Annotated in this window: 57 protein-coding genes and 1 pseudogene (2 of these 58 cut by a window edge); 25 read left to right on the top strand and 33 right to left on the bottom strand. The window is 68.8% G+C overall.

Annotated features, from left to right (window positions below; genetic code table 11):
• The 5 genes from C5C17_RS01095 to C5C17_RS18305 all read left to right on the top strand — a co-directional run.
• On the top strand, window positions 1-419 hold the end of the coding sequence (locus C5C17_RS01095; protein WP_104251533.1) for a cation diffusion facilitator family transporter. It extends 643 nt beyond the left edge of the window; the window shows 419 of its 1062 coding nt (coding positions 644-1062); its start codon lies beyond the left edge, outside the window; it ends in the stop codon at window positions 417-419.
• The gene (locus C5C17_RS01090; RefSeq protein ID WP_104251532.1) at window positions 416-1051 is read left to right on the top strand and encodes a GntR family transcriptional regulator; all 636 of its coding nucleotides are present in this window, start codon (window positions 416-418) and stop codon (window positions 1049-1051) included. The genes C5C17_RS01095 and C5C17_RS01090 overlap by 4 nt, the downstream gene beginning before the upstream one ends.
• A 155-nt stretch (window positions 1052-1206) precedes the next feature.
• Window positions 1207-2262, top strand: a complete 1056-nt coding sequence (locus C5C17_RS01085) for a DUF2599 domain-containing protein (RefSeq protein WP_146079040.1) — start codon at window positions 1207-1209, stop codon at window positions 2260-2262.
• A gap of 13 nt (window positions 2263-2275) precedes the next feature.
• On the top strand, window positions 2276-2635 hold the full coding sequence (locus C5C17_RS01080; RefSeq protein WP_104251530.1) for a hypothetical protein: 360 nt from the start codon (window positions 2276-2278) through the stop codon (window positions 2633-2635).
• A gap of 165 nt (window positions 2636-2800) precedes the next feature.
• Window positions 2801-3568: a hypothetical protein gene (locus C5C17_RS18305; protein ID WP_146079039.1), complete on the top strand. Its 768-nt coding sequence runs from the start codon at window positions 2801-2803 to the stop codon at window positions 3566-3568.
• A gap of 97 nt (window positions 3569-3665) precedes the next feature.
• On the opposite strand, the gene deoC is transcribed toward C5C17_RS18305, so the two are convergent.
• The 3 genes from deoC to C5C17_RS01060 form a co-directional block, all read right to left on the bottom strand.
• Window positions 3666-4358, bottom strand: a complete 693-nt coding sequence (gene deoC / locus C5C17_RS01070; protein ID WP_104251528.1) for a deoxyribose-phosphate aldolase — start codon at window positions 4356-4358, stop codon at window positions 3666-3668.
• Window positions 4358-4783: an organic hydroperoxide resistance protein gene (locus C5C17_RS01065; protein WP_104251527.1), complete on the bottom strand. Its 426-nt coding sequence runs from the start codon at window positions 4781-4783 to the stop codon at window positions 4358-4360. The genes deoC and C5C17_RS01065 overlap by 1 nt, the downstream gene beginning before the upstream one ends.
• Window positions 4784-5739: 956 nt before the next feature.
• On the bottom strand, window positions 5740-6372 hold the full coding sequence (locus C5C17_RS01060) for a YitT family protein (protein ID WP_104251526.1): 633 nt from the start codon (window positions 6370-6372) through the stop codon (window positions 5740-5742).
• A 91-nt stretch (window positions 6373-6463) separates the two neighbouring features.
• On the opposite strand from C5C17_RS01060, the gene C5C17_RS01055 reads away from it, so the two are divergent.
• Window positions 6464-6964: an Lrp/AsnC family transcriptional regulator gene (locus tag C5C17_RS01055; RefSeq protein ID WP_104251525.1), complete on the top strand. Its 501-nt coding sequence runs from the start codon at window positions 6464-6466 to the stop codon at window positions 6962-6964.
• A gap of 92 nt (window positions 6965-7056) precedes the next feature.
• Here the strand turns inward: C5C17_RS01055 and C5C17_RS01050 are convergent, their stop codons facing one another.
• From C5C17_RS01050 to C5C17_RS01030, 5 genes are all read right to left on the bottom strand, one after another.
• The gene (locus C5C17_RS01050; protein WP_104251524.1) at window positions 7057-8067 is read right to left on the bottom strand and encodes a sugar phosphate isomerase/epimerase; all 1011 of its coding nucleotides are present in this window, start codon (window positions 8065-8067) and stop codon (window positions 7057-7059) included.
• Window positions 8068-8070: 3 nt separating this feature from the next.
• Window positions 8071-9303, bottom strand: a complete 1233-nt coding sequence (locus C5C17_RS01045; protein ID WP_104251523.1) for a Gfo/Idh/MocA family protein — start codon at window positions 9301-9303, stop codon at window positions 8071-8073.
• Window positions 9304-9390: 87 nt separating this feature from the next.
• Window positions 9391-10464, bottom strand: coding sequence for a substrate-binding domain-containing protein (locus C5C17_RS01040; RefSeq protein ID WP_104251522.1), 1074 nt, complete (start codon window positions 10462-10464; stop codon window positions 9391-9393).
• Between the two features lie 93 nt (window positions 10465-10557).
• Entirely contained in the window at window positions 10558-11652 is a 1095-nt protein-coding gene (locus C5C17_RS01035; protein WP_104251521.1) for an ABC transporter permease, read from the bottom strand.
• The gene (locus C5C17_RS01030) at window positions 11649-13178 is read right to left on the bottom strand and encodes a sugar ABC transporter ATP-binding protein (protein WP_104251520.1); all 1530 of its coding nucleotides are present in this window, start codon (window positions 13176-13178) and stop codon (window positions 11649-11651) included. The genes C5C17_RS01035 and C5C17_RS01030 overlap by 4 nt, the downstream gene beginning before the upstream one ends.
• Window positions 13179-13359: 181 nt before the next feature.
• Here C5C17_RS01030 and C5C17_RS01025 point away from each other — a divergent pair, with 181 nt between their 5' ends.
• Window positions 13360-14547 (top strand): ROK family protein, encoded by a 1188-nt coding sequence (locus C5C17_RS01025; RefSeq protein ID WP_104251519.1) that lies wholly within the window; start codon window positions 13360-13362, stop codon window positions 14545-14547.
• Between the two features lie 21 nt (window positions 14548-14568).
• On the opposite strand, the gene C5C17_RS01020 is transcribed toward C5C17_RS01025, so the two are convergent.
• From C5C17_RS01020 to C5C17_RS00965, 12 genes are all read right to left on the bottom strand, one after another.
• The gene (locus C5C17_RS01020) at window positions 14569-15132 is read right to left on the bottom strand and encodes a pyridoxamine 5'-phosphate oxidase family protein (protein WP_104251518.1); all 564 of its coding nucleotides are present in this window, start codon (window positions 15130-15132) and stop codon (window positions 14569-14571) included.
• Window positions 15129-15923, bottom strand: a complete 795-nt coding sequence (locus C5C17_RS01015) for an SDR family NAD(P)-dependent oxidoreductase (RefSeq protein ID WP_104251517.1) — start codon at window positions 15921-15923, stop codon at window positions 15129-15131. Before C5C17_RS01015 ends, C5C17_RS01020 begins: the two co-directional genes overlap by 4 nt.
• Before the next feature lie 41 nt (window positions 15924-15964).
• Window positions 15965-17545: a CYTH and CHAD domain-containing protein gene (locus C5C17_RS01010; RefSeq protein ID WP_104251516.1), complete on the bottom strand. Its 1581-nt coding sequence runs from the start codon at window positions 17543-17545 to the stop codon at window positions 15965-15967.
• 48 nt (window positions 17546-17593) lie between these two features.
• Window positions 17594-18001, bottom strand: a complete 408-nt coding sequence (locus C5C17_RS01005) for a DoxX family protein (protein ID WP_104251515.1) — start codon at window positions 17999-18001, stop codon at window positions 17594-17596.
• Between the two features lie 77 nt (window positions 18002-18078).
• Window positions 18079-18831, bottom strand: a complete 753-nt coding sequence (locus tag C5C17_RS01000) for an alpha/beta fold hydrolase (protein ID WP_104251757.1) — start codon at window positions 18829-18831, stop codon at window positions 18079-18081.
• Window positions 18832-19012: 181 nt separating this feature from the next.
• Window positions 19013-20299 (bottom strand): adenylosuccinate synthase, encoded by a 1287-nt coding sequence (locus C5C17_RS00995; RefSeq protein ID WP_104251514.1) that lies wholly within the window; start codon window positions 20297-20299, stop codon window positions 19013-19015.
• A 146-nt stretch (window positions 20300-20445) separates the two neighbouring features.
• Window positions 20446-20883 carry a DUF3151 domain-containing protein gene (locus tag C5C17_RS00990; protein ID WP_104251513.1) on the bottom strand — a complete coding sequence of 146 codons (438 nt, stop codon included), beginning with the start codon at window positions 20881-20883 and terminating at the stop codon, window positions 20446-20448.
• A 92-nt stretch (window positions 20884-20975) separates the two neighbouring features.
• On the bottom strand, window positions 20976-21419 hold the full coding sequence (locus C5C17_RS00985; protein WP_104251512.1) for a PaaI family thioesterase: 444 nt from the start codon (window positions 21417-21419) through the stop codon (window positions 20976-20978).
• 131 nt (window positions 21420-21550) lie between these two features.
• Window positions 21551-21736: a hypothetical protein gene (locus tag C5C17_RS00980; protein ID WP_104251511.1), complete on the bottom strand. Its 186-nt coding sequence runs from the start codon at window positions 21734-21736 to the stop codon at window positions 21551-21553.
• 77 nt (window positions 21737-21813) lie between these two features.
• Window positions 21814-22377, bottom strand: coding sequence for a MarR family winged helix-turn-helix transcriptional regulator (locus tag C5C17_RS00975; protein WP_104251510.1), 564 nt, complete (start codon window positions 22375-22377; stop codon window positions 21814-21816).
• Window positions 22378-22502: 125 nt separating this feature from the next.
• Entirely contained in the window at window positions 22503-22928 is a 426-nt protein-coding gene (locus tag C5C17_RS00970; RefSeq protein ID WP_104251509.1) for a hypothetical protein, read from the bottom strand.
• Window positions 22925-24547 carry an ATP-binding protein gene (locus C5C17_RS00965; protein WP_104251508.1) on the bottom strand — a complete coding sequence of 541 codons (1623 nt, stop codon included), beginning with the start codon at window positions 24545-24547 and terminating at the stop codon, window positions 22925-22927. The genes C5C17_RS00970 and C5C17_RS00965 overlap by 4 nt, the downstream gene beginning before the upstream one ends.
• A gap of 222 nt (window positions 24548-24769) precedes the next feature.
• Between C5C17_RS00965 and C5C17_RS00960 the strand changes: the two genes are divergently transcribed.
• The 4 genes from C5C17_RS00960 to C5C17_RS00945 all read left to right on the top strand — a co-directional run bounded on the left by C5C17_RS00960 (window position 24770) and on the right by C5C17_RS00945 (window position 30398).
• Window positions 24770-26140 carry an NAD-dependent succinate-semialdehyde dehydrogenase gene (locus tag C5C17_RS00960; RefSeq protein WP_181028421.1) on the top strand — a complete coding sequence of 457 codons (1371 nt, stop codon included), beginning with the start codon at window positions 24770-24772 and terminating at the stop codon, window positions 26138-26140.
• A 233-nt stretch (window positions 26141-26373) separates the two neighbouring features.
• The gene (locus tag C5C17_RS00955; protein ID WP_104251506.1) at window positions 26374-27033 is read left to right on the top strand and encodes a response regulator transcription factor; all 660 of its coding nucleotides are present in this window, start codon (window positions 26374-26376) and stop codon (window positions 27031-27033) included.
• 12 nt (window positions 27034-27045) lie between these two features.
• Window positions 27046-29289, top strand: a complete 2244-nt coding sequence (locus C5C17_RS00950; RefSeq protein ID WP_146079038.1) for a hypothetical protein — start codon at window positions 27046-27048, stop codon at window positions 29287-29289.
• 2 nt (window positions 29290-29291) lie between these two features.
• Complete coding sequence (locus C5C17_RS00945; RefSeq protein WP_104251504.1) at window positions 29292-30398, top strand: AAA family ATPase; 1107 nt, start codon at window positions 29292-29294, stop codon at window positions 30396-30398.
• Between the two features lie 18 nt (window positions 30399-30416).
• On the opposite strand, the gene C5C17_RS00940 is transcribed toward C5C17_RS00945, so the two are convergent.
• Window positions 30417-32051 carry a bifunctional 3'-5' exonuclease/DNA polymerase gene (locus C5C17_RS00940; RefSeq protein ID WP_104251503.1) on the bottom strand — a complete coding sequence of 545 codons (1635 nt, stop codon included), beginning with the start codon at window positions 32049-32051 and terminating at the stop codon, window positions 30417-30419.
• Window positions 32052-32200: 149 nt separating this feature from the next.
• Here C5C17_RS00940 and C5C17_RS00935 point away from each other — a divergent pair, with 149 nt between their 5' ends.
• The 3 genes from C5C17_RS00935 (at window position 32201) to C5C17_RS00925 (ending at window position 34320) form a co-directional block, all read left to right on the top strand.
• Window positions 32201-32842 carry an SRPBCC domain-containing protein gene (locus C5C17_RS00935; protein WP_104251502.1) on the top strand — a complete coding sequence of 214 codons (642 nt, stop codon included), beginning with the start codon at window positions 32201-32203 and terminating at the stop codon, window positions 32840-32842.
• A 74-nt stretch (window positions 32843-32916) separates the two neighbouring features.
• Window positions 32917-33930 carry an LLM class flavin-dependent oxidoreductase gene (locus tag C5C17_RS00930; RefSeq protein WP_104251501.1) on the top strand — a complete coding sequence of 338 codons (1014 nt, stop codon included), beginning with the start codon at window positions 32917-32919 and terminating at the stop codon, window positions 33928-33930.
• A 60-nt stretch (window positions 33931-33990) separates the two neighbouring features.
• Complete coding sequence (locus C5C17_RS00925) at window positions 33991-34320, top strand: DHCW motif cupin fold protein (RefSeq protein WP_104251500.1); 330 nt, start codon at window positions 33991-33993, stop codon at window positions 34318-34320.
• A gap of 33 nt (window positions 34321-34353) precedes the next feature.
• On the opposite strand, the gene C5C17_RS00920 is transcribed toward C5C17_RS00925, so the two are convergent.
• Window positions 34354-34638, bottom strand: a complete 285-nt coding sequence (locus C5C17_RS00920) for a hypothetical protein (RefSeq protein WP_104251499.1) — start codon at window positions 34636-34638, stop codon at window positions 34354-34356.
• A gap of 125 nt (window positions 34639-34763) precedes the next feature.
• Between C5C17_RS00920 and C5C17_RS00915 the strand changes: the two genes are divergently transcribed.
• Window positions 34764-35261 (top strand): SRPBCC family protein, encoded by a 498-nt coding sequence (locus C5C17_RS00915; RefSeq protein WP_104251498.1) that lies wholly within the window; start codon window positions 34764-34766, stop codon window positions 35259-35261.
• A 20-nt stretch (window positions 35262-35281) separates the two neighbouring features.
• Here the strand turns inward: C5C17_RS00915 and C5C17_RS00910 are convergent, their stop codons facing one another.
• Window positions 35282-36220: a LysR family transcriptional regulator ArgP gene (locus C5C17_RS00910; protein ID WP_104251497.1), complete on the bottom strand. Its 939-nt coding sequence runs from the start codon at window positions 36218-36220 to the stop codon at window positions 35282-35284.
• Between the two features lie 70 nt (window positions 36221-36290).
• Between C5C17_RS00910 and C5C17_RS00905 the strand changes: the two genes are divergently transcribed.
• Together C5C17_RS00905 and C5C17_RS18435 are read left to right on the top strand one after the other, a co-directional pair.
• Window positions 36291-36905: a LysE/ArgO family amino acid transporter gene (locus C5C17_RS00905; protein ID WP_104251496.1), complete on the top strand. Its 615-nt coding sequence runs from the start codon at window positions 36291-36293 to the stop codon at window positions 36903-36905.
• A 102-nt stretch (window positions 36906-37007) separates the two neighbouring features.
• Window positions 37008-37154 carry a hypothetical protein gene (locus C5C17_RS18435; RefSeq protein WP_181028420.1) on the top strand — a complete coding sequence of 49 codons (147 nt, stop codon included), beginning with the start codon at window positions 37008-37010 and terminating at the stop codon, window positions 37152-37154.
• Between the two features lie 108 nt (window positions 37155-37262).
• Here the strand turns inward: C5C17_RS18435 and C5C17_RS00900 are convergent, their stop codons facing one another.
• Window positions 37263-37460, bottom strand: a complete 198-nt coding sequence (locus C5C17_RS00900; protein ID WP_104251495.1) for a hypothetical protein — start codon at window positions 37458-37460, stop codon at window positions 37263-37265.
• Between the two features lie 92 nt (window positions 37461-37552).
• On the opposite strand from C5C17_RS00900, the gene C5C17_RS00895 reads away from it, so the two are divergent.
• The gene (locus tag C5C17_RS00895) at window positions 37553-37858 is read left to right on the top strand and encodes a hypothetical protein (protein ID WP_104251494.1); all 306 of its coding nucleotides are present in this window, start codon (window positions 37553-37555) and stop codon (window positions 37856-37858) included.
• Here C5C17_RS00895 and C5C17_RS00890 read toward each other — a convergent pair.
• The 7 genes from C5C17_RS00890 to C5C17_RS00860 all read right to left on the bottom strand — a co-directional run bounded on the left by C5C17_RS00890 (window position 37855) and on the right by C5C17_RS00860 (window position 47156).
• A complete protein-coding gene (locus C5C17_RS00890; RefSeq protein WP_104251493.1) occupies window positions 37855-38556 on the bottom strand; it encodes a response regulator transcription factor in 702 nt (233 codons plus the stop codon). The genes C5C17_RS00895 and C5C17_RS00890 overlap by 4 nt on opposite strands.
• Window positions 38553-41138, bottom strand: coding sequence for an ATP-binding protein (locus tag C5C17_RS00885; RefSeq protein ID WP_104251492.1), 2586 nt, complete (start codon window positions 41136-41138; stop codon window positions 38553-38555). The genes C5C17_RS00890 and C5C17_RS00885 overlap by 4 nt, the downstream gene beginning before the upstream one ends.
• 3 nt (window positions 41139-41141) lie before the next feature.
• Window positions 41142-41816, bottom strand: a complete 675-nt coding sequence (kdpC, locus tag C5C17_RS00880) for a potassium-transporting ATPase subunit KdpC (RefSeq protein ID WP_104251491.1) — start codon at window positions 41814-41816, stop codon at window positions 41142-41144.
• A gap of 39 nt (window positions 41817-41855) precedes the next feature.
• Complete coding sequence (kdpB, locus tag C5C17_RS00875) at window positions 41856-43973, bottom strand: potassium-transporting ATPase subunit KdpB (protein WP_104251490.1); 2118 nt, start codon at window positions 43971-43973, stop codon at window positions 41856-41858.
• 2 nt (window positions 43974-43975) lie between these two features.
• Window positions 43976-45643: a potassium-transporting ATPase subunit KdpA gene (kdpA, locus tag C5C17_RS00870; protein ID WP_374953883.1), complete on the bottom strand. Its 1668-nt coding sequence runs from the start codon at window positions 45641-45643 to the stop codon at window positions 43976-43978.
• Between the two features lie 32 nt (window positions 45644-45675).
• Window positions 45676-45765, bottom strand: a complete 90-nt coding sequence (locus tag C5C17_RS00865) for a potassium-transporting ATPase subunit F (RefSeq protein WP_104251488.1) — start codon at window positions 45763-45765, stop codon at window positions 45676-45678.
• Window positions 45766-45980: 215 nt separating this feature from the next.
• Window positions 45981-47156 carry an MFS transporter gene (locus C5C17_RS00860; protein WP_104251487.1) on the bottom strand — a complete coding sequence of 392 codons (1176 nt, stop codon included), beginning with the start codon at window positions 47154-47156 and terminating at the stop codon, window positions 45981-45983.
• A gap of 22 nt (window positions 47157-47178) precedes the next feature.
• Here C5C17_RS00860 and C5C17_RS00855 point away from each other — a divergent pair, with 22 nt between their 5' ends.
• Window positions 47179-47769, top strand: a complete 591-nt coding sequence (locus tag C5C17_RS00855) for a TetR/AcrR family transcriptional regulator (RefSeq protein ID WP_104251756.1) — start codon at window positions 47179-47181, stop codon at window positions 47767-47769.
• A 10-nt stretch (window positions 47770-47779) separates the two neighbouring features.
• Here C5C17_RS00855 and C5C17_RS00850 read toward each other — a convergent pair whose 3' ends face one another.
• Window positions 47780-48436: a biotin transporter BioY gene (locus tag C5C17_RS00850; RefSeq protein ID WP_104251486.1), complete on the bottom strand. Its 657-nt coding sequence runs from the start codon at window positions 48434-48436 to the stop codon at window positions 47780-47782.
• Between the two features lie 68 nt (window positions 48437-48504).
• On the opposite strand from C5C17_RS00850, the gene C5C17_RS00845 reads away from it, so the two are divergent.
• Window positions 48505-49155, top strand: coding sequence for a TetR family transcriptional regulator (locus C5C17_RS00845; protein ID WP_104251485.1), 651 nt, complete (start codon window positions 48505-48507; stop codon window positions 49153-49155).
• On the opposite strand, the gene C5C17_RS00840 is transcribed toward C5C17_RS00845, so the two are convergent.
• Window positions 49152-49799 (bottom strand): TrmH family RNA methyltransferase, encoded by a 648-nt coding sequence (locus C5C17_RS00840; RefSeq protein ID WP_104251484.1) that lies wholly within the window; start codon window positions 49797-49799, stop codon window positions 49152-49154. The two genes, C5C17_RS00845 and C5C17_RS00840, sit on opposite strands and share 4 nt — an antisense overlap.
• 75 nt (window positions 49800-49874) lie before the next feature.
• Here C5C17_RS00840 and C5C17_RS00835 point away from each other — a divergent pair.
• The 5 genes and pseudogenes from C5C17_RS00835 to C5C17_RS00815 all read left to right on the top strand — a co-directional run.
• A pseudogene (locus tag C5C17_RS00835) lies at window positions 49875-50561 on the top strand (NUDIX domain-containing protein); the annotation flags it as partial.
• A 34-nt stretch (window positions 50562-50595) separates the two neighbouring features.
• Window positions 50596-51894, top strand: coding sequence for a quinolinate synthase NadA (nadA, locus tag C5C17_RS00830; RefSeq protein ID WP_104251483.1), 1299 nt, complete (start codon window positions 50596-50598; stop codon window positions 51892-51894).
• Between the two features lie 31 nt (window positions 51895-51925).
• A complete protein-coding gene (locus C5C17_RS00825) occupies window positions 51926-53740 on the top strand; it encodes an L-aspartate oxidase (RefSeq protein WP_104251755.1) in 1815 nt (604 codons plus the stop codon).
• Window positions 53740-54624 (top strand): carboxylating nicotinate-nucleotide diphosphorylase, encoded by an 885-nt coding sequence (nadC, locus tag C5C17_RS00820; protein ID WP_104251482.1) that lies wholly within the window; start codon window positions 53740-53742, stop codon window positions 54622-54624. The genes C5C17_RS00825 and nadC overlap by 1 nt, the downstream gene beginning before the upstream one ends.
• Before the next feature lies 1 nt (window position 54625).
• A protein-coding gene (locus tag C5C17_RS00815) for a cysteine desulfurase family protein (protein ID WP_104251481.1) crosses the window boundary here: on the top strand, window positions 54626-54735 show its 5' end (the start). It continues 1075 nt past the right edge of the window; the window shows 110 of its 1185 coding nt (coding positions 1-110); the start codon lies at window positions 54626-54628; its stop codon lies beyond the right edge, outside the window.

Genomic DNA, 54735 nt, shown 5'->3' with positions numbered 1-54735 from the left:
TCGCCGCCATCGTCATCTGGGTGACGGGGTGGATGGTCGCCGATCAGATCGCCTCCATCCTCATCGCCGTCCTCATCTTCCCCAGGGCGATCAGCCTCCTCCGCGAAGTCGTCGACGTGCTCATGGAGGCAACACCCAAGAACGTCGACCTCGACGCCACCCGCGAGCACCTCCGGTCCGTGCCGGGGGTCGTGGATGTGCACGACGTCCACGCGTGGACCATCACCTCCGGAGTCCCCATGTTCTCGGCCCACGTCGTCGTAGCACCGGAGGCCCTCGACGAGCGGGGACTCGACGCCGTGCTCTGCGAACTCGACGCCTGCTTGAAAGGACACTTCGAGACGAGCCACAGCACGTTCCAGGTGGAACCGGCCGCCCACGTCGGACACGAGGCACACTCGGGGCAGCTGCACTCATGACGTCCACCGGACTGCAGAGCCAGCCGACCTCGGCGATCATCGCCGAGCATCTCCGCGAACGCGTCGTCGATGGCACCTACGCGCCGGGCGCCCAGATGAACGAGGCGCGCCTCGCCGGCGACTTCCAGGTATCCAGAGGCCCGGTCCGCGAAGCCCTGCAGCGGCTCGTGCAGGAGGGCCTCCTCGAGAGCAGACGTAACCGCGGGGTGTTCGTCCGCGAGCTGACCGACGATGACGCGGCGGAGATCTTCGCGGCCCGCGAGGTGCTCGAATGCGCCGCGGCAGCCGTGATCGCTGCCAAGCCCGCGGGCGAACGCGCACGCATCGCAACCGCGCTCTCCTCCATCGCAGCCGAGCTCAACGCCGCCATCCGAGCGAACCAGGAGGCGCGCACCTTGCGCCTCGACCACGAGTTCCACAGCCGCTTCGTGGACAGCGCGGGCAACTCCCGACTCTCCCGCGCGTACGCGACGATCGCCACCGAATCGCTGATCTGCTCATCGCACGGTGTCGGCGCGCATCCGCCACTCGGCGACTTCAGCACACACCACGAAGCCCTCGTCCAACTCACGGAGCGGGGTGACATCGAGGGTATCCACGCGGCAGTGCACCGACACCTGACCCGCGCCTGAAGCTCCTGAAGTGCCCGCACGAGAGCACGACGGCGCACGGTTTCCGGGACACGTCGGCATTCTCGTGCGTAGTCATGGACCGGGCCAAATCCTGCCCGAATCCTTGTAGGGTCGATCGTGCTACTCATACGTAGCATTTTCGAACCGGGGGGAACATGAAACGAAAAGTTGCAGCCGCCGCGCTGGCCGGGCTCATGGGCATCGCCATCATGAGCGCCGCGCCCGCACAGGCAGAACAGGCAGGGGAGACACCGAGCGAATCGGAGTCGCAGGAGGCCATCGAGGAGGTCACGCCGGAGGTCTTCGACAACCTCCACGAGGACATCGTCGCCAGCGACTCCGAAGCGACCGCGGAGATCGACCCTGGAGGCGACCAGACAGAGCGAATGACCGTGTCCTTGGAAGCCAGCTCGAGCTCCATCGAGGTGGACCCGGCCGACGGCGTCGCCGTCACGATGTCCCTCGTGCAGGCGACGGGGGCAGAGACGCCAGCCGACATCACGAACGACGGGACGCTCTTCGCGGATCACGCGAGTGGCATCAGCTCCACCGCGGTGGTCAAGGAAGACGGTTCGGTGCAGGTGGTCTCCACCATCGCGGAAGGGACGATGACCGAGGAGATCCCCTACGAGTTCGACGCAGCCGGACTCTCGTACATCCAGGAAGCCGACGACGGCGCCCTGTTCTTGCGAGCCGCCGACGGCTCCCTGCTCGGCGGAGTGGCACCGGCCTGGGCCAAGGACGCGAACGGCGTCGAGGTTCCAACGCACTACGAAGTCACAGGCACCCAGGTTGTCCAGGTCGTGGAGCATCTGGCCGGCGACTTCCAGTACCCGGTTGTCGCCGACCCGTTCTGGGGCACCAACCTGTTCGACTACGTCAGGTGGATCAACGGCGTGCATGTCCTGAAGCCATCCGGCTGGAATCGCGCGATCCGCATGGGGGCGGTGAACACGCCCCAGGCCCCCAACATCGGCTTGTCCATCATCATGGCCGACGGATGGAATGAGTTCGCGAACAGGTCGCCCGGTCGATACAACATCAACCACTCGACCCGGCAGCAGTATTACTGCCACGCGGTCTACGGCATCGATGTGCTGACGAACCCGACCTGGGACCTGGAGCCGTATCGCCCATCGCTCCCTAGGGAGAACTGGCACGAGGTCTTCCGGCACCAGTGCAACTGGTCGAAGTCAAGCGGCGACAAGTGAGAAAGGTGTAAGCATGAAGCGCTGGTCTTTCGCAGCCGTGCTCATTGCAACCGCCGTCTTGCTGACCGGCTGCCGGACCGCACATGACGTCGAACTCAGGTACGTGTGGGACACGGAAGCCGCGGAAGAGCTGACGAACCAGAGAGATGTTACAGAGACCGTCTGCGGTGCGCAGTTCGATTGCGTAGAAGCATGGCAAGCCGATCAGGGGCTCTTCTTGAAGTTCGCTTCGAAGCAGGATGCAGACGCGGCGCTCCTTGAGGGTGACGTACTGATTCGCGAGATCTTCATCATTCGCTGGAAACAAGATGTTCCCTCAGAGGACAAGGAGTACGTCGAGTACATGCTTCGGAACTCAGGGACCTCCGAGTAAGGGCACCGCGAGAAGCCCTGGGTCGATCACCGATCCAGGGCTCCTCGCGGACCACGGCACCTAGCATCGACAAGCAGCGGGAGGTCGCCAATGAATTGCTGGTCTCACACTTCGGTTCCTTCTCTCTCGACCCTCGCCTTGACCGCATGTGCCACGGTGCATGACGTGGAACTCAGATACGCGGGGGACACGGATGCCGCAGCAGAGCTGACGAACCAGAGAGATGTCACGGAGTCCCCCTGCGGTGCGATGTTCAACCGCGTGAAAGCGTGGCACGCCGATCAGGGGCTTATTCTAAACTTTCCATCGGGAGTTTCAGTTGCCGTGGGGAAGCAGCCGAACGACGAACTCGTCCGAGAGATCTTCCTCCCGCGCTGGCCGGAAGGGGCATCCGCCGCAGACAAGGAATCTGTGACCTTCCTACTCGAAAACGCGCTCCAGTCAGGGAAAGAACCTCGAGAGGCCGTCAGCATGCACGATAGTCTCGAAACAGTTCACCCCAGGGGTCGGCGTATCGGGTCACTCACAACGGGATTACAGCAAAAAATGCTCCTCATGGAATGCAAGACACTGAAGAGAATCTCATGTGCGGTTTTGGCCGCTGCGCTTTGTGTGCCCTTGGCTGGGTGTGACTACCTCAGGCATGACGTAACTCTCGCGGGGGTCTGGGATACAGAAGCCGCGACGATCCTGACGTCACAGGAGGACGTGACAGCGCAGGCCTGTGAAGGTGCAGACGCGTGCGTAGAGGCGTTCAGCTCAGACCAGGCGGATGCGTTCAAGTTCTCTTCGAAAGAGGACGCGGACGCAGCCCGAATTGAGGGTGACGTGCAGATTCGCGACATCTTCATCATTCGCTGGAAGCAGGATATTCCCTCAGAGGATAAGGAGTACGTCGAGTACATGCTTCGAAACTCCGGGACCTCCGAATAGGCGTCCGCGCCTGCACGTCGCAGAATGAGCGCCACGCATGCGGAACGCGCGTCACCCGAAAGGGCGACGCGCGTTTCGCGTTCGAACGTGCGAGCGCCTAGGCGGGCAGGCCGTCGAGGACGGCTGCCGTGCCGGACAGTCCGAGGCGCGACGCACCTGCCTCGACCATGGCAAGCGCATCAGCCGTCGAGCGGATGCCGCCAGACGCCTTCACGCCGAGCCGCTCGCCGACCGTATTCCTCATGAGCGCGACGGCGTGGGTGGATGCTCCCCCGGCCGCCGAGAAACCAGTCGACGTCTTCACGTAGTCGGCACCGGCCGCCTCGGAGGCTTCGCAGGCCGCGACGATCTCGTCGTCGGTGAGGGCCGCGGACTCGATGATGACCTTGAGCAGCGCATGCGGCGCCGCCACGCGCACTGCAGCCACGTCGGCCTGCACGAGGTCGGCACGGCCCGCCTTGAGCATGCCGATGTCGATCACCATGTCGAGCTCGTCGGCCCCGTCCGCGACAGCTCTCGCCGCCTCTGCAGCCTTGATCGCCGAGTGGTGCTTCCCGGAAGGGAAACCGATGACGGTCGCGATCTTCACGTCTCCGGCTTCACCCTGCACGGGCAGCATGTTGGGGGAGACGCAGATCGAGAACGCCTTGAGCGCCTTGGCCTCAGCGAGGAGAGCGACAACCTGGTCCGGCGTCGCGTCCGTCTTCAGCAGCGTGTGGTCCACGATGCTGGCCAGTTCGGCCCTCGTGACCTGGTCGGCAGAGCCGGCCTGTCCGTTGAACTCGGTCATCAGCTGACGACGTTGATCTGCACGTCGACGTTGCCGCGAGTAGCGTGCGAGTACGGGCAGATGTCCTCGTGCGCGACGCGAGCGACCTCAGCGGTCTCCTCGGCGGAGAGGTTCGGCGCGTACACGTCGTGGACGACCGAGAGCTCGAAGCCCGTGGGCTCGCGCTTGCCGATCCCCACGGAGGTCGAGACCGCCGCATCCTTCGTGTCCTTCTCGAGCTGCTTTCCTGCCGCATGGAACGCGCCGAGGAAGCAGGCCGAGTAGCCGGCGGCGAAGAGCTGCTCTGGGTTGGTGCCCTCGCCGCTGCCACCCATCTCCTTGGGGGGACGCGTGTCGAGGTCGATGCGGTCGTCTTCAGATCGCACGTGGCCGTCGCGGCCACCACCGGAAGCGTGGGCAATTGCGGTGTACACAGGAGTCGTCATGAGTCCATGGAACCACGACTCGTGATGGAAACGCTCAGTGCCCGCACTCGACGCGCGCCAGAACGCTCTGGCGAACGCTTGGCCACTCCGACTCGATGATCGGGAAGCGAACCGTGTCTCGCCAGCTCCCATCTGCACGGGGGCTGATGCCGACGCAGGACGAGGTCCATCGGAGTTCCGCCCACCCCGCACTGTCAGCAGGCTGGGGCACGACGTGTCGACCTCGGAGCAGCTTCTGGGGATCACGTTGCAGAGGTCAAGAGAACACGAATCCGCCGCCGTGATTCGCCGAATCATCCTCAGCGACACGGATCCACCGCTCAATACCTGAGGCCTCAGCTACGGCGAGGGCGATCCGGGTGGAACTCCCCTGGTCACATGGGAATTTCGCGTGCCCGACCAACCAGGCGGCGCGCGGACGATATCCATGGACTAAATGCGCCTATTCGGACCCCCAGAGAGTGCATTCGCGGCCACTTGTCGTGTTAGTTTCCTTCCAGTGATGAGCGAGACAAGCTCAATCCGAGCCGCTTCACGAAAGCGAAGCTGGATTCGGAAGTACCGACATCACCTCCCCCGATCTCGAGTCTCGGCTCGAGAACCACAACGGAACAGAGAGCAACCAAATACTCCCCGCGCCGGCGCGTAACGCCGGGTTTGAGGAATTGCGGGCCCCAATCGACACCGGGGCGGGCGTCATCGGGGGACGACGCCCAACTGCATCACTCGCCACGGCGACCGCGGCAGGGGACGATGGGCACCAACTTCGGGGGAGGTTGGTGCCCATCACTACTTTCACGAGGCAATCGCGCGCATGCGTCTCTGCCTCGTGAGAGTCCAAGGCATCCGACGTCGAACCTCAGGTTCTCCAGGAAGACGGCCTACGGCTCGTTCCCGCTGTCTGGAGCACGGCGAGGTCGCTGCCCCGGGCCCAGCAGCTTCGCTCTCGGCCGCGGTCAGGACGCGCGGTACCGCCCCGGGCGGTGGTTGAGCATGATGATGCTGCTCAGAACACCGGCGCCCAGCGCAGAGACCAGCACGAGGACGGGCGCGAGGACCGTGAACGACGCGAGCACGACGCACAGGTCGAGGGCGAGCAGCACGTACCCGGCCCGGAATCCGAATCGGTCTTGCACGACGAGCGCGACCACCGTGAAGCCCCCAAGGCTCGAGTTGTGTCGGAAGAGGATCAGCAGCCCGACCCCGCAGAGCACGTTGCCGAGGATCGCCGCGTACACGGGGTGCAGCTCCAGCGGCCCGACCGCGGAGGCGTGCAGTGAGGTGAGCAGCGAAACGAGCATGATGGAGACGAGACTCCGCGCGACGAATCGCCAGCCTTTTCCTCTCGCGGCGAGCGCGAAGAACGGCAGGTTGACGACGACGAAGATGACGCCGAAGGGGATGGGCAGCACGTAGCCGAGGAGCAGCGAGAGGCCTGCAGTACCTCCCGTGACGAGCCCACCAGCTTTGAGCAGGAACAGCCCGAAGGAGATGACGAGGGCACCGACCGCGAGGCCGGCGATGTCGTCGATGGCTCGGTGCCGCGGGGGCTCGACGAGTTCAGGCACACGGACAGCTGCTTCGGTCATGCGCGAAGCTTCACCCCCCGAAGGTAGTCTGCGCAAGACAAGATGCCGAGGTTGAGCATTCTGCCCAGGAGACCGTTCATGAGGGAGAAATATGACCACCCAGCGCGGCTTCGACGCCTTGGATGCGCGGATCATCCGCGCGCTCGACCACCAGCCGGGAGCCTCCGTGCTGGCCCTCGCCCGCGAGCTGGGTGTCGCACGCAACACGGTGCACGCCAGGCTCGCTCGCCTCGAGCGGGAGGGGATGCTCGCCCCTGAGAGCCGCCGCCTCGACGCGACCTCGCTGGGATACCCCCTCACCGCGTTCGTCGCCCTCTCCCTCAGCCAGAACGCCGCCGACGAGGCCTACACGCGGCTCGGCGAGATGGCTCAGGTGGTGGAAGTGCACTCCACGACCGGTGACGCCGATCTGCTCGTGCGCGTCGTGGCGAAGGACACCAGCGACCTGCACCGGGTGACGCGGGCCATGCTCGAGCTGCCCGGCGTCACCCGGACCAGCACCACGGTTTCGCTCTCCGAGGTGGTGCCCTACCGGTTGACGCGCATCCTCGACGACATCGCCGAGGGCGCACCCGCGTCCGCGCCTGCCTGACTCACCCACTCACGCAGAAGAGTGCGGCAGATGCAGGCTCCCATCCTCGGGAGCATGCATCTGCCGCACTCTTGTCGCTGGACAGGGGCTGCTTAGTCCTGCTTCGTGGAGAAGGCCGAGTCGAACGCCGCCTCGGACGGGCGGTACGTGGAGAGCTTGCGCACGAACCCCAACGCTTCCGGCGCGCCGACAAGGCGGTCCATGCCCGCGTCCTCCCACTCCACCGACAACGGACCCTCGTAGCCGATCGCGTTCAGCATGCGGAAGCAGTCCTCCCACGGCACATCCCCGTGCCCGGTCGAGATGAAGTCCCAGCCCCGGCGCGGATCCGCCCACGGCAGGTGCGACGACAAGCGACCATTCCGACCGTTCGACAGGCGCTTCTTCGTGTCCTTGCAATGCACGTGATAGATGCGGTCCTGGAAGTCCCACAAGAACCCCACCGGGTCGATGTCCTGCCACACCATGTGCGACGGATCCCAATTCAACCCGAACGACTCCCGATGCCCGATCGCCTCCAACGCGCGCTTCGTGGTCCAGTAGTCGTACGCGATCTCCGACGGATGCACCTCATGCGCGAACCGCACCCCGACCTCCTCGAACACGTCCAGGATCGGGTTCCACCGGTCCGCGAAATCCTGATATCCCGCATCCACCATCGCCTCCGTGGCGGGCGGGAACATCGCCACATACTTCCAGATCGACGACCCAGTGAAGCCGGTCACCGTCTTCACGCCGAGCGCTGCCGCCAACCGGGCCGTGTTCTTCAGCTCCTCCGCCGCCCGCTGACGCACCCCCTCCGGCTCCCCGTCACCCCACACCCGGTCAGACACGATGTCCCGATGCCGCTGATCGATCGGGTCATCGCACACCACCTGCCCCTTCAAATGGTTCGAGATCGTCCACACCTTCAGACCATTGCGCTCCAGGATGTCGAGACGCCCCTGGACGTACTCGGCGTCATCCCACCGCCACGGATCCAGGTGATCACCCCAGCAGGCGACCTCCAAACCGTCATACCCCCACTCCCCCGCAAGACGAGCAACCTCCTCGAACGGCAGATCGGCCCACTGACCGGTGAACAACGTGACAGGACGAGACATGCGCTAGCTCCTCTGGAGTTCTGGTTCGACGGGTGTCGGTGCTGAGGTGGCAGACACGGGGATCGCGACCCACGAGCTGCCGCTCGCCGAGCTCTCCTCGACGGCCGCGAGCACTCGCTGCACGGCGAGGCCGTCCGCGAATGAAGGCGTTGGGGCCCGGTTGGCAGCGATGTCCTCGACGAGCTCGACAGCCTGGTGCGTGAAGGCGTGCTCGTAGCCAAGGCCGTGGCCGGCGGGCCACCAGGCCTTGATGAAGGGATGGTGGTCTGGTTCGGTGACGATGATGCGCGTGTAGCCGGCGGTTGTCTGGTCGCCGGTCGCGTCGAAGTACTCGAGGACGTTCATGTCCTCGAAGTCGAAGGCGAGCGAGCCCTTGGTGCCGTTGATCTCGAGGCGGATGGCGTTCTTCCGTCCGTACGCGAAGCGCGTCGCCTCGAACACGGCGATCGCTCCGCCCTGCAGGCGTCCGAAGAAGACCGCGGCGTCGTCGACGGTGACCGGCCCCCGCTCGCTGCCGCCGGTTCCGGAGAGTCCCGCGAACTCGTCGGCGATGGGCCGCTCGTTCACGAACGTCTCCACGAGCCCGGAGACGCCGCTGAGCTGCTGCCCCGTGATGAAGTGGGTGAGGTCGACGATGTGCGCGCCGATATCGCCCAGGGCTCCGGAACCGGCCTTCTCCTTGTCGAGGCGCCACGACAGCGGCGCGTTCTCGTCGGCGAGCCAGTCCTGCAGGTACTGCGCCCGCACCTGCCGGATGTCACCGATGCGGCCGTCCGCGACGAGCTGCTGTGCGAGGCGGATCGCCGGCACTCGGCGGTACGTGAAGCCGACCATGGCACGCACGCCGCGTGCCTCCGCGGCGATGGCTGCGGCGTTCATCCGCTCAGCCTCCTCGACCGTGTTGGCGAGCGGCTTCTCGCACAGCACGTGCTTGCCTGCTTCGAGGGCTGCGATCGCGATCTCGGCGTGCGTGTCGCCGGGCGAGCAGATGTCGATGATCTGCACATCGTCGCGTGTCAGCAGCTCACGCCAGTCGGTGGTGCTCGACGCCCAGCCGAGCTTGTCGGCTGCCTTGGCCGCTTTCTCGGCGTTGCGGCCCGCGACGACACGCATGCGGGGTGCGAGCGGCAGGTCGAAGAACCGGGGAGCGTTGCGCCACGCCTGCGAGTGTGCGGCGCCCATGAAGGCGTAGCCGACCATCCCGATGCCCAGTTCCGGCTGTGCGTCTTGACTCATTGTTCACTCTTTCGTTCAGGAGGCCGACGCGGGGTGGAGTCAGAGAGGAGGAGAGCTCCACCCCGCGTGGACAGTGTGGGCGTCTGGTTACGACTCGAACGCCGCGTCGATGTACTGGTCGACGTTGTCGCTCGTCACGACGGGCGCGTAGAGCTGCACGAGACGCGGAACGCTCTGCGACGTGAGGTCGCCGAGCGAGCGGTCGTGTGCGATGAGGCGGGCCAGCTTGATGCCGTCGGCTGCCTGCGTCGACGGGTAGATGACGGTCGCCTTGACAACGCTGTCGCCCTCCTGGATCTCACGCATCACGTTCGCCGAACCCGCGCCGCCGACGAGGAAGAACTCGTCGCGGTTGGCGTTCTCGATGGCGGAGAGGACACCGACACCCTGGTCGTCGTCGTGGTTCCACATCGCGTCGATCTGCGGAGCGGCCTGGAGGAGGTTCGTGGCCGCCTGCTCGCCGCCCTGGACGGTGAAGTCAGCTGCGACACGGTTCGAGACTTCGAGCCCGCAGTCGCCGAGAGCGTCCGCGAAGCCCTGGCTGCGCTCCTGGGTGAGCGGCAGGGAGTCGATGCCCGCGATCTCGGCGACAACGGCATCCGGCTTGTCTGCGAGCTGCTCGCACATGTACGTGCCGGCGCTGACGCCCATGCCGTAGTTGTCGCCGAGCACCGTGGTGCGGGCGGCGAAGGGGCTCGTGAACTCGCGGTCGACGTTGATGACCGGGATGCCGGCCTCCATCGCCTTGGTCGCGACCTCGGTGAGGGCGGCGCCGTCGAAGGGCAGCAGCACGATGGCGTCGACGCCGTCGTTGATGAAGCCCTCGATCTGGCTGATCTGCAGGTTCACGTCGTTGGTGCCCTCTGCGACGCGCAACTCGACGTCTTCGTACTTCGCCGCCTCGGCCTCAGCGGCCGAGGTGATGGCGCCCATCCAGCCGTGGTCGGCCGCGGGGGCCGAGAAGCCGATGACCAGCGGTTCGCCCGCCGCGTCGTTGTCCGACGCCGTGGCGTTGCCGCCAGCTGGGGCCTCGCCCTCCGCCGCCGGCGGGGTGTTCGAGAGGCAGCCGGTGAGCAGCAGCAGCGCCGAGGCGGCCGTTGCGCCTGCTGCGAGGATCCGGCGCTTTCGGGAAGCTGTCTTCCTGAAGGAACTCGTGGACATGGGGATCTCCTTTGATGCTGCCCTGGTGATGGGGATTGGGTCTGGTGAGGTTCGGTGGCATTCGGGATGCAGGGCTCGCGCCCGCCGCGCAGGCTAGGACGTCTTGGCCCGCGACGAGAAGCGCTGCTGGAGCAGGACCGCGATCACGATGATCGCGCCCTTGGCGATGGCCTGGACTGAGCTGTCAAGGTTCGCCTGGATGAAGATGTTCGTGAGGGTGGCGAAGATGAGGACGCCGAGGACGGTGCCGACGATCGTGCCGCGGCCGCCGACGAGGAGGGTGCCGCCGACGACGACCGCCGCGATCGCGTCCAGCTCGTAGAGCATGCCGTTGGTGGAGGAGCCCGCCGTCGTGCGGGCGAGCATCATGATCGACGCGATGCCGGCAGTGAGGCCGACCAGCGCGTAGAGGTACATCGTGTGTCGCTTCACCTTGATGCCGGCGAGGCGCGCAGCCTCGGGGTTGCCGCCCACCGCGACCGTCCGGCGGCCGAAGGTGGTGCGGTTCAGGAGGAACCATCCGCCGATGGCGACGAGCACGAAGATCCACACGATGACGGGGATCCCGAGGAGGTCGCCGCGGAACGTCTCGAGGAACGAGTCGACGTTGACGATCTGCGTGCGGCGGCCGGCGATGAGCTCCGCGAACCCGCGGGCGGCGACCATCATGGCGAGCGTGGCGATGAACGCGACGACCTTGCCGTAGGCGATGAGGACGCCGTTGACGACGCCGGCGCCGAGGCCGACGAGCAGCGAGGTGAGCACGATGACCCACCATCCCCAGGCTTCTGCGTAGGCCTGCGTGGAGAGCGTCGTCGCCCACACCGATGCGAGTCCGAGCACCGAGCCCACCGACAGGTCGATGCCGCCTGCCGTGATGACGAAGGTCATGCCGATGGAGAGGACGCCGATGATGGAGGCCTGGCTCAGCACGACCATGAGGTTGTCGACGCTCGCGAAGCGCTCCCCCGCCGAGACCGTGCCCGCGATGCAGAGCACGACGAGTGCCAGGATGAGTCCGAAGTTGCGGGCCGAGCTGCCGCGGAAGAAGCCGCCGCGCTTGGCGTTGTCGCTCGCGACCTCGTGCTCGACGCGGAGACTCTCGTCGGCGGCCGGGGCAGTGATCGCTGCGTCGTCGTACGGGGAGCCGCCGTTCGGGGCAGAGGACTGGGGAGTCTGAGTGCTCATGCTGCGCTGCTTTCCATAACCATGTCGAGTACTGCGTGCTCATCGAGAGCGGATGCTGGGCCCTGGTGGACGACCTGTCCTTCGGAGACGACGAGCACCCGGTCGGCGAGGCCGAGGACTTCCGGGATCTCGCTGGAGACGACGACAACGGCCGCCCCTTCGTCGGCGAGCTTGCGGATGAGGGCGTAGATCTCAGCCCTGGCTCCCACGTCGACGCCTCGCGTGGGCTCGTCGAGCAGCAGCACGCGGCAGCCGTGCACGAGCCAGCGGGCGAGCATCGCCTTCTGCTGGTTGCCGCCGGACAGCGTGCGAATGTCGCGTTCGACGCCCGCGGGTCGCAGGTCGAGGTATTCGGCCTGCTCCTTCGCCGCCCGGCGCTCGTCGCTCTCCTTCAGCCACGAGAACGAGGCGAAGCGCTGGAAGGTCGAGAGGGTGATGTTGCGGTAGACGGGCTCGTCGAGCAGGAGCCCCTGGCTCTTGCGCTCTTCGGGCGCGAGGCCGATGCCCGCGTTCACCGCGGCGGTGACGGAGCCCGGCTTGAGGGTCTTCCCCTCCACCGTGACCGTGCCGCCTGTCGCTTTGCGAGCCCCGTAGATGGTCTCCATGATCTCGCTGCGGCCGGCCCCGACGAGCCCCGCGAAGCCCACGATCTCGCCGGCCGACACCGTGAAGGAGACGTCCGAGAACGTGTCTGCGAGTGCGAGGTCCCGCACGTCGAGCAGCACGGGGGCATCCGCCGGCAGCTCAGGCGACTCCGGGAACAGGTACTCGACCTTCCGGCCGGTCATGAGGGTGATGAGCTCGGAGGTCGGCGTCTCGCTGACCGGAAGGTTCTGCGCAACCGTGCGGCCGTCCTTGAGCACCGTGATGCGGTCGCCGATCGTGCGGATCTCCTCCAGACGGTGCGAGATGTAGATGATCGCGACGCCCGCCTTCGTGAGCTCCTCGACGACTCGGAAGAGGTTCGCGACCTCCTCGGAGTCGAGGACCGCGGAAGGCTCGTCCATGACGATGATGCGCGCGTCGTGCGAGAGCGCCCGGGCCATGGAGACGATCTGCTTCCCGGCGGCGGACAGCTCGCCGACCTCGGTCGACGGTGAGATCTCCGAGTGGCCGAGGCGCGCCAGGATCTCCTTCGTCCGCTGCTTGGCCTCGGCCCGCCTCGAGACGCCAGCCGTGTCGAGCTCGTGCCCGAGGTAGACGTTCTCCGCGACCGTCAGGCCGTCGACGACGTCGAGTTCCTGGTACATCGTCGCGATGCCGAGACCGAGGGCCGCGACGGGGTTCGGGATGGTGATGGGCTCGCCGTCGAGGAGCAGCTGCCCCTCGGTGGGCTGGTGGGCGCCGGCGAGCACCTTGATGAGCGTCGACTTGCCCGCGCCGTTCTGGCCGAGGAGGCAGTGCACTTCGCCGGGAAGCACGTCGAGGTCGACACCGTCGAGCGCCCGGGCACCGGGAAACTGCTTGACGATGCCGCGCATCTGCAGCAGGGGGGATGGACCCGAGTTGGGGTCTTCGTTGACCATGTGTCGAAAGCTACGCGCACTTTTGTCGACGGTCAAGCAAAAGTCTCATGTCTGTTGCACAATTGAGATACGCCGCCACACAGAAGCGTCGCAGTCGCCGTCGACTCGCCGCGGGGTAACGTGGCGAAGTCGGTTCGGTTCCCGCCGACCACCGACCGCCGACTCGAGAAGGGAGACGCCGATGGTCATCGAGCAGCTGCCAAAGCCGGTGTCGCGCCAGCCAGGACCTGGGGAGCTCTTCCAGATGCTGCGGGACGGGGCACCGCGCACACGCGCGGAGCTCGCATCCGTCACCGGACAAGCCCGTTCCACGGTTGCCACTCGCATCGACATGCTCATGACGGCGGGCCTCATCGTGACAGTCGGCGAGGCGCACTCGACAGGCGGCAGGCCGCCTGCGGTCTTCGCCTTCTCCCCCGAGAGCAGGGTTGTCCTCGCCATCGACCTCGGCGCCACCCACGCGCGCATGGCGCTCACCGACCTGGCCTCGAACATCATCGCCGACTCGGAGGACAAGCTGCCCATCGACCTCGGTCCGGACAAGGTGCTCGCTTGGGTCTGCGAGAAGGGTGACGAGATGCTCGCCGCTTCCGGGCGTGGGCGACGTGAGCTCGTGAGCGTCGGCGTCGGCCTCCCCGGGCCAGTGGAGTTCAGCTCGGGTCGCCCCATCAACCCGCCCATCATGCCCGGGTGGGACGACGCCGACGTCGCGGGACGCCTCGGCGCCCACTTCGACGCGCCCGTGCTCGTCGACAACGACGTCAACATCATGGCCCTCGGCGAGCACCGCAGCGAGTGGCCGGACGTCTCCGACCTGCTCTTCGTGAAGGTCGCGACCGGCATCGGATCCGGCATCATCGCCGACGGCTCCCTCCGACGCGGAGCGAGAGGAGCCGCGGGTGACATCGGCCACATCGCGGTGCCAGGAGCAGAGGACACCCCCTGCCGGTGCGGCAACCTCGGCTGCCTCGAGGCGGTCGCCGGCAGCGACGCCATCGCCCGCCGGCTTCGCAAGGAGGGCGTCGAGGTGTCCGGCAGTGCCCAGATCGTGGCGCTCGTTCGCTCGGGCGACCTCGACGCGGCGCGCGCGCTGCGTCAGGCCGGTCGCGACGTCGGCACGGTCCTCGCGGCCTGCGTCAGCATGCTCAACCCGTCCATGATCGTCATCGGCGGCAGCATCGCCGAAGCCGGTGAGCAGCTCATGGCGGGCATCCGCGAGGTCGTCTACTCGCGCTCGCTCCCGCTCGCCACGCAGCACCTGCGAGTCGTCGCATCCCGCGCCAGAGGCGAGGCCGCCATCCTGGGGGCCAGTGCCCTCGCCATCGACCACGTGCTCTCGGCGGAGGCCATCGACGCCGCGCTCGCCTAGCGTCCCGACTCGTCGCGCCTGCTAGGGAACAAGCCGTGCGCTGGCCCAGTGGCCCGAGCGCCGCGAGTGCAGGCAGCGCGCGTGCTCGACGCCGGACAGGTCGATGGCGTCGAGGGTGTCAACCGTGATGCGGATCCAAGCGAAACGCTCGAACGCGGCATCCTCGCCCGCACCCAGGCCGTCGGAGACGACCTCGGCGAGAGACGTGGCAGGCGCCTGCGACCTGTCGTACAGCCGCTTCGACCCCTCCCCGAGCCCGTCCCAGGCCGCACGCCGCGTGTCCGCATCTCGGACGATCTCGCCGGTCCCCTCGAGACGGAGCTGCACATCGCGATCGGGGTCGTAGAAGGTGATGGCGACTCGCGGATCCCTCGCCAGCTCCTGCACCTTCGCGGTGCGCGCGTCCGTCGCGAACGCCACCGTGCCCACCCGCCCATCGACCTCGCGCAGGATCACGGCACGGACACGGGGCTCCCCCGCCGCCCCGACCGTGCCGAGGTAGCCGAGTGTGAACGGGGTCCGCGTCTCGGTCGCAGCCTCGAGAGCACCCCACAGGGCCTCGAGCTCCCCGATGTCGACGCTCACGGAAGGATCGAATCCACGTAGCCGCCATCGGCGCGCAACGCCCCGCCCGTCGTCGCCGACGCGAACGGCGAGGCCAGGTAGGTGACCAGATGCGCGATCTCCTCAGGCTCGATGAGGCGCTCCAGCAGCGACTGCGGACGGTGACGACGCATGAACTCACGCTGCGCCTCATCCCAGGGGAGCTCATCCCCGACCATCTCGGCGACGAAGCCCTCGACTCCCCCCGTGTGCGTGGGTCCGGCGATGACGGCGTTGACCGTCACGCCGGTGCCCTTCACCGCCTTCGCGTACCCGCGCGACACCGCCAGCAGCGCGGTCTTGCTCATGCCGTAGTGGATCATCTCCTCGGGAATCACCACCGCCGAATCGCTCGCGATGGAGATGACCCGACCCCAGCCACGAGCGGTCATGCCCGGCAGGTACTCGCGCATGAGGCGCGCCGCCGACAGCACGTTCACCTCGAAGGAGCGACGCCATTCGTCATCGCTGATCTCCAGGGCCGGCGTGCTGCCGAAGACGCCCAGATTGTTGACGAGGATGTCGATGTCGGGAAACGCCGCCCTGACGGTGGACGCGCCTTCCGCCGTCGCGAGGTCCGCGGCCACCCCCTCGATGGTCGCGTCCGGCAGGCGCCCCCGAAGCTCGGCGGCCGCAGCCGCCACCCTGTCCGCACCGCGCCCGTTCACGACGACGGTGGCGCCGGCCGCGGCGAGATCCGCGGCTATCGCCAGTCCGATGCCCTGCGTTGAGCCGGTGACGAGGGCTGTGCGATTCGACAGATCGATGTTCATGGCAGCGATCCTGGCACCACCGCCTGACCGTGTCGTGCAGCTCAGGTCACGTTGTCGAGCGCGTCGCGAGCGGTGTCGAGGTCCTCGCCCCGGCGACGCCGGACGCGCTCGCGCACCTCCTCGAGGACGGCGACCGTTTCCGCGCCGGTGCCACCGTGCTCACGTTCGTGATCGGCGTCGAGGTTCTGGATGATGACGGCGAGCTCCGCGTCGAGCATCGCGGCATCCTGGAGCTCGCCGAACGCCTGCGCGAGGCGCTTCCACTCCTTGCGCTGCTTCTTCGCCTTCGCATCCGGGAGCTCGTCGATGGCCTCGTACCCGTAGCGAACCGACTTCGCCGCCTTGCGGACGTCATGCCACCGCTCGAGCTTCCTCGGCTTCTTCCGCGCCCGCTCCGCACGCTGCTCGACCGTGACGATCGCCGTGCGGGTCAACCGCCGCATCGCGCCGAGGGCGCGTCGATCGGCGTCGTCCGTGAACGGCGGAGCCGTGATGAACGAGACCAGACGATCGTGGAGGGAATCCCAGCGGTCCGAGTCGACCTCGGCCCCGAACGACGCGAGGGCGGCGGCGTGGCGCTCCTCGAGCACCTGCTCGATTCGAGTTCGAACGCGCTGGACGGCCTCGGGCCCCGCGTCGAGCTCATCGTCCGCGTCGAGCTCCGCCAGGACCAGCTCACGAAGCACCTCGGCGTCGCGGGGAGCTCCGAGAACTCCGCCAGCCCATTTCAGCTCGGCGGCAAGGAGCTTGACCTCGTCAGCCTCGAAGAGCGAACCGAAGACCTTCAGCAGGCTGCGCAGCCGACGCAACGCGACCCGCGCCTGGTGGACCGCATCCGGGGCATCTCGCCGCCCACCGTCCTCGTGGGCCTGGAACTCCCCGAAACGCGCCGCGATCGCGAAGACCACGGCCTCCCCCGCCGTCGCCTGCCCCGTCGGTGCCTGCGCGGCCTCGACTCCGTCGAGCGTGCGCACGAGCTTCGACAAGTGCACGGACGGCGTCAGCCCGGCATCGAAGAGCACCGCCTCGATCTCGTCGAAGACCCGGGTCGAGGCGCCATCGGCCAGCTCGACCTCGAACTCCCGCCACTCCAGCGTCCGCTCATCGCCGATGCGAAGGACTCGGGCACGCACGACGTCCTCGCAGATGAGGGCGGCAAGCGCGTCGTCGTCAGCTCGGGCGCCTCCGGCGGACCACGCGCCGCCGCCGAGCACCTCGGTGGTCGTGCGAATCGTCGTCAGCTCGACAAGTGGCAGCACGGGGCGCTCGCCGATGAGCTCAGCGAACTCGACGCGGAGCTCAGGTGGGATGCGCCGCGGGGCGCCGACGGGTGCGTGGACCTCGATGCGCTCGTCTCCGCTGCGTGGTCGCTTCAGATGCCAGCCCTCGTCGTCCCCGCCGGTCCGGCGCCGCAGCACACAGCGCGCGTCGAGGATGGCGAGCTCGGGGGTGTCGACGTACTCGGCGACGAGCGTCTCGGTAGTGGCCCGGCCGGCGCGGAGACCAGCGCCGAGCTTCGAGAGCTCAGGTTCGCCAGCCCCCTCGGGGATGTCGTACTTCCGCTCGATCTCCCGCTGCTCGGAGGGCGTTCTGACCCGCTCGCTCTGCGCTTCGATGCTCATCTGAAAAGGCTAGCGCGCCCAACTTGCGATGAGTCGGACTCGAGCGCGTCAGCGCAGCGCGGCCTTGATCAGCGGAACCTGCAGCGGGAGGCGCGCGATGGACAGGACGAACGCGGCGACGGACCGCGCATCCCTCTTCCGGAGCGCACGACGCCCGAGGTCGACGCTCATCTGCGCGTTCGCTGGCCAGACCGCGAGCAGCACGGCCGCGCTCGAGAGCCCGGCGAGGGGTCGCGTCGAAGGATGCAGGAGTCCGGCGGCGCAGGCGAGCTCGGCGACCCCCGACGCGACGACGAGCTCGCGTCCGCGTGCTCGAAGCGGCTTGGGGATGATCGGCTCGAAGACCCGAGGCCTCGCGAGATGGATGACACCGGAGACGGCAAACGGCAGGACGACGATCCACGGGATCGACCCGTCGGGCTTGGCGGTGCGACGCTTGAGTGACGTGGGCGACATGTCCGCATCCTGCCCGTCGCGGCCGAGAGGCATCCAGACGTCGTGCGACGCCGTCAGCTACGTTCCGCGGAGGGCGGTCAGTCCGCTTCTGCGAGGAAGGCGAGGGCAGCCGCCCGGAAGTCACGCGAGCCGGGTGCGTTGAAGTGGTGACGCTCGGGGATCTCGAAGAAGCGAGCCTGCGGCGTCGCGGCGGAGAGCGCCTTCGAGCCTTCGATGATCCCGTCGAGCGACCCGGTCGCGAACAGGACCGGCTGCTGCGGGACGCGGCCGAGGTCCGGGTCGGCTTTGCCGGAGGCGCGCATTCCCTCGGCGATCGCGAGCAGCGCACGGAGGTCGTTGCCACCGACCCGCTCCGTCAGGGCGAGGTAGTTCTGCGTCACCGGGTCCTGCACGGGGGTGCCGTTGTCGATCAGCTCGCGCACCTGGCCGATGTCGAGGCGACCGAGCGGAACGCCATCGGGGACCCCGCCGAGGACGACCCGCGGGATGCGGTCGGCGAAATCCTGGGCGACCTCCCAGCCGACGCGGGCACCGAGCGAGTAGCCGACGTACAGGGCGGTGTCGACGAGGTAGGCGTCGAGCACGGCTTCGACGTCGGAGGCGAGCGTGCGGATGTCGTAGTCGCGACCCTCGTGTGGCTTGTCGCTCTGCCCGTGCCCGCGCTGGTCGAGGCCGAGCACCCGGTAGCCGGCGCGCAGCAGGTCTCGGACCCAGCCCGTCGCCACCCAGTTGTCCTTCGTGCTGGATGCGAAGCCGTGGACGACGATCACGGTCGGCGCATCCGTTTCACCCCACGTGTAGGTGGCGATGCGGTGGCCGTCGCCGACCATCACGAACTGGGGGTCGGGAAGCACAGTCAGGGCGGCTGGAACGTCATTCACGCATCGATTGTCTCAGGCCGAGAGGGCCCGCTCGTGCGCCTGCGAAAAGCTGCGAACCGCCGCCCACGCACCGAGCCCGGACGCTCCCCTCAGTTTGGGGTCCGTCCGGGCTCAGTGCTGCCAGCTGAGGTCAATCGATGAGGTCGTGGATCTGGATGATCTCGTCGCGCTTCGGGCCGACGCCGATGGCGGAGATGCGGGCGCCGGAGAGACGCTCGAGCGCGTGCACGTACAGCTGAGCGTTCTCGGGCAGCTCGTCGAAGGTGCGGCAGCCGGAGAGGTCTTCGGTCCAGCCGTCGAAGTACTCGTAGATGGGCTTCGCGTGGTGGATGTCCGACTGCGAGACGGGCATCTCGTCGAAGCGGACACCGTCGACGTCGTAGGCGACGCAGACGGGGATGCGCTCGATGCCGCTGAGCACGTCGAGCTTCGTCATCACGAGGTCGGTGACGCCGTTGATGCGTGCCGTGTAGCGGGCGACGGGCACGTCGTACCAGCCGGTCCGGCGCGGGCGGCCCGTGGTGGTGCCGAATTCGCCACCGCGCGTGCGGAGCAGCTCGCCCCACTCGTCGAAGAGCTCGGTCGGGAAGGGGCCAGCGCCGACGCGCGTGATGTACGCCTTGACGATGCCGATGATGCGGTTGATCTGGGTCGGGCCGACGCCTGCGCCCGTGGACGCGCCTCCCGCGGTCGACGAGGACGACGTCACGTACGGGTACGTGCCGTGGTCGACGTCGAGCATCGTGGCCTGGCCACCCTCGAAGACCACGTTGCGACCCGCGTTGAGGGCGTCGTACAGCTCGAGCGATGTGTCGCCGACCATGGGGCGGAGGCGCTCGGCGTGGACGAGGAGCGCGTCCACGATCTCGTTGACCGTGATCGCGCGGCGGTTGTAGACCTTGACGAGGAGGTGGTTCTTGCCGAAGAGCGCGGCTTCGACCTTCTGGCGGAGGATGTTCTCGTCGAAGAGGTCCTGCACGCGGATGCCGATGCGGTTGATCTTGTCGGCGTAGGCCGGGCCGATGCCGCGGCCGGTCGTGCCGATCTGGCGCTTGCCGAGGAACCGCTCGGTGACCTTGTCGAGGGTTGTGTGGTACCCCGTGATGAGGTGGGCGTTCGCGGAGACTCGCAGCTTCGAGGTGTCGACACCTCGTGCTTCGAGGTGGTCGATCTCGTGGAAGAGCACGTCGAGGTCGATGACGACGCCGTTACCGATGACCGGGGTCACGCCTGGCGTGAGGATGCCAGAGGGCAGCAGGTGCAGCGCGTACTTCTCGTTGCCGATCACGACCGTGTGGCCGGCGTTGTTGCCGCCGTTGAACTTCACGACGTAGTCGATGCGGTCGCCGAGGAGGTCGGTCGCCTTGCCCTTGCCCTCGTCGCCCCACTGGCCGCCGATAATCGCTACGCCTGGCATGTGTGCCCCTGTTCTCTGTCGGATCGGCGCAGCTCGCGCCTGTCGTGTGCGTGGCGTGAGCCGCGCGGTCAGGATGACCGGCTCGACGGCCCCGCCCTGTTCCCTGCTGGTGTTGCCGTGACTCGAGCCGTCACACCGGCGGGCGCCTAGCTGGCGGCGTGCATCCGCTCGATCTCGGTGATCGCCTGAGGGTCGGCGTCATGCAGCAGGTCGGCGAGCCGCTCTGGCTCGCCTTCCTCGCCGATCTCTGCGGCGCTTCGTCTGAGGGCGTAGAACGCGCGGAGGACTCCCCGGTTGGGCTCATGCGACCACGGCACGGGGCCCTGCCCACGCCAGCCGGCCTTTCGGAGGGCGTCGAGGCCGCGGTGGTAGCCGACCCGTGCATACGCGTACGAGCCGATGGTGTTGCCGTCGGCGTGCGCCGCATCGGCCAGCGTCGCCCATGCCAGCGATGAGGCCGGGTGCTTCTCGACGATGGCCGCGAGCGCGGCCTGGTCGTGAGGCAGGTTCGAGAGGTCGTCGACGACCTCTGGCTCAGCAGCGAGGCGTGTCTCGGGGATGCCGAGGAGATTCGTTCCGGTCACGGACCCGATTCTATCCTGCGGATGTTTCGGAGCGCGGTCGGGGCGGATTGCTGTGGAGAGCACCCTTCATTCGCCCCGTGGATCGCCACGCCTCAGCCCACCGGGAAGATCGCGCAGGTGCTTGTCGCGGTCGCGAGGAGCACGTCCGACGAGTCTCGGAGCTCCGCCTCGACGAACGCCGCGCGTGCTCCGGACTTCACGACCCGACCGCGGACGCGGACGGGGCCGGTCTCGGCCGTCATGGGCCGGAGGAAGCTGACCTTGATCTCGAGCGACGTGTAGGCCTGGCCTGGTCGGAGAGTCGTGTGGACAGCTGTGCCGCAGGCCGAGTCGAGCAGGGTGGCGGCGAAGCCTCCGTGCACGGTCCCGATCGGGTTGTAGTGCGTCCGGTCAGGCAGCCCCTCGAAGACGACCTCGCCCTTGGCGAAGCTCACGACGGTCATGCCGAAGTGCTGAGCGATGGGGGCGATCTCCGCACCGCTGGCGAGGTGCGCCTGCAGCTGCTCGAGTCCTGTCAACGTTCTCGGGTCGGTCATGTCGCTCCTTTGCGCCACCGCACCCAGGCGGATGCACAGAGGGAGCCTCGCACCGATCCTTCAGTCGAACCAGCCAGTTGTGGCGAACATCCAAGCGGTCGGGTGCGCACTCGCGACGGTCCTGAGCGCGGCTACCAGGGCATGAAGGCGAAGAAGGACACGGCAACGCCGATCGAGATCGTGGCGCCGACGAAGCAGAGAGCGAGAAGCTCACCTGGCATCACGGTGCGCTGGTAGACATCCCAGTAGCGGTCCTCGGCGCGTCGTCGAGCGTCGGCTACTGCGGTGCGGTTGAGCCTTCGTCGTTGTCCGAGCATGTATGTAGCTTATTTAACTAAATAATCCGTACCCAGGTGTTGACTCCGGCCCGCGCGACGAGTATGCCGCGAGGAGACTAGGAGCGATGCACCACCTTGACGGGTTCCGTATCCGTCACGCCGCCAGCCTTCTGCGCATCGTGAGGGGCGGGCGCTTCCACCGAGCCGACCATGCCCGAGAGGAACTTGGCAACCCCGTCGAGTTCCTCGGTACTGAGGGAATCGACGACCGCGATCATCCGCTGATGCATGACCCCCAGGGTCTCGCGGACCTCCCGATCCGACTCGACCGTGGGAGCGATGATCGACGCACGACGGTCCGTGGGGTGCGGGCGACGCTCGACGTGCCCGCTCTTCACGAGTCGGTCCACGAGACCGGTCACCGACGCCGAGGAGATGTTGAGGCGCTCCCCCAGGTCCTTCTGCACCACGACCTTGCCGTGGCGCTGCTGCTGGAGCAGGAAACGCAGAGCCAGGAGGTCGTTTTCGTTCATGCGCATCGACGAGCGTGTGCGCGCACGCATCTTCGCCTCAGCCTCACGGTATTCGCGAAGAAGGTTTAGCACGTCGACCGACGTCGCGTGCTGCCCTCCCGTCGGGTACCAGTATCCGGACGAGTCCTCGGCCGGCTTCTGCGCCATGATCCTCCTCGTGCTGGCGCACCGAACGCCAGGAAGCTAGTTCATCAAACTAGCAAAGACGGATGCGTGACCGGGAACAAAACAGCGCTTGACCCGAACATCGCTGTTCTCGTGGGGCACCACCGTCAGTCGATGCATGGGCCCTCATGATCGAAGTTGGCCCCGCGCAACTGGCACGACGCCGCCTCCTGGTCGACGCGGTCGATGCCCGTCTTGCCGGTGAAGTCCATGACGATGAAGTGCGACTGCGCTCCGTCGGAGAGCCCCTCCGCGAACTCGGTCGCCCGGTCACGGGTCGCGAAGCGGTAGTAGTCGGCCTGATCCGTGGACCAGGCTTCGACGCAGTCGACCTCGTCCCCGCAGGCCGACTCCGTGACCTCCACGGGATTGCTCGCGTAGTCCGGGCCCGAGTACTGCGCGTCGACGACCGCCTGCCTGATCGTGAGCCCGTACTGTGGGATGAGGATCGAGCATCCGCTCATCGCGAGCAGGGCGCCAACGCCGAGGCACACGACCCCGACAGATCTCCCGCTGGCCGCCACCGCGTTCATGCGCCGTCCGGCCGTTGCTGGTCGGGCTGCTCCGACTCCGATGGCATGCTCGTCGCTCCTGGCGGGTCGACGTCGCCCGAAGCGGGAACGCCGGCGGTCCAGCCGAAGTCGGAATGGACGCCGAGCGGAACGTACGACGTCGAGTATCGGGCCGGCCCCGTGCCCTCGAACAGGGCCGCCCGCGCCTGCACGGCCGCGCCCGGCATCCCACCTTCGTCGTCACTGCGGTCGCCGCTCTCGTCAGGCTCGCTGCCGTCGCCGAGGAGCCGACGCGTGAGGGCGGACTGCGCCGACATGAGCTCATCGAGTTCGTGAAGCAGGATGTCGTCGTCGACCTGGAGACCGTTCCTCGCCGCGGTGAGCACTGCTCGCCGGACGAGCTCCCTGGAGAACGAGCCGGTGGTCTGCTCGGCCCGCCGCGCCGCCTCAGCCAGCGCCGTCTCGCTGAACGGCAGCCCGGACGCGTACTTCTCGAGCAGGCGGAAGCGCTCCGGCTCACCGGGCAGCGCGATCTCGACGGCGAGGTCGACGCGACCGGGCCGGGAGACGAGGGCACGCTCGAGCACCTGCACGCGGTTCGTCGTCATGATGAACGCGACGTCGGCGTCGCCATCTAGGCCGTCGAGCGCGTCGAGCACTTCGAACAGCAGCGGCTGCGGCGAGGCGTGGCGTTCCATGGCGACCAGGTCGATGTCCTCGAGCACGACGATCGACGGCTGCAGGGTGCGGGCCAGCTCCGCAGCCGCGCCGATGTGCTGGATGCTCGACCCCGTCAGCAGCACGGCGGTGACGCCCTCCGTCCGGCTGAGGAGGTGCCTCACGGTGAGCGTCTTGCCGGTTCCGGGCGGGCCGTACAGCAGGATGCCGCGCTTCAGGTGCTGGCCAGCGGCGAGCAGGACCTCGCGCTGGCGTCCGATCTCGATGACGTGCGCGACGACGGACTCGAGCACGCCGAACGGCAGGATGACGTCGCCCTCTGCGACGTTCGGCCGCTCCAGGAACGACGCGCCCGCATCCATCCGGTAGTCGCTGCTCTCGAACGCCAGCACCTTCCCGCGGAGAACGCTGCGCTCCACCATGAGCGAGCGCACCTCGCCGAGAAGCTCGGAGACGAGCGACGGCGGCGCGGACGTGAGCACCTCGAGCTGGCTCTGGGGACGCCCCATGTCGGGTCGGGCTGCGCGCTGCATGATCACGACTCGCTCCCCTCGGTAGGAGAGGAGCCGCGCGCCGAAGCTCACGACCTGCCTTGTGGTGTTCGGCCCGGTCGCCTTCTCGGCGAACTCGGCCGGCCCGGTCTTGAATGGCATGTGGGGACTCGAGATGAGCTCGGCGAGTCCGGCGTGCGCGTGGGCTGAGCCGCCCGCGACTCCGACGAGGCGCGATTCCGCGCGGCCGGCGAGCTCCTCGAGGGCGATGTCGGCGTCGACGATGCGGTAGCTCGCGAACTCCTCGACAACCACGGGGAGCGCTTCGGCGTCCGCGCCGAGGAAGTCGCTCAGCTCCTCGCCGAACGGCGTGCGCTGCGCCCTCGCGTCTGGCGGCGTCTCGTTGACATGCTCGAGGAACCGCTTGAAGGAACGGTAGAACTGCTCGTCGGCGACCTGCGTCTCGCTCATGCCATCCCCTCGCCGGCGGGCGTGTCCCGCCGATCGAGAGCCTAGGACGACGCCGCTGGAAAGGCGCTCTCGGCACCGCTTCTCGGCGCTGATCATCCCATGCCTCGTAAATGAACGAGATTCAGTTAATTCGGCGGGAACCCTGGGTTTCCAAGGCCGCATCTCCTAGGCTTCACCCAATCGCGCGATGCTGCGCGCACGCATCCAATGTCTGGAGTGAGTTTGAGCACCTACGTAGTTGTGAACCCAGCGACCGGCGAGCAGGGAGAGGAATTCCCGCTCGTCACCGAGGACGGCATCGAGACGGCGCTGCAGAGCCTCGATGACGCGTACCGCACGTGGTCGAAGCCCAGCACCGTCGCCGAGCGGGCCGCCCTCATGCGCCGCGCCGCCGAGCTGCACCGCGAGCGCCGCGAGGAGCTGGCACAGATCATCACCCGCGAGATGGGCAAGCCCATGGAGCAGTCGTACGGCGAGGTCGACTTCAGCGCCGACATCCTGCAGTACTACGCAGACAACGCGGAGAACTTCCTGAAGGACGCTCCGATCGAGCTGCTCGGCGGCGAAGGCACCGCCCTCATCCGCCGCTCGGCGATCGGCCCCCTCCTCGGCATCATGCCGTGGAACTTCCCGTACTACCAGGTCGCCCGCTTCGCCGGCCCGAACCTCGTGCTCGGCAACCCGATCCTGCTGAAGCACGCCGGCCAGTGCCCCGAGTCGGCGACCGCGCTCGAGCAGATCTTCGCGGATGCGGGCTTCCCGCAGGGCGCATACGTCAACATCTTCGCCACCAACGAGCAGATCGCCGACATCATCGCCGACGACCGCATCCACGGCGTCTCGCTGACCGGCTCCGAGCGCGCCGGTGCCGCCGTCGCCGAGATCGCCGGCCGGAACCTCAAGAAGGTCGTGCTCGAGCTGGGAGGGTCCGACCCGTTCATCCTGCTCAGCACCGACAGCGTCGACGAGGCGGTCGAGGCCGCGGTCGCAGCGCGCCTCGACAACTCCGGACAGGCCTGCAACGGAGCCAAGCGCATGATCGTCATCGACTCGCTCTACGACGAGTTCGCCGAGAAGTTCACGGCCGCGATGACGTCGGTGGCCCCCGTCGACCCGACCAAGGACGACGCCGAGCTCGGCCCGCTCTCCTCGGCGCCAGCCACGAAGAACCTCGCAGAGCAGGTCGAGCGCGCGGTCGCGCAGGGGGCGCAGCTGCTCGGCGGCGGCGGCCACGACGGCAACTTCTTCGAGTCGACGGTGCTCGCCGGTGTCACGCCCGACAACGACGCCTACACCGAGGAGTTCTTCGGCCCCGTCGCGGCGCTCTACAAGGTCAGCAGCGAGGAGGAGGCGATCGAGCTCGCCAACGCGACCCCGTTCGGTCTCGGCTCGTACCTCTTCACGACCGACCAGGAGCAGGCGCAGCGCGTCGCCGACGCCATCGAAGCCGGCATGGTCTACATCAACGGCGTCGGCCTCGACAGCCCGGAGCTGCCCTTCGGCGGGGTGAAGCGCTCGGGCTTCGGCCGTGAGCTCGGCTCGCTCGGCATCGAGGAGTTCGTGAACAAGAAGCTCATCCGCCAGGTCAAGTAGCCCGGCCGAATCCAGCGACGCCAGTCGACAGACAAGCGCGGCACCACTTCCCCCGAAGTGGTGCCGCGCTTCCCCTTATATGCACTTCTGCGTCCCCCCGGACGCTAGCCACTCTGCCGCGATGCCGCTCGGTGGTGCACTCCCCCACCCAACCATTCGCCAGCCGCGCCCACCATCCCCCATGCGGGGGATTCGCGAACGAAAGCGAATCAGAACGGGCGTACACTCTGACCGTGTCCCCAGCACTCCCTCTCCGCATTCGACTGGGTATCGTCGACGACCACGAAGTCGTTCGGCACGGACTCAGCGTGCACTTCGCGGTTCATTCGCGTATCAGGATCCAGGCCGCGAGCCCAGTGGCAAGTGGACTCCACGGTGAGCTCCTCGACGTCGTCCTGCTCGACTTGAGACTGGGCGACGGCAGCAGCGTTCAAGACAACGTCGCCGCCATCGCCCGCACAGGGGCGACGACGATCGCGTACACCTCAGGCGAGAACCCCGACCACCTCCGTGCTGCGGCTCGAGCCAATGTCGCCGGGATGGTCCGGAAGTCCGAGTCGCTCGCCGCACTGGAGCAGGCGATCCTCATGGTGCACGCCGGTGAGACGCTCGGCACACCCGATTGGGCATCCGCTATCTCGAGCGACCCTGACCTGCCGAGTGCGAGACTCTCCCGTCGCGAGATCCAGGTGCTGGAGCTCTATGCCGCCGGCCTTCCAGCATCCGATGTCGCCGCGACGCTCTTCATCTCCCCCCAGACGGTGGCGGACCACGTGAAGGGCATTCGCCGAAAATACCGAACCGCGGGACGAGGAGCCTCAACGAAGCTCGAGCTCTTCCACCGCGCCGTCGAGGACGGCTATGTCACCCCTCCGACAGCCCGGAGCGACTGACCCGTGTCCGACATGAGCTCCAGATCCTCCGCGTTCCTCACGAGGTTGGCGAACATCGCCTCCCTCGCGCTGGCGGCCCTGCTGGCATTGAGCGTGCCAGGCACACTCACCCAGACACCGCTCTGGCTGAATCTGCTGCTGGCGACGGTCACCGTCAGCGCTGCGGCTTCCTTCGCTCTGCCGTCGAGCACGCGAGCACCGGCGCTCCGGGACTCGCTGCTCCTCCTGCTGTGCCTCCTCCAGCATGGCCTCTGGCTGGCGCTGGCTCCCCACGAATTCGCGCTGGTGCTGCCGTGGAGCTGGGCCGTGTGGCTGAGCGGTTGCGTCATCGTGACCGTCAGACACGGCAGATGGCCGGGCGTCGCCTTCGCCTCGGTTGGCATCCTCAGCTACCCGGCTTCGCTGGCCCTCCTCGGCGAGGACCTCGCCGCCTCGAGCCCGGCGGTCCTCATCGCCCCACTGTTCCTGGCTCCCGTCCCGCTCCTGGTGGAGCAGGGGAAACGGAAGCTCGATGCGTTCCGTGCGGCAGCGCTCTCCGGAGCGCGGGCGAGCGCGAGCGCGAGCCACGCATCTGCGCGGATGCGGTCCCAGCTGCAGACGAAGCAGGACTTCGCGGCCTTCGTGCACGACAACGTGCTCGGCGCTCTCGTAGCCGCCGCCCACTCCAATGGGCAGGTGAGCGACAAGCTCCGCGAGCTCTGTCGGACCGCACTCAGCGGCCTGAGCGCGCCGGCACTGACGGACGACGACGGCCCGCCGATCAGTCTGCGCGAGTTCTCCGAGACCATCGCGGCGATCGCCGAGCGGTCACATGCACGTTGGATGGCTTCGCTGCCGCGCACGGCGATGCCCGTCGTGCCGACACGAATCGCCCACGACTTCGAGCATGCGTTCAGACAGGCCGCGGAGAACTCGGTCGCCCATGCCGGTTCGGGCGCCGCTGGACGAGCGTCGCGCTTCGCGACGTTCACCGCCACGGACAGGTCCCTCGAGCTTCGCTACCGCGACGATGGAGCCGGATTCGTCCTGGCGGACGTACCCGGGCACCGACTCGGCCTGCGAGGCAGCATCCTGCACCGGATCGAGCAGCATCCAGGTGCCACAGCCCTGGTCGACTCCGCTCCCGGAGCTGGGACGACGGTGACACTCCGGTGGGATCCGGCCGCCGACCGGAGGGAGGGGACCGCAGTCGAATCGCTCGCGTCTCGTGCCAGTGGGGGTGGCGGCGCCCTGGTCGCGTACTGGTCGATCAGTGCCGCGACCAGCTTCCTCACCGTTGGGATGCAGACACACCCCTCCTGGACTCTCGTCGCCAACGCCATCGTCGGCGCGGCCATGATGTGCCTCGCATTCGGCATGCGGTTGACGCCGGTGCTCGTCTGGAGCATCGCGTGCCTCCCGCTGCTGACCTCACTCCTTGTTCTTCCCCAGGCGACGCCGTCCATGCCGAGGTGGCAGTTCACCCTCGAGATGGCGACGTTGCTGTGCGCGTACCTGATCGTGCAGGGCCGCTTGGTTCCCGGGCTGCTCGGGTTCGCGAGCATGGCCGTCGTCGGCCTCGGATGGGCGTGGTCGTACGGCGGATTCCACATGCTGCAGAGCACCCGTTGGCTGGCCACGATCCTCATCGGCGTCGCTGTCGTCTGCTGGTGGCACCTGCGGCGCGAGAGCCAGGCGCTGTCCGCGCTCAGGCAACACGAGCAAGCAGCCCTCCAGCAGATGGACGACGCCTTAATCGCACTCGACGGCGTCGATCAGCAGCGGCAGTGGATCGACAGCGTCGCCCGTCAGACACTCGAGGACATCGTTCGATACCCCACCCTCGACTCGCAGCATCGAGATCGCGCCCGTCGCGTGGAAGCGCGGGTGCGCGACAGGATGCGCTCTCCTGCGCTCTCCGTCGGCGCTCTCGAGTGCGCGGCCGACGCGGCTCGTTCTCGCGGCGTGACGGTCTCGGTCCTGGATGATGCCGCCTCGGCAGGTGGCCTGCCATCCTCGGTTCTCGAGGAGGTCATCACGCATCTCTCGGCAGCGGAGTCCGGGAACATCGTGACCGTGCGTCGCACGGCAGCGCCCATCGACGACGCGAGTGAGACACCCGCGCTGGAACATCGAGTGTCAGTCTTCATCGGGAGCGCCGACGCCCCCGGCACGCTGCGCTACGTCGTCGGCACAGAGGTTCCGAGGCCAGCTGTCATCCCCACGTCGAAGGTCGAGCACACCGCGAGAATGTCGATGGCACCGCCTACCGTGTAGGCATGCTCGAACTCCTCGCCATCGAGAACTACCGGTCCATCAAGAGCGTCACGGTAGGGCTCGAACGCCTCAACGTCATCACCGGCGCGAACGGCACCGGCAAGTCGAACCTGTACCGGGCCCTGCGACTGCTGCACGACATCATCCGAGAGGGCGCCCTGTCGTCGCTGGCGATGGAAGGCGGCCTGCGGGCAGCGCTGCACGCGGGCAAGCGCTCCCGTGGCACGCCCGTCACCCTCAAGCTCGGCCTCCGCACCTCGGCCGCCTCCTACGCGGCCGACCTGGGCATCCCCATCATCTCCGACTTTCCGTTCGATCCGGTCGTGAAGAGCGAGCTCGTCTGGTCGAGTGAGCTTCTGCGGCCTTCGACGACACTCGTCGAACGGCGCGGAAATCTGGTCAAGGTGCGTGACGCCAACTTCAAGCTGGTGCATGCCGAGTGGAGCGTGCGCGAGGCCGAGTCGATGCTCGCCACCCTCGCCGACCCGTCGACGGCGCCCGAGCTCTACGCGCTCCGCGAGTCCGCGCGCGGCTGGCGCTTCCTCGACTACCTGCGCACCGACGCGGCGGCACCGGCGAGACTGCCGAGCCCTGCGACCTTCACCCCTGTGCTGCCGGATGATGGCTCGCGACTGCCCGCGGCACTCGCGACGGTGCAGCGGGTCGGCAACGCGAGGGCGTTCCACGCCGCCATCGATGCCGCCTTCCCCGGGTCCCGGGTGGGGGTCGAGGAAGACGCCTCCGGCATGGCCCGGCTCGTCATGTCGCAGCCCGGCCTCGAGAGGCCGCTCGATGCCCGGGAGCTGTCCGACGGCACGCTGCGGATGATCCTTCTCGCCACCGCCCTGCTGTCGCCCCGCATGCCGGAGCTGCTGGTGCTCAACGAGCCAGAGGCGAGCCTCCACCCGAGCCTCCTCCCGACGCTCGCGGGCCTCATCCGCAGCGCATCCGAGCAGACGCAGGTCATCGTCGTCACGCACTCGCAGCCGCTCGTCGAGGGCCTGCGCGACGACGCGAACGTCATCGAGCTCGAGAAGGAGGCGGGCTCGACGAGCATCCGCGGCCAGCTGCCGTTCGAGGGGCCGCAGTGGGTGTGGCCGAAGCGCTAGGGTGGCACCTCCGCTGAGCTACTTCGCCTCGCCGTAGCTGTCGACGACGTGCGCCACCACGGGGAACGTGACCTGGCTGCCCGAGAACAGGAGTCGTCCGGCTTCCGCGGCCGCCGCGACGACCTCAGCCGCCGCACGGTCCGCCAGCTCTGCAGGCGCGTGCACCACCACCTCGTCGTGCAGGAAGTACGCCAGGTGCGGGCTGCGCTCGAGCGGCGCATCCACAACCGATCCAGCTCCGAGCCGAGCCAGCCGCTGCCGGATGCCCGCCATCCACGTGAGCGCCCACTCGGCGGCCGTGCCCTGCACGATGAAGTTGCGGGTGAAGCGTCCGAAGTCGCGCGGCGAGAACTCGGCGGGCGGCCACGGCGACGTTCGCCCGAGCCAGGTGTGCACCTGCTGCCCCCGTTCCCCAGAGCGGGCTGCCGAGGCGACGAGCGCCATCGCATGCGGGTAGGCGCGCTCGAGGCCAGGCAACAGGATCGCGCTCTGCCCGCTCGTCGCGCCGTACATCGCGCCCAGCATCGCGACCTTCGCACTGTCGCGGTCCGGTACGACGCCACGATCGACGAACGCGGTGTACATGTCGCGCTGCGCGCCGGCTCTCGCCATGGCCTCATCACCGGACATGGCGGCAAGGATGCGCGGCTCGAGCTGCGCCGCATCGGCAACGACGAGCTTCCAACCCGGGTCGGCCACGACCGCGCTGCGGATCTCCTTGGGGAGCTGCATCGCCCCGCCGCCGCTCGTCGCCCAGCGTCCCGTCACGACGCCGCCCGGAACGTAGTCGGGTCGGAAACGTCCGCCACGGATCCACTCGTCCCGCCAGGTCCATCCGTTCGCCGTGAACAGTCGATGCAGACGCTTGTAGTGCAGGAGCGCCTCGACGACCGGATGGTCCTTCCCCCACAGCTCCCACTTGCTGGTGCTGGCCACGTCGAGCCCGGCCCGCCGCAGAGCCGCGAGCAGGTCCTTCGGCGAGTCGACGTTGAGGGTCGGCTCATCCAGCGCGGAACGCACCGCCGAAGCAGCAGCCTCGAGCTTCGCGGGCCTGCCGCCAGCACCTCGCGGCCCCAGCGCCTCCACGAGGACACGCTCGTGGCGCTCGACGCTGAACGGCATGCCAGCAGCCCGGAGCTCCGCCGCGACCAGAGCTCCCGCGCTCTCGACCCCGACGAGGAACGCGAGCGCTCCCTTCCGGGATCCCCCGTGATTCGCGGCCTCCAGGGCCGCGAGCTGCGCCTCGAAGAGCTCACGGGTCGCGGCTGGCGTGCCCGGGTTCTCCGCGTCGAGGTCGAAGAGGCCCTCACCGGGGTGAGACCCGCCTCGCGCGTCCGCTACATCGAAGCTCGCATCGAGGTAGCCGGCCGTGATGAGGATGCGGCCCGCAAGCCGAAGGTCGTGGCACCGGCCGACCCGCACCCCGTGCGCGAGCAGCCGTGGCACGATGTCCTGGCCGTTCCACACCCAGCGAATCGGGTCGCCTGCTGGGGCCGACCGCTCGCACTCGGACACCAGCTGCGCGAGCCCGATGGCGTCCGGGACAAGCCGCACGCGAGGGGCGTTCGAGGAAGCGGCGTCGGCGGCGGGTGCAGCGTCGCGTCGGTCTTCGAGCGCGAAGCCGCGCTCAAGCGACGTGACCAGGATATGCATCCGTTCATTGTGCGGCAGACCACGGACAGGATCCGCCTCGAAGCCAAGCCGTTGCGGACGCGGCGCCCGTTCCAGGTTGCGTGAGGCTCGCCCGTGCGCAATTCCCCGGGTCTGCGCCATTCCACAACAAGGCCAGGCACGCTGATCACATGGAAACGAAACCGGTGTCCCCCGCCGGAGCGTCGACTGAGAGCCTGGAGAACGTCACGCGCAGCGTCGCGCGAGACGGCACGAGCTACGTCGTCACGCTCGAGCGCACCTTCCCGAACTCGCCCGAAGCCGTGTGGACGTCGTGCACAACACCAGAAGGCCTCTCGCGCTGGTTCGAACCCGTCGACGGCGAGCTCGCCCAGGGCGGGAGGTACCGGCTGACCGCCAGCTGTACATCCGGCACCATCGAGCACTGCCAGCCGCACACGGAGCTCCGAGTGACGTGGGAGTACGACGGCGACGTCAGCCGAGTCCGCTTGACACTCGACCCCGCCGGAGCGGGCACCCGCCTGACGCTGCACCACACGGTGCCGGACAACGAGCACTGGGCGCAGTACGGCCCAGCCGCCACCGGCATCGGCTGGGACGGCGCCCTCCTCGCCCTCGCGCTCGCCCTCGGCGACGAAGGCACCGACGTGCAGGCGGCCATGTCTGCCTTCAACGACGCTGAAGAAGGCAAGCGCTTCGTCGAGTCCGCAGCCGACCGCTGGTGCATCGCCCACCTCAGCGCCGGCGCCGACCCCGACGACGCACACGAGTCCGCGACCCGCACCGCCTCCTTCTACCTCGGCGACGAATAGCCACACGGGCAGCGCACGACACGCGACCGCACGCCGGTGGGAACACCTGACGGGGCTCGTCGGTTGCATCCAAGGTGACTGTTCCTCTCTCAATCCTTGACCTCGCCCCCATCGCCCCTGGCCAGACCGTCCGGGAGAGCTTCCAGGCGAGCGTCGAGCTCGCCCAGGCCGCCGAGCGATCCGGGTACCGCCGCGTCTGGTACGCCGAGCATCACAACATGCCCACGATCGCATCGAGCGCGACGAGCGTCCTCATCGGGCATATCGCATCGCAGACCTCCACGATCCGACTCGGGGCCGGCGGCGTCATGCTCCCCAATCACTCACCGCTGGTCATCGCCGAGCAGTTCGGCACCCTCGCGACCCTGTACCCGGACCGCATCGACCTCGGCCTCGGACGCGCACCGGGCAGCGACCAGGCGACGTTCCGCGCCCTGCGCCGGTCACCGGCATCCGCGAACGAGTTCCCCCAGGATGTCCTCGAACTGCAGGCATTCCTGCGCGGCGAATCCACGATCCCAGGCGTGCAGGCAGTGCCAGGTGGAGGCACGAACGTGCCCCTCTACATCCTCGGTTCCAGCCTCTTCGGCGCACAGCTCGCGGCGCAGCTCGGGCTCCCGTACGCGTTCGCGTCGCACTTCGCGCCAGACCAGCTCTTCCAGGCCGTCTCCCTGTACCGAGAGCGGTTCCAGCCGTCCGAGCAGCTCGAGGCGCCCCACCTGATCGTGGGCGTCAACGTCGTCGCGGCACCCGACGCGGCTGAAGCGCAGGAGCAGTTCACGCGATCCCGCAGGTCCCGCCTCCGCAGCGTTCTGCTCCGAGGCCCCAACTCCGACTTCACGGACGAGCAGATGGACCAGATCCTGGCGAGCCCCCAGGGGCAGCAGATCGCGAACATGATGCGCTACACGGCCGTCGGCACCGGACCGGAGGTGCGTGACTACCTCACCGAGTTCGCTGAGACGACCGGCGCCGACGAGCTGATCATCGGGCACGGCGCGCTGCAGAGCGCCGACCGCGTCCGGTCGCTCGAGATCACCGCCGAGGCGATGCGCGCATCCCAACCGCTCGAGAACGCCGACGAGTAGCGCGACCAGGTAGCGCGACCACTGGTGCGAGGCGGCCGCGCGGGGCGGTAGCGTCGAGCCATGGATCTCCTCGGGCATGCCTTCACCACCACCGATTGGGCCTCGCTGGAGCCGACCATCCACACCGGCACCACGGGCGAGGCGCGGTGGCGGACTCAGCAGATCGGTGAGACTCGCATCCGGATGGTCGACTACACGCCCGGCTACCTCGCCGACCACTGGTGCTCACGCGGGCACGTGCTGTTCGTGCTCGACGGCACGCTCGAGACCGAGCTCGACGACGGCCGCCTGGTCACGCTGAGCGCCGGACAGAGCTACCAGGTCGGAACCGACATGGAGGCCCACCGCTCGCGCACAGAGGCCGGCGCCCGGTTGTTCATCGTCGACTGATCGGAGAGGGCCGGGTCTGGACGGTCCGACCCGTCAAGCCCCGGCTCGGCGTGCGCCGCCAGTGCCACCGGTGCCGTCATCGTCGGGGTCAGACGGCAACGTCCCGTCGGCGGTCGCGGTCGCGGACGAGACGTCGGAGAGCTTCCCGAACGCGAAGACGTTCGCGAGCTTGCCAGCAGCCCCGAGCACGTCGCCTCTCTCCCCAGCCGGTTCCGCCCCCGACTTCTCCTCGCTCGCAGTCAGGTCCGCGGGGTCACCGATCGGATCGCCCGGGATCGAGTCCCCGAGTCGCTCATCGCTGTGCTGGTTGTCCTTCATGGCTGCTCCCGCCGTTGGCTTCCGTCAGCCACCAGGCAAGCACGTCATCCTCCGCGAACCTGACAAGGCGGCGCATCCGCGAGCGCCTCCGCACGTTCCGGGAGGGCCCCGTGTGACGATGGGGCATGCCCGTCGTCGAGTCCCGCTGCGTTGTCCCCGTCGACCCTGCGACAGCGTTCGCCGTGTCCCAGACCACCGGCGACGTGCGGCTTCGATGGGACCCGTTCATCCGCCGCCAGCGCTTCCTCGACGGAGCCGAACGGCCGGCGAAAGGGGTGCGCACCTTCACGGTGCACCGTCTCGGGTTCCGCATGGTCAGCGAGTACGTCTCATACAAGCCGCCGTCGAACGTCGGCATGAAGATGACAGAAGGGTCCTGGTTCTTCGAACGTCTCGGCGGCGGCTGGCGCTTCAGCCCCGCAGAGGACGAGTCCGGCGACGGCAGACCCGCGACGCTCGCCGTCTGGCGGTACAACTTCACCTGCAGGCCGAAATGGCTTGCCCCGCTCGCCGAGCGCATCGGCGGGGCGATCCTGCAACGCGACATCGATCGCCGCATCCGCGGATTCGCCCGAGGATGCGAGGACCCGGTGGTGCTCGCGGCGGTCGCAGCTGATCGCTGACGTGGGCAGCCCGTGAGGCGTCAGACGGATGCCCGTAGGGCCAGGCGTGCGGCGTCGGACACGGTCGCGGCCGTCCGCGCGAGCGCCTGCGTGTGCAGCTGCCACTGCTGCCAGAACAGGGGCACGTCGACCCAGCCCCGCGGGTCGATCCGCACCAGCGAAGGTTCGTCGTCGAGCTGCGGCTCCGGGACGAGCCCCCACCCGAAGCCGAGGCGGATCGCCGCGACGAAGTCGGCGGACGATGGCACGTAATGGCAGGGTGGGCTTCCTGGGTCGACCCCCACGGCCTGCAGGTAGCGGTCCTGCAGCGTGTCGGCTCGGTCGAAGACCACGACCGGTGCGTGTTGGAGGGCATCCGTCAGCGTCTCCCCTGGAACCTCGAACCAGCGCGCGGCGAAGCCGGGAGATGCCATGGGCACGTAGCGTATGGCCCCGAGCAGCACCGAGGTGCAGCCTTGGACTGGGGCCGGGTCGGCGGTGATGGCGGCCGTCACCGTTCCTCTCCGCAGCAGTTCCGTGGTCTGCGTCTCGTCGGCTCGGTGCAGCTCGAACGCGATCTCGTCGGCGAGCGGTGCGATCGCGGGAAGCAGCCACGTGGCGAGGGAGTCGGCGTTGACGGCGATGGGGAGGCGCTCGAGGGCGGGTCTTGCGTGGTCAGCGACCGCGCCGCTTCCGGAACCTGCACCGACACGACCGAGGATGCTGGATGCTTCCCGTCCGAGCGCGTCCAGCTGGCGGGCGAGGCGCAGCAGCACTTCACCGGACTCGGTCGGCGCGACGGGTTTGCTGCGCTGCAGCAGCACCCGGCCCGTCTCGTTCTCGAGCGCCTTGATGCGCTGGCTGATCGCGGACGGGGTCACGCGCAGTTCGCGGGCCGCGGCCTCGAAGGTGCCCGTCTCGACGGCGGAGCGGAGCGCGGCGAGACGCTGGGGGTCGAACCCGGACGTCGTGGCTGACATGAAGCCATGCTAATGATTGGCAAGGAACGTGAGCTGGACCCGGCAATGCGGTGCGCCATATCGTCGCGGCATGACCTTGGACCTGCTCACCCCTCTCGCCGGCTTCGGCTTCGGCCTGTCGCTCATCGTCGCGATCGGCGCGCAGAACGCGTTCGTGCTTCGGCAGGGGCTCTTGCGAAAGCACGTGCTCGCCGTCGTCGCCGTCTGCGCGCTCTCCGACGCGCTCCTGATCCTGCTCGGCGTGGGCGGAGCCGGCATCGTCTTCACCGCGCTCCCCTGGCTGACCACCGTCGTGCGCATCGCTGGGGCAGCATTCCTGCTCGGCTACGCGGTGCTCGCGGCCCGCCGGGCGATGACACCGAAGGCGATGGATGCGGACAGCCCCGCGGCATCCTCTGCCGCGCTCCCGACCGTGCTCACGTGCCTCGCGCTCACGTGGCTGAACCCGCACGTGTACCTCGACACGGTCGTGCTGCTCGGGTCGGTCGCGAACACGCACGGCGAGGCGCGTTGGCTGTTCGGTGCGGGCGCGGCTGTCGGAAGCGTCGTCTGGTTCGCCGCCCTCGGCTACGGGGCGCGCCTCCTGCAGCCGGTGTTCGCGAAGCCCGTCGCGTGGCGCGTCCTCGACGCCATCATCGCCGTCGTCATGGTCGGCATCGCGGCGTCGCTGCTGCTCGGACTGTGAGGAACGTCTGGGTCGCCTCGCCCAAGCGGATCCGGAAAACCCTTCAGCGTCGACCGCTATCGTCGCTCCAAGTCACTGCAGACCCCGAACGGAAGGCCAACGATGAGCGACCAGAAGATCTCCCACGACAGCGACGGCGACGAGAAGCCGAACGGCCTCGGCGAGGACGGCACGATCCCCGACTCCGACGACGGGGTCGCGGTCGGATACGACCCGGACGCCTCCACGTTCGAGCCTGAAGAGGACTGACCCCCGAGCCACGCAGCTGCGCGAGGGCCGGGCACGCCGCACGACGTCCCGGCCCTTCCGTCTGGGCGGAGTGCGCGGGACCGGCATCGGTCGCCGAGCGGACGGGCGTCAGTCGCGCTTCCAGACGGGACGGACCTTCCAAGCCACGAACGCGCTCGCCGCGAAAATCGCGCCGAGCATCGGCGGCACCCACGTCGCCACCGTGGAGTCCGGGCCGAGCGCGTGCGGCAGGACGAGGATGAGCGCGGCGCCCGACAGGACGACGACGGCGAAGAAGGCGAGGAACCGAGGGAGGGAGCGGCGCATGGCGCGACCCTACCCCGGGCCGCGTCGCGACTCACGGCCTCCGCACACGCACAATTGCGCGCGCACCCAGGACGAGACCGCAAGCTCGCACGATGAGCCATCAGATGCACGACAGCGAAGACAGCCTCCCCGAGAGCGACCAGCTCGAGAAGGACACCAGCTACTCCCCCGGCAGCGAGACGGAGACGCAGGAGAAGCAGGAGACGAGCACGGAGCGCGTGGATGAGGTCGACGGTGGCGTCGACCACGACATCGACGCCGACCAGGTGAACGTGCGCCCCGGCACGGGCGGCCCCGACGACGTGGGTGACATCGATGTCGACGTGGATGACATCAACTTCCCAAGCGCCGAGGAGGCGAGCAGGGCAGCCCCTACGGACGACTCGGCGACGAACTAGGCGGCGTCGTCCGGCTGGAGCACGAGCCGGTATCCCATGCCGGCCTCGGTCAGCAGGTGCCGCGGCGACGACGGCACCGGCTCGAGCTTCCTGCGCAGCTGCGACAGGTACAGCCTCAGATAGCCGGTGTCGTTGACATGCTCCGACCCCCAGATGCTGGTGAGCAGCATCTGCCGGGTCACGAGCCGCCCGGCGTTGCGCACGAGCAGCTCGAGCACCTGCCATTCCGTCGGCGTGAGGCGCACGTGCGTCGAATCCCCGCCGACGGTGCGAACGACGCTCTTCGCCGCCAGGTCGACCGACACGTCGCCGAACACGACGACCGGCTCACCGCCAGCCTGCGGGACTCGGCGCGACAATGCTCGGATGCGCGCGAGAAGCTCGTCGATGGAGAACGGCTTCGTGACGTAGTCGTCGGCTCCGGCGTCGAGCGCATCCACCTTGTCACCGGCCCCGCTGCGCCCCGAGACGACGAGGATCGGCGCCTCCGACCAACCCCGGATGGCCTCGATGACCTCGAGCCCGTCGAGCTCCGGCATGCCGAGGTCGAGGAGGTACAGGTCCGGGCGATGGTCGATCGCGACCGAGATGGCTTCCGCCCCGTTGCGGGCGATCAGCACCTTGTATCCCTTGGCGGTGAGGGTGATGCGCAGGGCGCGAAGCAGCTGCGGGTCGTCGTCTGCGACGAGGATCCTCATGCGCTCCCTCCATCCTTCGGCTGCGGCCCGGCGAGCGCCGCCGCCTCGATCGGCAGCGTCACGACCATCGTGACCCCGCCCCCGGGCGTGTCTTCGGGAACCAGTGTGCCGCGCATCCCCTCCACGAACCCCTTCGAGATGGCGAGACCCAGCCCGAGGCCGGTCGTGTTGTCGGTGTCGCCGAGGCGCTGGAACGGCTCGAAGACCTCACCGCGGCGCTCGGCGGGGATCCCTGGCCCGTGATCGACGACCCGGATCTGCACGTCGCCCCCGAACTGGCTGGTCGCGAGCCGGACCGGCCGACCCGGCGGCGAGTGGCGGACCGCGTTGGCGAGGAGATTGACCAGCACCCGCTGCAGCAGGGCCGGGTCGGCGGCGACGGAGGCGACGACGGGGTCGAGCGCGAGCTCAACGTCGGCCGGTCCGAGCCCCAGCTCGTCCAGCGACGGGAGGATCGCATCGGCCGGGTCGATGCTCATGACGGAGACGGCGAGCGCCCCCGACTGGAGGCGGCTCACGTCGAGGAGATCGGTCACGAGCGCGGCGAGCGTGCCGAGGCTCTCGTCCGCAGTCTCCAGGAGCTCGTCACGGTCGTGGTCGTCGAGTTCGTCGCCCGCGACGCGAAGGCCGGTGACCGCAGCTGTCGCGGATGCCAGGGGACGCCGGAGGTCGTGACTGAGCGCGGACAGCAGCGCCCGCCTGACCTTGTCAGAGGCGGCGAGCGGGGCGACCTCGTCGGCCGCCTCCCGCAGCTCTCGGTGCTCGACGGCCGCGCCGAGCTGCGCGACGATGACGGTCAGCAGCCGGCGCTCCGAGGCGTCGAGCTCGCGGCCGTGCAGCTCAAGGGCGACTCCCGACCCACCGGATGGCGCCGAGGTGACCGGAATCGAGGTGTGCCGGTCCCCACGCAGCGGCTCACCGCAGCTCGCGAGCACGCGCGGTTCGGTCTCGTCGCCCCGCGCATCCACGCCCCGCGCATCCTCGCCCCGCGCATCCACGAGCCGCACGCCCGCGAGGCCGAACGCCTCGCGCGTCCGCTCGACGAGGGCCTGCATCGCGTTCTGCCCACGGAGCACGCTGCCGGCGACGGTCTGCAGCAGCTGTGACTCCGCGGCCGCCCGACGGGCTTCGCGCGCCCTTCTCGCCGCCCGGTCGACGACGAAGCTCACGAGGGCTGCGATGACGAGATAGAGCACGATCGCGGTGACATGGCTCGGGTCGGTGATGAGGACGGTGCCGAACGGGGCGACGAAGAAGAAGTCGAGGGTGACGCCAGACAGCACGGCAGCGAAGAGCGCCGGCCAGAGGCCGCCGACCAGGGCGACGGCCACGACCAGCACCTGGTAGCTGAGGGCGTGCGTCGTGAACGAGTCGACGCTGCCGAGGGACGCGAGCAGCCAGGTGAGCAGCGGACCCGCGCCGAGGGCCAGCACGAAGCCGGCGATCCGGCGACGCGGGGTCAGCGCCCCGCCGAGCCTCGGCAGCCTGAGCCGGCCGCCAGCATCCGCATGGTTGACGATGTGCACGTCGATGGTGCCGGCGTCCCGAGTGACGGCGCTGCCCACGCTCGCGCCGGTGAGCAGCGCGGCGAGCCGATTGCGACGACTCACCCCGATGACGAGCTGCGTCGCGTTCACGGACCTCGCGAACTCGATGAGCGCCGCCGGGACGTCCTCGCCGACCACCTGGTGGTAGGTGCCGCCCAGCTGCTCGGCGAGCGCCCGCTGCCGCGCGAGATGCGCAGGATCCCCGACCCGCAAGCCGTCCTGGCTCGTCACGTGGAGCGCCAGCAGCTCGCCGCTGCCGGACCTCGCGGCGATACGGGCGCCGCGCCGCAGCAGCGTCTCTCCCTCCGCTCCCCCGGTCAGCGCGACGACGACCCGCTCGCGCGCCTCCCACGTCTCGTCGATGCCGTGCTCATCCCGGTAGCGCTTGAGCGACTGATCGACGTCGTCGGCGAGCCACAGCAGCGCCAGCTCTCGCAGTGCCGTGAGGTTGCCGAGGCGGAAGTAGTTGGAGAGCGCCGCGTCGATGCGTTCAGCCGGGTACACGAGCCCGCCGGCGAGGCGGTCCCGGAGCGCCTGCGGGGACAGGTCGACGACCTCGACCTGGTCGGCTCGCCGCAGCACGTCGTCAGGGATCGTCTCGCGCTGCGGAACCCCCGTGATCTGCTCGACCACGTCGTTCAGCGATTCGATGTGCTGGATGTTCACGGTCGAGATCACGTCGGTGCCGGCGGCGAGCAGCTCCTCGACGTCCTCCCAGCGCTTCCGGTTGCGGGCACCGGGGGCGTTCGTGTGCGCGAGCTCGTCGACCAGCGCGACCTCAGCACGCCGCCCGATCACCGCATCGAGGTCCATGTCCGTGAGCTCGACGCCGCGGTGGAGGTACGTCGCGCGTCCCACCACCTCGAGCCCGGCGGCCGCCTCGGCCGTCGCAGCCCGGCCGTGGGTCTCGACGACCGCGACGACCACGTCCGTGCCCGCCTCGCGCATCCTCGTGCCCTCGTGGAGCATCGCGAACGTCTTCCCGACGCCCGGGGCGGCGCCGAGCAGCACCCGCAGCCGTCCCCGCTTCGCCATGGGTCAGAGCTCCTTGCTTTCCTGGGTGGAGGGAGGGGTGGACGTTGAGAGGGACGCCGAGGGGTTCGCCTGCACGTCCTCGAGCGCCAGGTTGAGCTCCAGCACGTTGACGGTGGGCTCCCCGAGGAACCCGAGCGGAGGGGCGACGGTGTGCGCTGCGACCAGCGTACGGACCTGGGCGGCGTCGAGCGCGCGCGTCGCCGCGACTCGCTGCACCTGCAGGTCCGCGTACGCGGGGCTGATGTGCGGGTCGAGTCCCGACGCCGACGCCGTCACCGCATCCACCGGCACCGCGTCAGGCGCAACCCCGTTGAACTCGGCGACCTGCGCTCGGCGGTCCTCGATGGCGGTCACGAGATCCGGGTTCTCCGGCCCGAGGTTCGAGCCGGAGGAGGCGCCGGAGTCGTAGCCGTCCCCCGCCGCCGATGGGCGTGACTGGAAGTACTCGGGCAGCGGGTTGCCGTCGGCGTCGACGAACGACTGCCCGATGAGGCTCGAGCCGGCGACCGCGCCCGTGCCATCCCGCACCGCGGAGCCGTTGGCCTGCGCGCCGAATGCCGCCTGGCCGAGGCCGGTGATGACCAGCGTGTACCCGACGCCGAGGACGATGGTGAAGAGGAGCATCGCGCGGACGGCGACCCAGGCGGTGCGCGCCGCGGCGCGGGTTGCGGAGTTCATGGTGGGTGTCCCTTTCTGGGGCAGGTGTCGGGTCGGGGTTCAGAAGCCTGGGATGAGGCGGACGACGAGGTCGATGAGCCAGATCCCCACGAAGGGGGCGACGATGCCGCCCAGTCCATAGACCAGGAGGTTGCGGCCGAGCGTGCTCGAGGCGTTCGCGGGCCGGTACTTCACGCCCCGGAGTGCGAGCGGGACGAGCAGCACGATGACGACGGCGTTGAAGACGATCGCCGACAGCACCGCAGACGCCGGGGAGTGCAACCCCATGATGTTGAGGACGCCGAGCCCCGGGAAGACGCCCATGAACATGGCCGGGATGATCGCGAAGTACTTGGCGATGTCGTTCGAGATGGAGAACGTGGTCAGCGCACCCCTCGTGATGAGGAGCTGCTTGCCGATGCGCACCACGTCGATGAGCTTCGTCGGGTCGGAGTCGAGGTCGACCATGTTGCCCGCCTCCTTCGCCGCCGACGTGCCCGTGTTCATGGCGACACCCACGTCGGCCTGCGCGAGCGCCGGAGCGTCGTTGGTGCCATCCCCCGTCATCGCGACGAGGTTGCCGCCCTCCTGCTCGCGGCGGATGTAGGCGAGCTTCTGTTCCGGCGTCGCCTCGGCGAGGAAGTCGTCGACCCCGGCCTCCCTCGCGATCGCGGCGGCCGTGAGCGGGTTGTCGCCCGTCACCATGACGGTGCGGATGCCCATGGCGCGCAGCTCGGCGAACCGGTCGCTGAGGCCCTCCTTGACGACGTCCTTGAGGTGCACGACCCCGAGCACGCGGCCCGCCTGCCGTCCCTGCTCGCGGTCGGGCGCGTCCATCACCGCCACGACGAGCGGGGTGCCGCCGCTCTGCGAGACGCGGCTCGTCGCCTCCTCCAGCTCGGCGAGCTGGGCGGGACTCACGGGTGCCCCCTGCTCGCCGAGCCAGGCGGTGACCGCCGAGCCTGCCCCCTTGCGGATGCGTGCACCGTCCGGCAGGTCGAGCCCGGACATGCGGGTCTGCGCCGTGAACGGCACGATCTCGCCGCGCGTCGAGTCGGCTGCCTGCGCTTCGGCGTCGACGCCCTCGAGACGCGCGAGCTCGACGATCGAGACCCCCTCTGGAGTCGGGTCGGCAAGCGACGACAGTGCGGCAGCACGGACCAGGTCCTGGTCGCGCACCCCGGCCATCCGCACGAACTCGGACGCCCGACGGTTGCCGTACGTGATGGTGCCGGTCTTGTCGAGCAGCAGCGTCGTCACGTCACCGGCGGCCTCGACCGCGCGACCGGACATGGCGAGCACGTTGTGCTGCACGAGGCGGTCCATGCCCGCGATGCCGATGGCCGACAGCAGCGCCCCGATGGTGGTCGGGATGAGGCACACGAGCAGCGCGATGAGCACGGTGATGCTGACCGGCTTCGCCGCGTACGACGCGATCGGGTTGAGGGTGAGCGCGACCACGACGAACACGATCGAGAGCGACGCGAGGAGGATCGAGAGCGCGATCTCATTCGGCGTCTTCTGCCTCGACGCCCCCTCGACGAGCGCGATCATCCGGTCGACGAACGTCTCCCCGGGCTTCGAGGTGATGCGCACGACGATGCGATCGGAGAGCACGCGCGTGCCGCCCGTGACGGCGCTGCGGTCGCCGCCGGACTCGCGGATGACGGGGGCTGATTCGCCGGTGATGGCCGACTCGTCGACGGAGGCGATACCCGAGACGATGTCACCGTCGCCGGGGATGAGCTCGCCAGCCGCCACCGTGACGACGTCGCCGAGGGTCAGGTCGGCCGAGGAGACGTCGGTGGTGCCGACGCGCTCGGCCGCGGGGTCGGTCCCGGCGTCGTAGGCGTCGACGCGGTGCGCGACCGTGCTCGTGCGCGTCTGGCGGAGCGTCTCCGCCTGCGCCTTCCCGCGGCCCTCGGCGACTGCCTCTGCGAGGTTCGCGAACAGCACCGTCAGCCAGAGCCAGACCGCGATGGCCCACGTGAAGGAGGCGGGGATGACCGTGCCGCCGGAATCGGCGGGCCCGCCGAGGAACGGCTCGGCGATGGCAAGCGCGGTCGTGAACGCCGCGCCGACCCACACGATGAACATGACGGGGTTCCGCCACTGCTGACGCGGGTCGAGCTTGCGGATCGCGCCGGTCATCGAGGCTGGGAATGGGATGCTCTGCATGGTCAGGAGAGTCCTTCTGCGAGGGGGCCCAGTGCGAGCACGGGGAAGTAGGTGAGCGCGGTGATGAGCACGCTGACGCCGGCGAGGAGCGCCACGAACTGCGGCCGGTGGGTGGGGAGCGTGCCGACCGTCGACGGCACCTTGTCCTGGGCTGCGAGCGATCCGGCGAGAGCCAGCACGAGCACGATGGGGACGAATCTGCCGAGCAGCATGGCGAACCCGAGCGAGGTGTTCAGCCACGGCGTGTTCGCGGTGAGTCCGGCGAACGCCGAGCCGTTGTTGTTCGCGGCGGAGGTGAAGGCGTAGAGCACTTCGGAGAGGCCGTGCACGCCCGGGTTCCAGATGGAGGTCGCCTCCAGCTCGTCGCGGACGCCGGGGATCGCGAAGCTGAGGGCGACTCCCGTGAGCACGAGCGCCGGGGTGACGAGGATGAAGAGGCTGGCGAGCTTGATCTCCCGCGGCCCGATCTTCTTTCCCAGGTACTCGGGGGTGCGCCCGATGAGGAGGCCCGCGATGAAGACGGTGATGATCGCGAGCACCAGCATGGCGTACAGGCCGGAGCCGACCCCGCCCGGGGTGATCTCGCCGAGCATCATGTTGAGCATCGGCAGGAGCCCGCTGAGCGCGGTGTACGAGTCGTGCATGGAGTTGACGGCGCCGGTGGACGTGCCGGTGCTCGTCGTCGCGAAGAGCGTGGACCCGACGATGCCGAAGCGCTGCTCCTTGCCTTCCATGGCGCCGCCCGCCGCATCCGGTGCCGAGCCCATGCCGGCGGACTCGACGGCGGTGAGGATGGCGAACGACACCGTGAAGAGCGTCGCCATGACGGAGAGCACCGCGTAGCCCTGGCGGCGGTCTCCCACCATGACCCCGAAGGCGCGGGGCAGAGAGAACGGGATCGCCAGCATGAGGATGACCTCGAGCAGGTTCGTGACGGCGCTGGGGTTCTCGAAGGGGTGCGCGGAGTTCGTGTTGAAGAAGCCGCCGCCGTTGGTGCCGACGAGTTTGATCGCCTCCTGCGAGGCGACGGGCCCGCCCGGTATCGACTGCGTCGCCCCGGCGAGGGTGCTCACCTCGGTGAAGCCGTTGAAGTTCTGGATGACGCCGCCCGCGAGGAGCGCGATGGCCGCGATCGTGGAGAGGGGCAGCAGCAGGCGGAGGGTGCCTCTCGTGAGGTCGACCCAGAAGTTGCCGAGCGTGCCCGAGCGGCGGGCTGCGAGGCCCCGCACGAGGGCGATCGCGACGGCGAGCCCCACCGCCGCGGAGACGAAATTCTGGACCGTGAGCGCCGACAGCTGGACGGCGTACCCGAGGGTCACCTCTGGCGAGTAGGACTGCCAGTTGGTGTTCGCGACGAACGAGGCGGCCGTGTTGAACGAGAGGTGCTCCGATGGGGCCGGGAGTCCGAGCGAGTACGGCAGCCACTGCTGCGTGCGCTGCAGGAGGTAGACGAGCAGCACCCCGACGGCGGAGAACACGAGCACTCCGCGCAGGTAGGCCTGCCACGTCTGCGCAGACGACGGGTCGACGCCGATGAGCCGGTAGGCGCCCCGTTCGATCTTCCAGTCATCGGTGGATGAGTAGACACGAGCGATCCAGTCGCCGAGCGGGCGGTGGAGGGCGGCGAGGATGAGCGCGACCGTGAGGAACGCGAGGCTGGCGTGGAGCATGGTGGGGGCGTCCATCAGAATCGCTCGCCCCATCAGAAGCGATCAGGATTCACGAGGGCCACCACGAGGTAGGCGATCGCGGCGACGCCGAGGGCGACGGCGATGAACTCGAAGACGATCACAGCTTGTCGACCGCCTTTCCGAGAAGGCCGATGGCGGTGAAGAGGGCGATGGCGCCCGCGACGAAGACGAGGTCAAGCACTGAGACTCCGTTCGGAGGTGTGCAGCCAGCGGTGAGCGTGGCTGCGCGCCGTTCAGGCGCAGTCCCCGATACAACTCCTCGCGGGGCGCCTCTGTGCTCGCCCTAACGGAACCCATACGGGCGGCGTGCGAGTCCTCACGGAACGCGAACGATCGAGGCCACGGGTCGGGCCGGAGCGATCGCCGCTGCCGACAGTGCGGCCGCGATCCCGAACACCGGTCCCGGTGTCCCAGCGCCGAGCCCCCACCCCGCCAGCGCGGCCCCGAGCCCCTGCCCGAGCACCAGGACGACGAAGAGCATCGCGGTGCCAGCGGATGCGCGCTGCTCGTCGATCTCGGAGGTCCAGGTGATGAGGGCCCCCGTGGCGGCCGTGTACCCCCAGCCGAACGCGACGCACGCGAGGAGAGCGAGGGGACGCACGCCCGGGAAGAGGCCGATCAGTGCCGTGGACGCTGCGACGACGAGCGCGGTGAGCATCCACGCCCGCGTGGACCCGAGACGGCGAAGGGCGGCGGAGAGCGGAAGCACCAGGGCCCCGCCGAGCCCCAGGCACATCCATGCGAGCGCGGAGAAGTCGTCGGAGGCTCCCCCATCCACGAGCACCGTGCGCCCGAACGTCCACACGGCCGCCGAGCCAGCTCCGAGGAGCAGCGCGGCGCAGATCACCCGCATGTGCTGACCGAACCAGGCCCGCGGAGGAACGGCTGCCGACGCGCCATGGCGCTGCACTCGACCGTTCGAAGACCTCGCGGTCGAGATGAGCACGGCGACCGCGGAGAGGACTGTGAGGATCGCCGCGGCCGCCCATGCCAGTCGCCAGTCGGGCAGCAGGAGCAGGGCGAGTGCTCCGGCGAGCACGAGGCCCGGCCCGGTGCCCGCGTTGACGACGACCTGGAAGCGCTGCCCGCGGTCACCGCTCACGGCCCGCCTGAGGAGCTCGACCAGGGCAGGGGAGGCGAGGCCGGCCCCCGCTGAGCTGACGATGGCGAAGGCGGCGAAGCCCTCGACCTGTGACGCGACTGCCATGCCGAGGGCGCCGCCACCGGCCGTCGATGCCGCGCCCGCCACGAGGGTGCGCGGAATTCGGCCCGCCAGGAAGAACCCCACGATCGCGGCGACGCAGTACATCGCAGACGCTCCGCCCGAGACCACACCAGCCATCGAGGGGTCGAGGCCGAGTTCGGCCTCGATGTCCGGCAGGTAGAGCCCGTAGGCGAGGCGGACCAAGCCGTAGCAGGCGGCGATGAGGCCGACGCCGCCCACCACGAGGAGCCGCTGGACTCCATCACCAAACGAAAACGTACGTTTCATATTTGGAGCTTAGGGTGTGTACATGAGCATCCGCACATCGAGCGCGACGAAGCTCCTCGATGCCGCCGAGGAGCTCTTCTTCACGCAGGGCATCCACTCGACCCCGGTGGATGCCGTCATCGAGCGCGCGGGGGTCTCAGCGGCGACGATGTACCGCGGGTATGCGAGCAAGGAGGCACTCCTCGCGGCCACACTGACTCGTCGGCACACGGAGTGGCTCGCGACCTGGGATGCGGCCATCGCCCGCCAGGACTCGAGGGACGGACGCATCCTCGCCGTGTTCGACGCTCTCGACGCGTTCCGCGAGCATCCGGTGCGCGCCCAATGGTGCGCGTTCCTGGGCTCCGCCGCCGAGTACGCGGACGCGCCGGCCGAGGTTCGCGAGGCCATCGACACGGACACGACCACGCTCCGACGGAGACTCACTGCATCCATCGCCGGCGACGCGATGAACGCGACCACCCGCGACCGAGAGCTCGCCGACGAGCTGCTGCTGGTCGTCTCCGGCGATCTCGCGATGCGACTCCGCGACCCGAGACACACAACCGCATCAGCCCGGCGCATCGCGGCCGCCCTGCTGCGCGAGCACGCGAAGCACCCCACTGGCGCCTAGCGCTCAGCGCTCAGCGCTTGAGCAGCTTCCAGGCGGAGGGCAGCAGGGCACTGACGGCCGCGACCTTGATGGCGTCGCCAAGGAGGAACGGCAGGACCCCGAGCGCGAGCGCGGTGCCGAGGTCGACGCCAAGCGAGACCGCGAGCCAGGGGACGCCGGCCGCGTAGACGAGGAGCGTGCCGAGCACCGATGCACCGACCGTGGAAGCGACGTGGCGGTCGGCTCGGCGACGCGCGAGCGCGCCGACCGCGATCGCGGCGAGCACGTATCCGACGATGTAGCCGAACGACGGGAAGAGGACCCCGGATGCGCCGTCGGCGAAGATTGGCGCACCCAGCGCGCCGCCGGCCAGGTACAGGCCGGCGCTCGCGGCGGCGCGGACCGGGCCGAGGGAAGCACCGGTCAGCAGCACCGCGAAGGTCGCCAGCGAGACGGGCACGGGCGTGAACGGCAACGGGATGACGATGAAGCCCGCGGCGACGAGGAAGAGGGTGCCGCCGAGCACGAGCGCGATGTTCAGCAGGGCTTCCTTTCGTCCTCGGGCACGGGAACCGGTACTCACACCGGCACCAGCACCAGCACCAGCCCCTGCCACGAGGTCGGCGAGGACGCGAGGCACGGCGCCGCTGGCGGGACGCCCGACGGGGTTGATCGATTCGACACTCATAGGGGTGGGACCTTTCTCTCAGATCTCCTGAACGGTGTTCAGTGAACAGTGTTCAGTAGATTAGCCCCATGACACCCCGCGGTCCAGCCGGAGGCTCCGGCCTCGAGAAGCTCAGCCGTTCGGAGATCGTCACCACCGCTCTCGAGGTGCTGGATGAGCACGGCCTGCCGAACCTCTCGATGCGACGCATCAGCGACTACCTCGAGGTGCAGCCGAGCGCGCTCTACTGGCACTTCCCCAACAAGCAGTCACTGCTCGCTGCCGTGAGCGACCGCATCCTGCATCCCCTCACCGCCGAGACGTGGCTCTTCCCGCGAGCAGGGGGCGAGCCAGGCACGCAGCAGACGCGCACCCTTGCGATACAGCTCCGCACAGCGCTCCTCTCCCGCAGGGATGGCGCTGAACTCGTCTCGAGCTCCTTCGCCCTCGACCTGCTGACGGTCGACCTCCTGCGGATGATCGCCGGTGCCGCCCGCAGCGACTTCGACCTCGGCGGCGCAGGCAGCCGCACCTGCGCGGACGCGGTCGTGCACTACACGATCGGGCAGGTGTTCCACGAGCAGCAGCAGGCCCACGCCGCCGCGGTCGGCGCCGTCCAAGCCAGCACCCCTCACCCGCTCGGCCCGCAGGATCCGACGGATCGCTTCACCGCAGGCCTGGAGCTGATCCTCGCCGGCGCCGCGGGGCTGGCGACGGACGAGCCGAGCACCGCCCCCTAGGCGAAGTCGACGTGCTGCAGCACCCAGGTGTGCATCGCGACAGCCGCCGCAGCTGAGGCGTTGATCGAGCGGGTCGAGCCGAACTGCGAGATCTCGAGCACCGCATCCGAGACCTCGACCGCCTCCTCCGAGACCCCGGGACCCTCCTGCCCGAACAGCAGCACGCACCGCTCCGGCAGCTCGTACGTCTCGATGGGAACGCAGCCAGGCACGTTGTCGATGGCGAGGACCGGCATCTCCTCACTCCTCGCCCAGTCGATGAACGCGGCGACACTCTCGTGGTGCACGACGTGCTGATACCGATCGGTGACCATCGCGCCGCGCTTGTTCCAGCGGCGCTTGCCGACGATGTGCACGGTGTCCGCCGCGAACGCATTGGCGCTGCGCACGATCGAACCGATGTTCATGTCGTGCTGCCAGTTCTCGATGGCGACGTGGAACGCGTGGCGCTTCGTGTCGAGATCGGCGACGATCGCGGCCATCGACCAGTACCGGTAGCGGTCGATCACGTTGCGCCGGTCGCCGTGCTCGAGCAGCTCCGCGTCATACCAGGGCCCTTCCGGCCACTCCTCGCGGCCGCCGGGCCAGGGGCCGACCCCGTGCGGGGCGTCGTCTTCGCTGCCGAACTGCTGCTGATCGCTCACCGCCACAGCCTAGGCGCGCGTGGCGTACACTGCACTTAGAGTCGAACTGACTCTAAGTCAGAGAAGAGGTGAAGGATGCCACCCACCAACGCGGCCCTCGCCGTCTCCACGGTGATCTTCGCGCTGCGCCCGTCACCTCCCTCATCGCACCGCGCCTCCACGCCCACGATCTGGGTGCCGCTCGTCCGGCGGCAGCGACAGCCGTTCATCGACCTCCTCGCCCTGCCAGGAGGGCCGCTCGGCGACGAGGACCTCGCCGCCGCCGCATCGCGCACCCTCTTCGAGACGATGCGCCTCGCCCCCAAGTACCTTGAGCAGCTCTACGCCTTCGGCGACGCCGACCGCGTCTTCGGTGCCGACCCGCGGGTCGTGTCCGTCGTCTACTGGGCGCTCGTCGGCAACGACGAGGCGAGCTCGGCCCGCCTCGGCGACAACGTGCGCTGGCACCCCGTCGACGACCTCCCTCCCCTCGCCTTCGACCACCGACGCATCATCGACTACGCCCTCTGGCGACTCCGCAACAAGGTGGAGTACAGCTCCATCGCGCACAGCTTCCTCGGCGAATCCTTCACCATCGCCCAGCTGCGGGAAGTCTACGAAGCCGTCCTCGACCGTCCCATCGACGCCGCCAACTTCCGCCGCGACATGCTCGCCTCGAACTCGCTCGCCGAGACCGGCGAGACCCTCGCCGGCACCAGGCACCGACCCCCGAAGCTCTACAGGTACATCGAGGCACCCGCCCCGTCCGAGCAGAGCCCCCTCCTCAAAACCTCCCCCGCCGCGAAGGGCAGACCCCATGACCACAACCGCCTCAGTGCACACCACGATCACGCGCATCCAGAGCGGCAAGCAGACCGGCGAGAGCTGCTCACCGGAGCTCGTGAAGTCGCCGTGGGCGTTCGACCTGCAAGCGCCGTCCTACGGGCCTGGGGCGTCAATGGCCGACCGGCTGCCACCGACGGCACCAAGGCAGGAGCTGCTGCCCGAGGAGTACCGGACCGCGAGTGACGCGGAGATCCACGCCCGCATCCTCACCGCCAAGGCGACCCTCGGCGACCGCGTCGTGACCCTCGGCCACTTCTACCAACGCGACGAGGTCGTGCAGTACGCCGACTTCATCGGCGACTCCTTCCAGCTCGCCAATGCCGCGCAAGCCAAGCCGGAGGCAGAGGCCATCGTGTTCTGCGGCGTGCACTTCATGGCCGAGACGGCAGACATCGTGTCGGCGCCGGAGCAGGTCGTGATCCTCCCGAACCTCGCGGCCGGATGCTCCATGGCAGACATGGCCGACAGCGACTCCGTCGAAGAGTGCTGGGAGCAGCTCGCCGACCTCTACGGGACGCAGCCGGGCGCCGATGGCCGCGTGCCCGTCATCCCCGTCACCTACATGAACTCCTCCGCCGAGCTGAAGGCCTTCTGCGGCCGCAACGGCGGCATCGTCTGCACGTCATCGAACGCCGAGACCGTGCTGCAGTGGGCGTTCGAGCGCGGGCAGCGGGTGCTGTTCTTCCCCGACCAGCACCTCGGCCGCAACACCGCGAAGGCCATGGGCGTGCCGCTCGAGGAGATGCCGCTCTGGAACTCGCGCCGCCCCCTCGGCGGGCAGACCCCCGAGACGCTCGACGCCGCCAAGGTGATCCTCTGGAACGGCTTCTGCTCGGTGCACAAGCGCTTCACCGTCGCCCAGATCGAGAAGGCCCGCGCAGAGTACCCCGAGGTGCGCGTCATCGTGCACCCCGAGTGCCCCATGGCGATCGTCGACGCGGCCGACGAGTACGGCTCCACCGACTACATCACGAAGGCCATCGCGGCCGCCCCCGACGGCTCTGTCTTCGCGATCGGCACCGAGATCAACCTCGTGCAGCGCCTCGCCGCCGAGTACCCGCAGCACACGATCTTCTGCCTCGATCCGGTCGTGTGCCCGTGCTCGACGATGTACCGCATCCACCCCAGCTACATCGCCTGGGTGCTCGAGGGGCTCGTGGCCGGCGAGGTGCGCAACCAGATCAGCGTGCCAGCGAGCGTCGCCGAGCCGGCCAGGGTCGCGGTCGAGCGGATGCTCGCGGCCCGGCCCGACACGACGATGGCGTCCTGACGTGGGTGCGGGCGCTGACGCTCGGCTGCGGGTGCTTGTCGTTGGCACCGGCATCGCGGGTCTGACCGTGGCGCTGGCGGCGGCCGCCGACGGGCACGACGTGGTGGTCGCCACGAAGTCGACGCTCGGCGACACGGCCACCTCCCATGCGCAGGGCGGGATCGCGGCAGTACTCGCGGCTGGTGCTCATGCGAGCGCTGGTGACAGCGTCGAGTCGCACGTGCGCGACACGCTCGCAGCCGGCGCGGGGCTCGGCGACCGGCGAGCGATCGACGTGCTCTGCGGTTCGGCGGATGCGCGCATCCGCGACCTGGTCGCCCTCGGCACGCGCTTCGACCGGGTTTACGTCGCTGAGGCCGCCGCCGCCGCGAGCGACAGCGCAGAACCGCCTTCCTCGCCCGCATGGACGAGTCGCTCTGAAGGGCCGTCCCCCGTCCCAGACGGCGACCATCTGCGGCAGCTCGCGCGCGGGCTCGAGGCCGCGCACTCGCATCCGCGCATCCTGCACGCCTTCGGCGACGGCACCGGGCGCGAGATCCAGCGAGCGTTGAGCGATGCCGTCCGCGCGGCGGCCGAACGCGGCGAGCTCCAGCTGCTGGAGCACACCTTCCTCGTGGACCTCGCCGTGAGCACCGCAGCAGACGACGTCGATCCAGCAGCCACGCGTGTGGTCGGCGCGTGGCTGCTCGGCCCGGATGACAGAACACCCGGCTTCTTCGAGGCCGACGCGGTTGTGCTCGCGACGGGCGGCGCCGGCCAGCTCTTCGCGCACACGAGCAACCCCGAGGTCGCGACGGGCGACGGCATCGCAGCCGCCGCCCGTGCCGGAGCTGAGATCGCTGACCTGGAGTTCGTGCAGTTCCACCCGACCGTGCTCGCCGGATCCGGGGGCGCGCTCATCTCGGAGGCCGTGCGCGGAGAAGGCGCTGTGCTGCTCAACGATGCGGGCGAACGGTTTCTGGTCGGCGTGCACCCCGATGCCGAGCTCGCACCGCGAGACGTCGTTGCGCGCGGCATTGCCGACGAGATGGCGAAGCAAGGCGGACGCCCAGTGCGGCTCGACGCGACGCATCTGGGCCGGGAGTTCCTCGAGCGCCGCTTCCCGAGCATCACGGCGCGCATCGACGGGGCCGGGCTGGACTGGTCGCTCGAGACGGTGCCGGTCACGCCCGCGGCGCACTACCTGATGGGCGGTGTCGTCACCGACCTGTTCGGGCGGACGAGCATCCCGGGCCTCTACGCGGCGGGCGAGACGGCCCGCACGGGCGTGCACGGCGCGAACCGTCTCGCATCGAATTCACTCCTCGAGGGCGCCGTCTTCGGGCACCGCGTCGCGGAGGCGCTGCCGGGCCAGGCCCGTCCCGGCCGCGTCTCGGACGCCGCGGACTCCCCGTTCCCTGACCAACTTCAGTGCAAAAACACCTCGATTCGAGAGCTCCGGGCGAATTCCGGCCAGAATCGCACTGATGTTGGACAGCGGACGGCCAGCGATGCAGCTCCTGCCTTCTCGCGGGCCGCGCTGCAGACGCTCATGTGGGCGAACTCGGGCCTGCACCGCAGCGGCGCCGCACTCGAAGATGCCAAGCGGGTCATCGCCGCCTGGGCGGACGACCGAGACGCCGCCGGACCGGACTCGTCGCTCGCCGACCGTGAGGACACCAACCTGCTCCTGCTCGCTCGCCTCACGGTGGCGGCCGCACTGACCCGTCGGGAGTCAGCCGGCGCGCACTTCCGGGCAGACCACCCCTCCGCCAGCGAGCCACACACTCACACCCACACCCAAACCCAAACCCAAACCCAAACCCAAACCCATCTTCCCCATCTAGAGAGAGCCATGGCGCGCTGATGCTCACCCCTGCCCACATCGTGACGACCGTGAGCGCCGCTCTGCTCGAGGACGCCCCCTGGGGTGACGTCACGGCCTCGGCGCTCATCCCGCACGACGCCACCGCGAGTGCCACCCTCGTCGCACGCGAGGCCGGCGTGCTCTCGGGGATCGAGGTGTTCGCGTCGTCCTTCCGGCTCACGGATGCGCGCATCCAGGTCGATCTGCACGCCGACGACGGTGACGAGTTCGCCGCAGGGGACGTGCTGGCGACCGTCGCGGGCCCGGCGCGTTCGGTGCTCACGGCGGAGCGGGTGGCGTTGAATTTCGCGCAGCGCATGAGCGGCGTCGCGACGCTCACCCGCAGCTACGTCGACGCGGTCGCGCACACGTCAGCGCGCATCACGGACACGCGCAAGACGACCCCCGGGCTGCGCGCCTTCGAACGGCATGCCGTGGCGAGCGGTGGCGGCCGGAACCACCGCTTCTCGCTGTCTGACGCGGTCATGGCGAAGGACAATCACCTCGCCGTGCTCCTGCAGCAGTCGGGCCTCGGGCTGACGGAAGCGCTGCTCGCGGCGAAGGACAAGCTGGGCCACACGACGCACTTCGAGGTGGAGGTCGACCGGCTCGACCAGGTCGGCCCGGTCCTCGCGGCCGGCGTGGACACGATCATGCTCGACAACTTCTCGCTGGCCGAGCTGCGTGAGGGCGTCGCGCTCATCAACGGGCAGGCGGTCGTCGAGGCGAGTGGCGGAGTGAACCTCGACACGGTCGCGTCGATCGCGGAGACGGGTGTCGACGTCATCTCGGTCGGCGCCCTCACTCACAGCGCGCGAGCCATCGACCTGGGCCTCGACATGGCACTCGAGGCCGCGGCCGAGCCTAGACCAGCCAGGCGCTGACATGCTTCACCTCGATGCCGCCGCGACGTCTCCGGTCCGGGAGGAGGCGCTCGCCGCGGCGTGGCCCTTCCTGACCGCGTCGTTCGGCAATCCGTCGAGCACGCACGGGCT

Source organism: Pseudoclavibacter sp. RFBA6 (genome assembly GCF_002931575.1).
Taxonomy (GTDB): domain Bacteria; phylum Actinomycetota; class Actinomycetes; order Actinomycetales; family Microbacteriaceae; genus Pseudoclavibacter; species Pseudoclavibacter terrae.
This window is presented reverse-complemented; position numbering and strand designations above follow the sequence as displayed.

What these genes read in the sequence shown, in the direction of transcription:
- C5C17_RS00850 (WP_104251486.1), bottom strand. Translation starts at nt 48,436, where the DNA reads ATGAGTGTCGAATCGATCAACCCCGTCGGGCGTCCCGCCAGCGGCGCC.
- C5C17_RS00855 (WP_104251756.1), top strand. Translation starts at nt 47,179, where the DNA reads ATGAGCATCCGCACATCGAGCGCGACGAAGCTCCTCGATGCCGCCGAG.
- C5C17_RS00970 (WP_104251509.1), bottom strand. Translation starts at nt 22,928, where the DNA reads ATGAACGCGGTGGCGGCCAGCGGGAGATCTGTCGGGGTCGTGTGCCTC.
- C5C17_RS00950 (WP_146079038.1), top strand. Translation starts at nt 27,046, where the DNA reads ATGAGCTCCAGATCCTCCGCGTTCCTCACGAGGTTGGCGAACATCGCC.
- C5C17_RS00910 (WP_104251497.1), bottom strand. Translation starts at nt 36,220, where the DNA reads ATGTCAGCCACGACGTCCGGGTTCGACCCCCAGCGTCTCGCCGCGCTC.
- C5C17_RS01065 (WP_104251527.1), bottom strand. Translation starts at nt 4,783, where the DNA reads ATGACGACTCCTGTGTACACCGCAATTGCCCACGCTTCCGGTGGTGGC.
- C5C17_RS00925 (WP_104251500.1), top strand. Translation starts at nt 33,991, where the DNA reads ATGGATCTCCTCGGGCATGCCTTCACCACCACCGATTGGGCCTCGCTG.
- C5C17_RS00920 (WP_104251499.1), bottom strand. Translation starts at nt 34,638, where the DNA reads ATGAAGGACAACCAGCACAGCGATGAGCGACTCGGGGACTCGATCCCG.
- C5C17_RS00845 (WP_104251485.1), top strand. Translation starts at nt 48,505, where the DNA reads ATGACACCCCGCGGTCCAGCCGGAGGCTCCGGCCTCGAGAAGCTCAGC.
- nadA (WP_104251483.1), top strand. Translation starts at nt 50,596, where the DNA reads ATGACCACAACCGCCTCAGTGCACACCACGATCACGCGCATCCAGAGC.
- C5C17_RS00965 (WP_104251508.1), bottom strand. Translation starts at nt 24,547, where the DNA reads ATGAGCGAGACGCAGGTCGCCGACGAGCAGTTCTACCGTTCCTTCAAG.
- C5C17_RS01040 (WP_104251522.1), bottom strand. Translation starts at nt 10,464, where the DNA reads ATGTCCACGAGTTCCTTCAGGAAGACAGCTTCCCGAAAGCGCCGGATC.
- kdpC (WP_104251491.1), bottom strand. Translation starts at nt 41,816, where the DNA reads ATGAACTCCGCAACCCGCGCCGCGGCGCGCACCGCCTGGGTCGCCGTC.
- kdpB (WP_104251490.1), bottom strand. Translation starts at nt 43,973, where the DNA reads ATGCAGAGCATCCCATTCCCAGCCTCGATGACCGGCGCGATCCGCAAG.
- C5C17_RS00940 (WP_104251503.1), bottom strand. Translation starts at nt 32,051, where the DNA reads ATGCATATCCTGGTCACGTCGCTTGAGCGCGGCTTCGCGCTCGAAGAC.
- C5C17_RS00985 (WP_104251512.1), bottom strand. Translation starts at nt 21,419, where the DNA reads ATGACCGACCCGAGAACGTTGACAGGACTCGAGCAGCTGCAGGCGCAC.
- C5C17_RS00945 (WP_104251504.1), top strand. Translation starts at nt 29,292, where the DNA reads ATGCTCGAACTCCTCGCCATCGAGAACTACCGGTCCATCAAGAGCGTC.
- C5C17_RS00900 (WP_104251495.1), bottom strand. Translation starts at nt 37,460, where the DNA reads ATGCGCCGCTCCCTCCCTCGGTTCCTCGCCTTCTTCGCCGTCGTCGTC.
- C5C17_RS00890 (WP_104251493.1), bottom strand. Translation starts at nt 38,556, where the DNA reads ATGAGGATCCTCGTCGCAGACGACGACCCGCAGCTGCTTCGCGCCCTG.
- C5C17_RS01025 (WP_104251519.1), top strand. Translation starts at nt 13,360, where the DNA reads ATGGTCATCGAGCAGCTGCCAAAGCCGGTGTCGCGCCAGCCAGGACCT.
- C5C17_RS00980 (WP_104251511.1), bottom strand. Translation starts at nt 21,736, where the DNA reads ATGCTCGGACAACGACGAAGGCTCAACCGCACCGCAGTAGCCGACGCT.
- C5C17_RS00975 (WP_104251510.1), bottom strand. Translation starts at nt 22,377, where the DNA reads ATGGCGCAGAAGCCGGCCGAGGACTCGTCCGGATACTGGTACCCGACG.
- C5C17_RS00885 (WP_104251492.1), bottom strand. Translation starts at nt 41,138, where the DNA reads ATGGCGAAGCGGGGACGGCTGCGGGTGCTGCTCGGCGCCGCCCCGGGC.
- C5C17_RS01015 (WP_104251517.1), bottom strand. Translation starts at nt 15,923, where the DNA reads ATGAACATCGATCTGTCGAATCGCACAGCCCTCGTCACCGGCTCAACG.
- C5C17_RS00995 (WP_104251514.1), bottom strand. Translation starts at nt 20,299, where the DNA reads ATGCCAGGCGTAGCGATTATCGGCGGCCAGTGGGGCGACGAGGGCAAG.
- deoC (WP_104251528.1), bottom strand. Translation starts at nt 4,358, where the DNA reads ATGACCGAGTTCAACGGACAGGCCGGCTCTGCCGACCAGGTCACGAGG.
- C5C17_RS01000 (WP_104251757.1), bottom strand. Translation starts at nt 18,831, where the DNA reads ATGGTCGGCGACGGCCACCGCATCGCCACCTACACGTGGGGTGAAACG.
- C5C17_RS01085 (WP_146079040.1), top strand. Translation starts at nt 1,207, where the DNA reads ATGAAACGAAAAGTTGCAGCCGCCGCGCTGGCCGGGCTCATGGGCATC.
- C5C17_RS01030 (WP_104251520.1), bottom strand. Translation starts at nt 13,178, where the DNA reads ATGGTCAACGAAGACCCCAACTCGGGTCCATCCCCCCTGCTGCAGATG.
- C5C17_RS00905 (WP_104251496.1), top strand. Translation starts at nt 36,291, where the DNA reads ATGACCTTGGACCTGCTCACCCCTCTCGCCGGCTTCGGCTTCGGCCTG.
- nadC (WP_104251482.1), top strand. Translation starts at nt 53,740, where the DNA reads ATGCTCACCCCTGCCCACATCGTGACGACCGTGAGCGCCGCTCTGCTC.
- C5C17_RS00935 (WP_104251502.1), top strand. Translation starts at nt 32,201, where the DNA reads ATGGAAACGAAACCGGTGTCCCCCGCCGGAGCGTCGACTGAGAGCCTG.
- C5C17_RS01060 (WP_104251526.1), bottom strand. Translation starts at nt 6,372, where the DNA reads ATGACCGAAGCAGCTGTCCGTGTGCCTGAACTCGTCGAGCCCCCGCGG.
- C5C17_RS01005 (WP_104251515.1), bottom strand. Translation starts at nt 18,001, where the DNA reads ATGTCGCCCACGTCACTCAAGCGTCGCACCGCCAAGCCCGACGGGTCG.
- C5C17_RS01090 (WP_104251532.1), top strand. Translation starts at nt 416, where the DNA reads ATGACGTCCACCGGACTGCAGAGCCAGCCGACCTCGGCGATCATCGCC.
- C5C17_RS01035 (WP_104251521.1), bottom strand. Translation starts at nt 11,652, where the DNA reads ATGAGCACTCAGACTCCCCAGTCCTCTGCCCCGAACGGCGGCTCCCCG.
- C5C17_RS01055 (WP_104251525.1), top strand. Translation starts at nt 6,464, where the DNA reads ATGACCACCCAGCGCGGCTTCGACGCCTTGGATGCGCGGATCATCCGC.
- C5C17_RS00915 (WP_104251498.1), top strand. Translation starts at nt 34,764, where the DNA reads ATGCCCGTCGTCGAGTCCCGCTGCGTTGTCCCCGTCGACCCTGCGACA.
- C5C17_RS00860 (WP_104251487.1), bottom strand. Translation starts at nt 47,156, where the DNA reads ATGAAACGTACGTTTTCGTTTGGTGATGGAGTCCAGCGGCTCCTCGTG.
- C5C17_RS18435 (WP_181028420.1), top strand. Translation starts at nt 37,008, where the DNA reads ATGAGCGACCAGAAGATCTCCCACGACAGCGACGGCGACGAGAAGCCG.
- C5C17_RS01050 (WP_104251524.1), bottom strand. Translation starts at nt 8,067, where the DNA reads ATGTCTCGTCCTGTCACGTTGTTCACCGGTCAGTGGGCCGATCTGCCG.
- kdpA (WP_374953883.1), bottom strand. Translation starts at nt 45,643, where the DNA reads ATGCTCCACGCCAGCCTCGCGTTCCTCACGGTCGCGCTCATCCTCGCC.
- C5C17_RS00895 (WP_104251494.1), top strand. Translation starts at nt 37,553, where the DNA reads ATGAGCCATCAGATGCACGACAGCGAAGACAGCCTCCCCGAGAGCGAC.
- C5C17_RS01010 (WP_104251516.1), bottom strand. Translation starts at nt 17,545, where the DNA reads ATGAGCATCGAAGCGCAGAGCGAGCGGGTCAGAACGCCCTCCGAGCAG.
- C5C17_RS01080 (WP_104251530.1), top strand. Translation starts at nt 2,276, where the DNA reads ATGAAGCGCTGGTCTTTCGCAGCCGTGCTCATTGCAACCGCCGTCTTG.
- C5C17_RS01045 (WP_104251523.1), bottom strand. Translation starts at nt 9,303, where the DNA reads ATGAGTCAAGACGCACAGCCGGAACTGGGCATCGGGATGGTCGGCTAC.